The sequence below is a fragment of the Serratia sp. K1WW1 genome (genome assembly GCF_055790865.1).
Genome location: NZ_CM147697.1, coordinates 3,860,083 through 3,917,753, shown reverse-complemented (window position 1 = coordinate 3,917,753; position 57,671 = coordinate 3,860,083). Strand labels below are relative to the sequence as shown.

Annotated in this window: 51 protein-coding genes and 1 other annotated feature (2 of these 52 only partly in view); of the genes, 27 read left to right on the top strand and 24 right to left on the bottom strand. The window is 51.8% G+C overall.

From position 1 onward, the window contains the following. From ACX9GU_RS17715 to gndA, 11 genes are all read left to right on the top strand, one after another. Nucleotides 1-438: the final stretch of a phage tailspike protein gene (locus ACX9GU_RS17715; RefSeq protein WP_473192381.1), read on the top strand. Its footprint begins 1,743 nt before the window's first position; 438 of the gene's 2,181 nt are visible here — the last part of the coding sequence; the start codon falls outside the window, past its left edge; the stop codon is at nt 436-438. 364 nt (nt 439-802) lie between these two features. Further along, nucleotides 803-1,825 (top strand): UDP-glucose 4-epimerase GalE, encoded by a 1,023-nt coding sequence (galE, locus tag ACX9GU_RS17710; RefSeq protein ID WP_473192380.1) that lies wholly within the window; start codon nt 803-805, stop codon nt 1,823-1,825. A gap of 851 nt (nt 1,826-2,676) precedes the next feature. Continuing rightward, nucleotides 2,677-3,741 (top strand): dTDP-glucose 4,6-dehydratase, encoded by a 1,065-nt coding sequence (rffG, locus tag ACX9GU_RS17705; RefSeq protein WP_473192379.1) that lies wholly within the window; start codon nt 2,677-2,679, stop codon nt 3,739-3,741. 14 nt (nt 3,742-3,755) lie between these two features. After that, nucleotides 3,756-4,625 (top strand): glucose-1-phosphate thymidylyltransferase RfbA, encoded by an 870-nt coding sequence (rfbA, locus tag ACX9GU_RS17700; protein WP_071680802.1) that lies wholly within the window; start codon nt 3,756-3,758, stop codon nt 4,623-4,625. 1 nt (nt 4,626) lies between these two features. Further along, a complete protein-coding gene (gene rfbC, locus ACX9GU_RS17695) occupies nt 4,627-5,160 on the top strand; it encodes a dTDP-4-dehydrorhamnose 3,5-epimerase (RefSeq protein ID WP_071680801.1) in 534 nt (177 codons plus the stop codon). Next, the gene (gene rfbD, locus ACX9GU_RS17690; RefSeq protein WP_071680800.1) at nt 5,160-6,023 is read left to right on the top strand and encodes a dTDP-4-dehydrorhamnose reductase; all 864 of its coding nucleotides are present in this window, start codon (nt 5,160-5,162) and stop codon (nt 6,021-6,023) included. The genes rfbC and rfbD overlap by 1 nt, the downstream gene beginning before the upstream one ends. Before the next feature lie 779 nt (nt 6,024-6,802). Further along, complete coding sequence (locus tag ACX9GU_RS17685; RefSeq protein ID WP_071680799.1) at nt 6,803-7,645, top strand: glycosyltransferase; 843 nt, start codon at nt 6,803-6,805, stop codon at nt 7,643-7,645. Between the two features lie 123 nt (nt 7,646-7,768). Continuing rightward, nucleotides 7,769-8,602, top strand: a complete 834-nt coding sequence (locus ACX9GU_RS17680; protein ID WP_059200336.1) for an ABC transporter permease — start codon at nt 7,769-7,771, stop codon at nt 8,600-8,602. Beyond that, nucleotides 8,592-9,911, top strand: a complete 1,320-nt coding sequence (locus tag ACX9GU_RS17675; protein WP_473192378.1) for an ABC transporter ATP-binding protein — start codon at nt 8,592-8,594, stop codon at nt 9,909-9,911. The genes ACX9GU_RS17680 and ACX9GU_RS17675 overlap by 11 nt, the downstream gene beginning before the upstream one ends. 4 nt (nt 9,912-9,915) lie before the next feature. Then, nucleotides 9,916-13,326: a GT99 family glycosyltransferase N-terminal domain-containing protein gene (locus ACX9GU_RS17670; protein WP_473192377.1), complete on the top strand. Its 3,411-nt coding sequence runs from the start codon at nt 9,916-9,918 to the stop codon at nt 13,324-13,326. A 232-nt stretch (nt 13,327-13,558) separates the two neighbouring features. Further along, entirely contained in the window at nt 13,559-14,965 is a 1,407-nt protein-coding gene (gene gndA / locus ACX9GU_RS17665) for an NADP-dependent phosphogluconate dehydrogenase (protein ID WP_065685396.1), read from the top strand. A 285-nt stretch (nt 14,966-15,250) separates the two neighbouring features. On the opposite strand, the gene hisIE is transcribed toward gndA, so the two are convergent. The 9 genes from hisIE to hisL form a co-directional block, all read right to left on the bottom strand. Beyond that, the gene (gene hisIE, locus ACX9GU_RS17660; RefSeq protein WP_021805010.1) at nt 15,251-15,868 is read right to left on the bottom strand and encodes a bifunctional phosphoribosyl-AMP cyclohydrolase/phosphoribosyl-ATP diphosphatase HisIE; all 618 of its coding nucleotides are present in this window, start codon (nt 15,866-15,868) and stop codon (nt 15,251-15,253) included. Beyond that, nucleotides 15,862-16,638: an imidazole glycerol phosphate synthase subunit HisF gene (gene hisF / locus ACX9GU_RS17655; RefSeq protein WP_473192376.1), complete on the bottom strand. Its 777-nt coding sequence runs from the start codon at nt 16,636-16,638 to the stop codon at nt 15,862-15,864. The genes hisIE and hisF overlap by 7 nt, the downstream gene beginning before the upstream one ends. Continuing rightward, a complete protein-coding gene (hisA, locus tag ACX9GU_RS17650; RefSeq protein WP_021179971.1) occupies nt 16,620-17,357 on the bottom strand; it encodes a 1-(5-phosphoribosyl)-5-[(5-phosphoribosylamino)methylideneamino]imidazole-4-carboxamide isomerase in 738 nt (245 codons plus the stop codon). Before hisA ends, hisF begins: the two co-directional genes overlap by 19 nt. A 5-nt stretch (nt 17,358-17,362) precedes the next feature. Then, nucleotides 17,363-17,953, bottom strand: coding sequence for an imidazole glycerol phosphate synthase subunit HisH (hisH, locus tag ACX9GU_RS17645; RefSeq protein WP_021179970.1), 591 nt, complete (start codon nt 17,951-17,953; stop codon nt 17,363-17,365). Then, nucleotides 17,953-19,020, bottom strand: a complete 1,068-nt coding sequence (hisB, locus tag ACX9GU_RS17640; protein WP_021179969.1) for a bifunctional histidinol-phosphatase/imidazoleglycerol-phosphate dehydratase HisB — start codon at nt 19,018-19,020, stop codon at nt 17,953-17,955. Before hisB ends, hisH begins: the two co-directional genes overlap by 1 nt. 8 nt (nt 19,021-19,028) lie before the next feature. Further along, the gene (gene hisC, locus ACX9GU_RS17635) at nt 19,029-20,093 is read right to left on the bottom strand and encodes a histidinol-phosphate transaminase (RefSeq protein WP_166734614.1); all 1,065 of its coding nucleotides are present in this window, start codon (nt 20,091-20,093) and stop codon (nt 19,029-19,031) included. Then, complete coding sequence (hisD, locus tag ACX9GU_RS17630; RefSeq protein WP_473192375.1) at nt 20,090-21,397, bottom strand: histidinol dehydrogenase; 1,308 nt, start codon at nt 21,395-21,397, stop codon at nt 20,090-20,092. The genes hisC and hisD overlap by 4 nt, the downstream gene beginning before the upstream one ends. 4 nt (nt 21,398-21,401) lie before the next feature. Continuing rightward, on the bottom strand, nt 21,402-22,301 hold the full coding sequence (gene hisG / locus ACX9GU_RS17625; RefSeq protein WP_021179966.1) for an ATP phosphoribosyltransferase: 900 nt from the start codon (nt 22,299-22,301) through the stop codon (nt 21,402-21,404). 69 nt (nt 22,302-22,370) lie between these two features. Then, nucleotides 22,371-22,506 (bottom strand) — a sequence feature (His leader region). Then, on the bottom strand, nt 22,482-22,529 hold the full coding sequence (hisL, locus tag ACX9GU_RS17620) for a his operon leader peptide (protein ID WP_100396937.1): 48 nt from the start codon (nt 22,527-22,529) through the stop codon (nt 22,482-22,484). It overlaps the preceding feature by 25 nt. A 282-nt stretch (nt 22,530-22,811) precedes the next feature. Between hisL and ACX9GU_RS17615 the strand changes: the two genes are divergently transcribed. From ACX9GU_RS17615 to ACX9GU_RS17605, 3 genes are all read left to right on the top strand, one after another. After that, nucleotides 22,812-23,636, top strand: coding sequence for an SDR family oxidoreductase (locus ACX9GU_RS17615; protein ID WP_071680793.1), 825 nt, complete (start codon nt 22,812-22,814; stop codon nt 23,634-23,636). A gap of 398 nt (nt 23,637-24,034) precedes the next feature. Beyond that, nucleotides 24,035-26,128: a TonB-dependent receptor PqqU gene (gene pqqU / locus ACX9GU_RS17610; RefSeq protein WP_473195210.1), complete on the top strand. Its 2,094-nt coding sequence runs from the start codon at nt 24,035-24,037 to the stop codon at nt 26,126-26,128. Nucleotides 26,129-26,246: 118 nt separating this feature from the next. Further along, on the top strand, nt 26,247-28,643 hold the full coding sequence (locus tag ACX9GU_RS17605) for a glucose/quinate/shikimate family membrane-bound PQQ-dependent dehydrogenase (protein WP_473192374.1): 2,397 nt from the start codon (nt 26,247-26,249) through the stop codon (nt 28,641-28,643). A 77-nt stretch (nt 28,644-28,720) separates the two neighbouring features. On the opposite strand, the gene rimO is transcribed toward ACX9GU_RS17605, so the two are convergent. The 3 genes from rimO to ACX9GU_RS17590 form a co-directional block, all read right to left on the bottom strand. Next, nucleotides 28,721-30,052, bottom strand: a complete 1,332-nt coding sequence (rimO, locus tag ACX9GU_RS17600; RefSeq protein ID WP_021179962.1) for a 30S ribosomal protein S12 methylthiotransferase RimO — start codon at nt 30,050-30,052, stop codon at nt 28,721-28,723. Between the two features lie 268 nt (nt 30,053-30,320). Beyond that, the gene (locus ACX9GU_RS17595) at nt 30,321-31,301 is read right to left on the bottom strand and encodes a magnesium and cobalt transport protein CorA (protein ID WP_021179961.1); all 981 of its coding nucleotides are present in this window, start codon (nt 31,299-31,301) and stop codon (nt 30,321-30,323) included. Nucleotides 31,302-31,312: 11 nt separating this feature from the next. Next, the gene (locus tag ACX9GU_RS17590) at nt 31,313-31,732 is read right to left on the bottom strand and encodes a GNAT family N-acetyltransferase (RefSeq protein WP_473192373.1); all 420 of its coding nucleotides are present in this window, start codon (nt 31,730-31,732) and stop codon (nt 31,313-31,315) included. Nucleotides 31,733-31,863: 131 nt separating this feature from the next. Between ACX9GU_RS17590 and ACX9GU_RS17585 the strand changes: the two genes are divergently transcribed. After that, the gene (locus tag ACX9GU_RS17585; protein ID WP_473192372.1) at nt 31,864-32,967 is read left to right on the top strand and encodes a PQQ-dependent sugar dehydrogenase; all 1,104 of its coding nucleotides are present in this window, start codon (nt 31,864-31,866) and stop codon (nt 32,965-32,967) included. Between the two features lie 130 nt (nt 32,968-33,097). Here ACX9GU_RS17585 and ACX9GU_RS17580 read toward each other — a convergent pair whose 3' ends face one another. Both ACX9GU_RS17580 and ACX9GU_RS17575 read right to left on the bottom strand, forming a co-directional pair. Further along, nucleotides 33,098-33,718, bottom strand: a complete 621-nt coding sequence (locus tag ACX9GU_RS17580) for a glutathione S-transferase family protein (RefSeq protein WP_071680789.1) — start codon at nt 33,716-33,718, stop codon at nt 33,098-33,100. A 73-nt stretch (nt 33,719-33,791) separates the two neighbouring features. Then, nucleotides 33,792-34,448, bottom strand: coding sequence for an HAD family hydrolase (locus ACX9GU_RS17575; protein ID WP_473192371.1), 657 nt, complete (start codon nt 34,446-34,448; stop codon nt 33,792-33,794). Nucleotides 34,449-34,864: 416 nt separating this feature from the next. Between ACX9GU_RS17575 and ACX9GU_RS17570 the strand changes: the two genes are divergently transcribed. Then, nucleotides 34,865-36,070 (top strand): serine hydrolase, encoded by a 1,206-nt coding sequence (locus ACX9GU_RS17570; protein ID WP_473192370.1) that lies wholly within the window; start codon nt 34,865-34,867, stop codon nt 36,068-36,070. Nucleotides 36,071-36,659: 589 nt separating this feature from the next. Here ACX9GU_RS17570 and ACX9GU_RS17565 read toward each other — a convergent pair. From ACX9GU_RS17565 to deoC, 4 genes are all read right to left on the bottom strand, one after another. Beyond that, entirely contained in the window at nt 36,660-38,027 is a 1,368-nt protein-coding gene (locus ACX9GU_RS17565; RefSeq protein WP_473192369.1) for an L-serine ammonia-lyase, read from the bottom strand. A gap of 133 nt (nt 38,028-38,160) precedes the next feature. Then, the gene (locus ACX9GU_RS17560) at nt 38,161-39,459 is read right to left on the bottom strand and encodes an HAAAP family serine/threonine permease (RefSeq protein ID WP_174333466.1); all 1,299 of its coding nucleotides are present in this window, start codon (nt 39,457-39,459) and stop codon (nt 38,161-38,163) included. A gap of 956 nt (nt 39,460-40,415) precedes the next feature. Beyond that, the gene (deoR, locus tag ACX9GU_RS17555; RefSeq protein WP_473192368.1) at nt 40,416-41,180 is read right to left on the bottom strand and encodes a DNA-binding transcriptional repressor DeoR; all 765 of its coding nucleotides are present in this window, start codon (nt 41,178-41,180) and stop codon (nt 40,416-40,418) included. A 176-nt stretch (nt 41,181-41,356) separates the two neighbouring features. Next, nucleotides 41,357-42,037 carry a deoxyribose-phosphate aldolase gene (gene deoC, locus ACX9GU_RS17550; RefSeq protein WP_161713545.1) on the bottom strand — a complete coding sequence of 227 codons (681 nt, stop codon included), beginning with the start codon at nt 42,035-42,037 and terminating at the stop codon, nt 41,357-41,359. Nucleotides 42,038-42,264: 227 nt separating this feature from the next. Here deoC and ACX9GU_RS17545 point away from each other — a divergent pair, with 227 nt between their 5' ends. Beyond that, on the top strand, nt 42,265-43,083 hold the full coding sequence (locus ACX9GU_RS17545) for an aldose epimerase family protein (protein WP_473192367.1): 819 nt from the start codon (nt 42,265-42,267) through the stop codon (nt 43,081-43,083). Between the two features lie 31 nt (nt 43,084-43,114). Here ACX9GU_RS17545 and ybjG read toward each other — a convergent pair whose 3' ends face one another. Together ybjG and ACX9GU_RS17535 are read right to left on the bottom strand one after the other, a co-directional pair. Then, nucleotides 43,115-43,720 (bottom strand): undecaprenyl-diphosphate phosphatase, encoded by a 606-nt coding sequence (ybjG, locus tag ACX9GU_RS17540; protein WP_021804990.1) that lies wholly within the window; start codon nt 43,718-43,720, stop codon nt 43,115-43,117. Between the two features lie 6 nt (nt 43,721-43,726). Further along, a complete protein-coding gene (locus ACX9GU_RS17535; RefSeq protein WP_473192366.1) occupies nt 43,727-44,485 on the bottom strand; it encodes a phosphatase PAP2 family protein in 759 nt (252 codons plus the stop codon). A gap of 160 nt (nt 44,486-44,645) precedes the next feature. On the opposite strand from ACX9GU_RS17535, the gene eco reads away from it, so the two are divergent. After that, nucleotides 44,646-45,158: a serine protease inhibitor ecotin gene (gene eco, locus ACX9GU_RS17530; protein ID WP_473192365.1), complete on the top strand. Its 513-nt coding sequence runs from the start codon at nt 44,646-44,648 to the stop codon at nt 45,156-45,158. Between the two features lie 63 nt (nt 45,159-45,221). Here eco and lpxA read toward each other — a convergent pair whose 3' ends face one another. Next, nucleotides 45,222-46,013 carry an acyl-ACP--UDP-N-acetylglucosamine O-acyltransferase gene (gene lpxA / locus ACX9GU_RS17525; protein ID WP_473192364.1) on the bottom strand — a complete coding sequence of 264 codons (792 nt, stop codon included), beginning with the start codon at nt 46,011-46,013 and terminating at the stop codon, nt 45,222-45,224. A 466-nt stretch (nt 46,014-46,479) separates the two neighbouring features. Here lpxA and ACX9GU_RS17520 point away from each other — a divergent pair, with 466 nt between their 5' ends. Continuing rightward, the gene (locus ACX9GU_RS17520; RefSeq protein WP_473192363.1) at nt 46,480-46,905 is read left to right on the top strand and encodes a universal stress protein; all 426 of its coding nucleotides are present in this window, start codon (nt 46,480-46,482) and stop codon (nt 46,903-46,905) included. 139 nt (nt 46,906-47,044) lie between these two features. Here the strand turns inward: ACX9GU_RS17520 and ACX9GU_RS17515 are convergent, their stop codons facing one another. Together ACX9GU_RS17515 and ACX9GU_RS17510 are read right to left on the bottom strand one after the other, a co-directional pair. Beyond that, the gene (locus ACX9GU_RS17515; RefSeq protein ID WP_473192362.1) at nt 47,045-47,629 is read right to left on the bottom strand and encodes a hypothetical protein; all 585 of its coding nucleotides are present in this window, start codon (nt 47,627-47,629) and stop codon (nt 47,045-47,047) included. A gap of 830 nt (nt 47,630-48,459) precedes the next feature. Continuing rightward, the gene (locus ACX9GU_RS17510) at nt 48,460-50,151 is read right to left on the bottom strand and encodes an aspartate:alanine antiporter (RefSeq protein ID WP_071680847.1); all 1,692 of its coding nucleotides are present in this window, start codon (nt 50,149-50,151) and stop codon (nt 48,460-48,462) included. A 343-nt stretch (nt 50,152-50,494) separates the two neighbouring features. On the opposite strand from ACX9GU_RS17510, the gene ACX9GU_RS17505 reads away from it, so the two are divergent. After that, nucleotides 50,495-50,884 carry an inner membrane protein YbjM gene (locus ACX9GU_RS17505; RefSeq protein ID WP_166734628.1) on the top strand — a complete coding sequence of 130 codons (390 nt, stop codon included), beginning with the start codon at nt 50,495-50,497 and terminating at the stop codon, nt 50,882-50,884. A gap of 51 nt (nt 50,885-50,935) precedes the next feature. On the opposite strand, the gene ACX9GU_RS17500 is transcribed toward ACX9GU_RS17505, so the two are convergent. Then, on the bottom strand, nt 50,936-51,199 hold the full coding sequence (locus ACX9GU_RS17500; RefSeq protein WP_071680777.1) for a GrxA family glutaredoxin: 264 nt from the start codon (nt 51,197-51,199) through the stop codon (nt 50,936-50,938). A gap of 237 nt (nt 51,200-51,436) precedes the next feature. Between ACX9GU_RS17500 and ACX9GU_RS17495 the strand changes: the two genes are divergently transcribed. The 7 genes from ACX9GU_RS17495 to potI all read left to right on the top strand — a co-directional run. Continuing rightward, nucleotides 51,437-51,736 carry a YbjC family protein gene (locus ACX9GU_RS17495; RefSeq protein WP_411752662.1) on the top strand — a complete coding sequence of 100 codons (300 nt, stop codon included), beginning with the start codon at nt 51,437-51,439 and terminating at the stop codon, nt 51,734-51,736. A 57-nt stretch (nt 51,737-51,793) separates the two neighbouring features. Continuing rightward, the gene (gene rimK / locus ACX9GU_RS17490) at nt 51,794-52,696 is read left to right on the top strand and encodes a 30S ribosomal protein S6--L-glutamate ligase (protein WP_071680775.1); all 903 of its coding nucleotides are present in this window, start codon (nt 51,794-51,796) and stop codon (nt 52,694-52,696) included. A 175-nt stretch (nt 52,697-52,871) separates the two neighbouring features. Continuing rightward, entirely contained in the window at nt 52,872-53,351 is a 480-nt protein-coding gene (locus ACX9GU_RS17485; protein WP_223538117.1) for a type III secretion system chaperone family protein, read from the top strand. A gap of 395 nt (nt 53,352-53,746) precedes the next feature. Continuing rightward, entirely contained in the window at nt 53,747-54,856 is a 1,110-nt protein-coding gene (gene potF, locus ACX9GU_RS17480; protein WP_021804977.1) for a spermidine/putrescine ABC transporter substrate-binding protein PotF, read from the top strand. Nucleotides 54,857-54,965: 109 nt separating this feature from the next. Beyond that, nucleotides 54,966-56,099 (top strand): putrescine ABC transporter ATP-binding subunit PotG, encoded by a 1,134-nt coding sequence (potG, locus tag ACX9GU_RS17475; protein ID WP_021804976.1) that lies wholly within the window; start codon nt 54,966-54,968, stop codon nt 56,097-56,099. Between the two features lie 24 nt (nt 56,100-56,123). Next, a complete protein-coding gene (potH, locus tag ACX9GU_RS17470; RefSeq protein ID WP_021804975.1) occupies nt 56,124-57,086 on the top strand; it encodes a putrescine ABC transporter permease PotH in 963 nt (320 codons plus the stop codon). After that, nucleotides 57,083-57,671, top strand: partial view of a putrescine ABC transporter permease PotI gene (gene potI / locus ACX9GU_RS17465; RefSeq protein ID WP_021804974.1) — the 5' portion only. 257 nt of this gene lie beyond the right edge of the window; only the first 589 of its 846 coding nucleotides appear in the window; the start codon lies at nt 57,083-57,085; the stop codon falls past the right edge of the window. The genes potH and potI overlap by 4 nt, the downstream gene beginning before the upstream one ends.

The window sequence follows — 57,671 nt, the reverse complement described above, 5'->3', positions numbered from 1 at the left end:
ACTTTCAATAACGTAACTGTGTTAAATGAAGTTTTAGGATTGCAGGCTCCGCTAGGCTCTAGCGAGAACTCGTCAATAGGAGAGTTATATCCTCCGACAGTATTTAATAATTGTAACCTAGATACAGTTATTGGGCGTTTGGGTTCTAGAGCAATTTTTAATGCTGGACGCATTGCAACTGTTGCCTTGGATTCATTGTGTGCGTTTGAGTTTTATAACGTTAAAATAGGAACCTTCGGATACACTGGGAATCAAGCGTTTATCACCAGAGGGGTTCAAGCTGATACAGTACATTGTTGGTCTGAGCCTCGGTGTTTTCAATATCCCGCGGGGACCATTACTGAAAGAGTCGGCCCAACCTCAATAGGGAAAACTGGTGTTATATATGTAAGCAGAAGTAGCACCATTGTTGACTTTGGAGTTTTAGTGTCTACATAGTTTAACTTCCACCGTAAAAAAACCACTTTCTATATTATATGAGTATTTTTTATTTAATGGCTTGAACCTCCACTTTTTTGCATTTTCAGAAGTATGTTTTAACGATTGGAACAATGACTCAACTCATGTTTCTAAATTTAGCACTTAATGCATTCTAAATGAGAACGTCTATTGTTTCAGTGCTTTCATTACCACTACATTCTCTACATTCAATACGGAAGGGCAAAGCGAAGGTTTTTCACGGTTTCTTTTTTTATTGTCTCCTTAGTTTACTTAACCTACTAGCCGTTAGGATTTTCAAGGGTAGAATAGGACGTTACATTTTTTCGATTCTTAGCGCCCGGCGCTCACAAAAGGGGTAACAATGGCAATTCTAGTCACCGGCGGAGCCGGCTACATCGGTTCTCACACCGTTCTGGCCCTGCTTGAACGTGGAGAAGAGGTTGTCGTCCTAGACAACCTATCGAACTCATCCGAAGAGTCACTGCACCGTGTGGAGCAGCTAACAGGCAAAGCAGCCATCTTCTATCAAGGCGACATTCAAGATCCTGAGTGTCTGAACCGCATCTTCGATGGTCACCGTATCTCTGCGGTGATCCACTTTGCTGGCCTCAAAGCGGTAGGGGAGTCAACACGCAAACCGTTAGAGTATTATCAGAACAACGTCTCTGGCACCCTGGTGCTTCTGGATGAGATGCGTCGTGCCGGAGTTCATCAGTTTATCTTCAGCTCCTCGGCCACTGTCTATGGGGCTAACTCCCCGGTGCCTTATGTTGAAACCACACCTATTGGCGGTACGACTAGCCCGTATGGCACATCCAAACTGATGGTTGAGCAAATCCTGCAGGACTTCGCCAAGGCAGAGCCGCAGTTTTCGATTATCGCTTTACGTTACTTCAACCCAGTTGGTGCCCATGAGTCTGGCTTGATCGGCGAAGATCCCAATGGCATCCCTAATAACCTGCTGCCTTACATCTCGCAGGTTGCTATCGGCAAGCTGGAGAAGCTGGGTGTTTTCGGTGGTGATTATCCAACGGAAGACGGTACCGGCGTGCGTGACTACATTCACGTGATGGATCTTGCGGAAGGGCACTTGATGGCAATGGATCATCTGCAGAAGGTCGATGGGTTCAAAGCTTATAACCTGGGGGCTGGTGTTGGGTTCTCCGTGCTGGAAATGGTGCATGCTTTCGAGAAAGCCTCCGGTGTCGCTATCCCTTATCAGATCTTGCCGCGTCGCGCTGGTGATTTGCCGGCATTCTGGGCCGATGCCAACCTGGCGCGCCAAGAGCTGCGGTGGGAGGTTAGCCGTGGCATCGATGAAATGATGCGTGACACTTGGAACTGGCAGAAAAACAATCCGCAGGGATATGGTAGTAAAAACTGAGGTAAGTTCTAACAGATTATCCAATTTTAAAAGCCCATTTTTTGGGCTTTTTTTCGTTTAAAAATGATAAGCCAGCTATAAATATGCCACCTTAATTATAAGATTTAAGCATTCAAGTTATCTTAATCTGATGATATTAAATGCATTTGCTATTGGATTACGGTTGTAGCTTAATAAAACAGCAAACGTCATAAGATAAACCTGAATGCGTGGATAATGTACAGGTGTTTTGATTACTTCGGTGGTAGCATACGCTACAAAAATCTTGTCCATCAGGCGTTGGCCCCCGTTCAGTCAACGGTTGGGTACTCAGTATAGGTGTTGGACAAAACGTAAAATTATACGTTATTTCAGTCTGTTGGTAGCTGTCGAGCCAAGGGCGGTAGCGTGTTTTTTGATCTGCGGTATCTATAGCATCTTTTGGCTGTTTTTTGACCTCTTTCATGCAGGAGACCATTATAATTCATAGTGTAACAAAGTATGACGGATATAGAGAAAATCAGAATAATGACATACTGGCTACCAAGAAGGTTAAAACTGACTTATGACGTTGAGAACGCTAGTAAAGCCTGCAATTTGCATATTTTATTATTTGAAGATTTCGAACCTAGCGTAATAAAGGATAAAAATGTTACTACTCGCAATATGAGTGGTTTCTGATGGCGGATGATGCTGGGTTCTTGTATTATACTGCGCTTCCTTAGCTTGTTGATGGCGTAATATATTGATTTTTAAGCGATTGTTTTCCCGCCATTATCCTCAGAGTTACTGCAGAGTAACCTTTGGCTAATGTTAAATCATAGACGCTAGTGTGGCCGCAAAGGCTCACGCGGTGCCGTTTAGAGGGTTATATGAAAATTATCATTACCGGTGGTGCTGGCTTCATTGGGTCTGCCGTGGCACGGCATCTTATCAAAGACACTAACAGCAAAATTCTGGTACTGGATAGCCTGACATACGCAGGTAATCTCGAATCTTTAGCACCAATAGCAAGCAGCGAACGTTACCAGTTCGCACAGATGGATATCTGTAATCGTCAGGAACTGGACCGTGTCTTTGCCGAGTTCCAGCCTGATGCTGTTATGCACTTGGCAGCCGAAAGCCACGTCGATCGTTCCATTGATGGTCCCGCCGCATTTATCGAAACCAATATTGTGGGTACCTATACCCTGTTGGAAGCGGCCCGCCAGTACTGGCAAACGTTAGGTGAGGATGCCAAGAAGGCATTCCGCTTCCATCATATCTCCACTGATGAAGTGTACGGCGATCTGCATGGTACCGATGACCTGTTCACGGAAACCACACCTTATGCGCCAAGCAGCCCTTATTCAGCTTCGAAAGCCTCAAGCGATCACCTTGTCAGAGCTTGGTTACGTACTTATGGCCTGCCAACTATCGTAACGAATTGTTCTAACAACTACGGTCCTTACCATTTTCCGGAAAAACTGATCCCGCTAACCATTCTGAACGCTCTTGAAGGTAAAGCGTTGCCGATCTATGGCAACGGTACTCAAGTGCGCGATTGGCTGTATGTGGAAGATCACGCACGAGCACTGTACAAAGTGGTCTGTGAAGGTGAAGTAGGTGAAACCTACAACATTGGCGGCCATAACGAGCGTAAAAATATCGAAGTCGTGCAAACGATCTGCCGTTTGCTAGATGAATTGGTGCCGAATAAGCCAGGTAATCTGGCTAAGTATGAAGACCTGATCACCTTTGTTACCGATCGCCCTGGTCACGACATGCGCTATGCCATTGATGCCTCAAAAATTGAACGTGATTTGGGCTGGAAGCCGCAAGAAACCTTCGAGAGCGGTATTAGAAAAACGGTTGAGTGGTACCTGGCTAACCAAGCTTGGTGGAGCCGAGTTAAAGATGGTTCATATGCCGGGGAACGTCTTGGTCTAACCCGCTAATTTAAGGTGTGAAAATGAAAGGTATTGTTTTAGCTGGTGGGTCAGGCACACGTCTTTATCCTATTACTCGTGGTGTTTCAAAGCAGCTCTTGCCGATCTACGATAAGCCGATGATTTACTATCCGCTCTCGGTATTGATGCTGGCGGGGATCCGCGACATTCTGATTATTTCTACGCCAGAGGATCTGCCGTCATTCAAACGGTTACTCGGCGATGGGAGTCGTTTTGGCATTTCATTGAGCTATGCCGCTCAACCTAGCCCGGATGGTTTGGCGCAGGCATTCCTGATTGGTGAAGAGTTCATCAATGGGGACAGTTGCGCTCTGGTATTAGGGGACAATATTTTCTTTGGCCAGAGTTTTGGCAAGAAGTTGACGTCTGTCGTTGAGCGTAACCAGGGGGCAACCGTATTTGGCTATCAGGTCATGGATCCTGAACGCTTTGGCGTGGTGGAATTTGATGATGACTTCCGCGCTTTGTCTCTGGAAGAAAAGCCAGCGAAGCCTAAATCCAATTGGGCCGTTACTGGGCTTTATTTCTATGATCATCACGTTGTTGAGATGGCGAAGCAGGTCAAGCCGTCCGCCCGTGGTGAATTAGAGATCACTACGCTCAACCAAATGTATCTGGAGAAAGGGGCGCTCAACGTTGAGCTGCTTGGGCGCGGTTTTGCGTGGCTGGATACCGGTACTCACGACAGCCTGATTGAGGCTTCCCAGTTTGTGCACACGATCGAAAATCGCCAAGGGTTCAAAATTGCTTGCCTGGAAGAGATTGCCTACCGCAAAGGGTGGTTGACACGTGAGCAGGTAACAGCAGAAGCCAAATTGCTTAGTAAGACCCTTTATGGGCAATATTTATCGCAACTGATAGTGGAGAAATAGAATGCAAGTCACAGATACCAAAATCCATGGTGTGAAAATTATTCAACCCAAGGTATTTGGCGATGCGCGGGGCTTTTTCCTGGAGACGTTCGAAAAGAAACGCTATCAGGAAATGTTGGACATCGATCTGGATTTTGTACAGGACAACCATTCGCGCTCTTCATATGGCGTACTGCGTGGCTTGCATTTTCAGAAAGTAAACCCACAAGGAAAGCTGGTTCGTGTTGTTCGCGGGGAGGTTTTTGACGTCGTTGTTGATATTCGCCCTGATTCACCAACCTTTGGTACTTGGGAAGGGGTCATTCTTTCTGAAGAGAATAAAACCCAATTTTGGATACCGCCTGGTTTGGCACACGGTTTTGTGGTGCTTTCTGACACTGCGGATTTTGAATATAAGTGTACCGATTATTACAATCCTGCCGAGGAAGGTTGCTTGCTGTGGAACGATCCTGCCGTGGGGATCGAATGGCCGATTGCCAACCCACTGCTGTCTGAAAAAGACAAACTTGGCAAGCTACTGAAGGAGTTGGCGTAATGAAAGTTTTACTTACCGGTGCGAAAGGGCAGTTAGGCCGTTGTTTCAGCGATCGTTGCCCCGCCGGTTGGGATATTTTAGCAACCGACTCTGACGCGCTAGATATTACCAACCTGGAGCAGGTAAGAAAGATAGCGGTCGCATACCAGCCAAATTTTATCGTTAATGCAGCGGCCTATACGGCGGTTGATAAAGCAGAAGTTGAGCATGATATTGCCGCGTTGATTAATGACATTGGGCCCAAAAACCTTGCCACGGTGGCGAAGGAAGTTGGCGCACGCTTGGTGCATATTTCAACTGATTACGTTTTTGATGGTGAAGCAACAACACCGTACATCGAAGATGCTCCCACCAATCCGTTAGGCGTGTATGGCCAGACTAAGCTGAATGGTGAACTTGCGGTTAGCCAAGTGCAGCCAGAGGCGTTGATCATTCGTACCGCATGGGTGTTCAGTGAGTATGGTAATAATTTTGTAAAAACCATGCTACGGCTAGCGCAAGGGCGAGAGCGGTTAGGTATTGTTGCTGACCAGCGTGGTTGCCCCACTTACGCAGGTGACATTGCTTCTGCTGTGATCACACTGCTACAGAAAGAGGCACCTGGCGGTATTTATCACTTCTGCGGTGACAGCGAAGTCGCCTGGAATGAGTTTGCTGAGATTATTTTCTCATCAGCCCTGAATCAAGGGGTCTTGGCACAGATACCTATTGTGGATGGTATTACCACTGAGCAGTATCCAACCCCGGCAAAAAGACCTAAGTATTCCGTTTTGAATTGTGAAAAGATTCAGAATGAGGGTGTAGCGCTATCGCTGTGGCAAGAACAGCTTCAATTCGTTATTGCTCATTGCCAAAATTCGTAAGCGCCGCCATCGCGACATAGCCATGCAGGCTCACCATCGTTGAAATGGGTTAGTTTCAGCAATGTGAGTCTGTGTGGCTTTTCTGTTTTGTGAGAAGTGTGCAAGTAATTCTTCTATATAAGGGAATGACTAGCATGTTTACATTTGGGATTTATCTTGTTGTTATTTTCATTGGATTGTGATAGTGGTTGCGGGGTTTTATTATTGCTTCTGTTCTAGCTTCTCAACGTTGTGCTGAATTATCGGCTGACCAATAAGTGCCCATTCAAATCGAGTGGGGATTATTTAAAGTTAATTAATATCAATTGGTTATAACTTTTTCTGCGTAGCAACACAGGTTGTAATGTAACAATTCTTACGACTGTTGTCGGATGTTTTGATTAATTGTGCTACCCTCTGAGGCTTCCGTTTGGGACGAAAATCAGATTATTTCTATAGTAGATAACTGATGTTTGGTTGAGTATATAGGCTGCGGAGTGAGAAGCGCTCCAACTCATTAGCCCAGAGGCAGTTACCGAGGTTTTGGTATGAAAGCCATTGCAAGCAAGGTTGTCTAATGCAAGTGAACGACAGGTCAGTGCCAGGGTAACTACCCATTAATGCTTCAGTAACGCCCCCTTTAACTGAGCGGGATTAAAGAGATAAGATTATCCCTAGGCATCTTACTCATTGGGTTATCATTTTTTAACCTGTGTTGGCAAATGATGAGTGCAACCACCTCCCGATCTGCATGGTAGCGTGCCATGCTCAGAATGATGGGTCCAGGAACTTCATACGGCATGTCTTTAGAATCAGAAAAATTTCAAATAGTTGCATCAATCGTATTGTACAAACATAGTCATGCTCAGTTGGAAGATACGCTGTCATCCTTGTTAAATGAGGCGTGCGTTGAAAAGATTGTGTTGGTCGACAACGGAGGATCCACTTGGGCTGCTTTGCTCAACGAGCCGCGTATCTCTTACATAGCGGCTGAGCAAAACAAAGGATTCGGCCATGGTCATAATCTGGCTATGGAGCACTATTTAGATAAAAGTGATTACTTCTTAATCTGTAACCCTGACGTCAGTTTTGCACAAGGTGAGCTTGAGCGCCTTTACCATTTTGCTCGTGATGGAAGGCACCAGTTTGTTTCCCCGCGTATTTATTATGACGATGGCCGTCTACAGTACAGTTGCCGTTTGCTTCCCAAGCCTGCCAACCTATTTCTACGCCGCTTTTTCCCTCGTTTGGGAGCGAAATTGGATGTCACCTATGAGGTCCAAAATGCTGACTATAATCAATCGTTTGCTGTTCCATCGGTGTCAGGCTGTTTCATGCTGATGGACTCAGCGTTGATGAAGAAACTGGGTGGGTTTGATGAACGGTATTTTATGTATTTGGAGGATGTCGATCTTTGCCGCCGTGCGTTACCTTTGACCGACATTCTGTTTTATCCAGGTGCCACCATCACGCATGTCTTTGGAAAAGGTTCTTATAAGAATTTGAATTTGTTCGGTTATCACATAAAATCGGCGATCTTGTATTTTAACAAATGGGGATGGTTTTGCGATCGTGAACGAGACATTGCCAACCAGAAGTGTTTAAAAACGATCCCCATGACTTCTCCTGCAGAGAAGCAGTAAAATGATCGGTTGGCAGTAGTAGTGATTTTGTGGTCCTAATTAACTCTAAGGTATTGCTAATGTTTTTTTTGACTGAGTGTGGTTTTGAGGGGAAACGAGCAGCGCATTTAATGGGGGCGACTGATGAGTAATCCGCATAAAACGCTACCTCTTTCACCATTGGCTTTGATCCGCAATGTCTGGGGGTTCAAATCTCTTATCTTGCAGATGACAAAGCGCGAAGTTGTTGGCCGCTACAAGGGCTCCACGATGGGGCTGGCATGGTCGTTCCTGAACCCGCTGTTTATGTTGATAGTTTATACCTTTGTTTTTTCAGTTGTTTTTAAAGCGCGTTGGTCTGTTGGCGGTGACGAAAGCCGCACCCAGTTTGCTGTCATTTTGTTCGTTGGCATGATCGTCCACGGCTTTTTTGCCGAGGTCATCAACCGGGCGCCACAAATAATCCTGGGCAACACCAACTACGTGAAAAAAGTGGTCTTTCCTTTGGAGACGTTGCCGGTTATTGGCCTTTGTGCCGCAATGTTCCACACGCTGATCAGTCTAGTCGTACTTCTATGTGCCTTCTTCTTGTTTAATGGATTTTTGCATTGGACCATCATTTTCTTACCGTTGGTTTTCTTGCCGCTGGTCATTTTTTGCCTTGGATTAGCGTGGATCCTGGCATCACTAGGGGTGTTTATCCGGGATGTTGGCCAGACAACGGTCATTATCACCACTGTAATGATGTTCTTGTCACCCGTTTTTTTCCCAATTACAGCTTTACCAGAGAAATACAGGATTTGGATCATGTTGAATCCTCTCACTTTTATTATTGAGCAATCTCGTAATGTGTTGATCTGGGGGCGTATCCCCGATTGGTTAGGGTTGGGGGTTTATACCTTGGCCGCAGCGGTTGTAGCCTGGCTGGGTTTTGTCTTCTTCCAGAAAACCAGAAAGGGGTTTGCTGATGTCCTCTAATGAGATCGCGATCGAAGTCACAGGATTGAGCAAATGTTATCAGATTTATGATCGTCCACGCGATCGTCTGAAACAGTTCTTTGCCCCCAAACTGCAACGTGCGATCCGTCGCGAATCAAGGCGCTATTTCCGTGAGTTTTGGGCGCTAAGAAATGTTTCTTTTAGTATTAAAAAAGGCGAGACCGTTGGTATTATTGGCCGTAATGGAGCGGGTAAATCCACTCTCTTGCAGATGATCTGCGGAACTTTGACCCCCACAGAGGGGGATATTCAGGTTCACGGCAGAATTGCCGCTTTGCTAGAGCTTGGGGCGGGTTTTAATCCCGAGTTTACCGGTCGGGATAATGTTTACCTTAACGGCGCTGTTCTTGGATTCACGCGGGAGCAGGTTGACTCTCGTTTCCAAGAGATTATTGACTTTGCTGATATTGGTGAATTTATTGACCAACCGGTTAAAACCTATTCAAGCGGCATGTACGTCCGCCTGGCGTTTGCCGTTCAGGCATGTGTTGAGCCGGAAATACTGATTGTTGATGAGGCATTGGCTGTTGGTGATATCGGTTTCCAGTACAAATGTTATAAACGTATGGAAGCACTGAGAGCCAAAGGTGTGACCATCATTATGGTAACCCACTCCACAGGTAGTATTCTTGAGTATGCAGACCGTTGTCTAGTAATGAGTGATGGCCAACTGGTTGGGGATACTCATGATGTATTGGCTGCCGTGCTCGCCTATGAAAAAGGGATGCTACTGACACAGGTACAACCCAAAGAAAAACGCCCATTAGCCAGTAACACAGGCATCAGGGATGCTGAAACCCTCAAAGAAATTCAGATAGATCAAACGAATACAGAAATTGGCGAAAAGCGTTTTGGTAGCGCCAGAGCGATAATTGAAAACCTCATAATATATAAATCTGATGGTACTCCATTATCGGACAAACCGTTGGTACGAGCAGGGGAAGAATTAACCTTTGACTATACTTTATGGTCTTCCGAACGTATTGAGGATATTGCTCTAGGTGTTTCTATTTCAAAAGCACAGGGTGGCGATATTTGGGGCGATAGCAACATTGGTGCAGGAGTGCCTATTACGTTGACTCCGGGTGAGCAACATGTGGTTTATAAGGTTAAATTGCCAATTAACTCGGGTGATTATCTTGTCCACTGTGGTTTAGCTCATGTGGGTAAAGGTGCGCGTGAAGAACTTGATCAACGTCGGCCTATGATGCGATTAAAGTTTTGGTCGCCGCGAGAATTAGGTGGGGTTATTCATGCCCCTATTCAGATCCAATTAGAGGACGAATAGCTGTATGCTTGCCGTATTTTTACCTCCATACCCTTTTCGAGGAGTTAGGGCCCCCTATTTATGGGTTTTCTATCGGCTGCTAGGCTCTTTAAAAGATAAGAGTCTGTTTATTACCGGAACAGATTACCTTCTTCCTCCAAATCAATGGCTTGAGCAAGGCCGTTGGGAGTTGGATGGGCCTACCATGGCTAATCTAGGGTATGTAGCGCCGAGCCAAGAGTTGTTCGATAAACACGACTTCAAGATGCTTGACGGTGAATTTTTCCCCCGGTTATTAGACTCCAACCGACATAACCCTATGAGTGCTTTTAATACGTTTCTGACTCAGGGTATACCAGAGTTGGAAGCTGAGCTTGAGGCGGTGTTATCGTCGCCACAGAACTCACAGATTGATGCTATCCTCAGTATCTGTAATTGCCCTTCGTTGGAGAATGTGGCTCGTAAACTCTCAATTCCGGTCATTCATATTGAGGTGGGGCCACTACGAACACCAATGTACCTGGGAACTGGCTATGTCGACTTTTCTGGTGTTAATGGCAATACGGAGGCCTATTCACGCTATTTGAAAGTTGCTGACGATTACCAGGTTCAGTTGACAATGCCGGAGTTGCATCGATTTTTCGCTCAAGTACGCTTGCCAGAAGATAAAGAAGCGGAGTTCGATCTCGGTCTGGCGATGCAGGTTGAAGATGATTCTAATATTATCGCCTATAGTTATGGCTTTAATAATTTATCGATGATTTCTTACGCAAAAACGCTGTGTTCTGATGAGCATTTGCTTATTCGTCCTCACCCAGGGAGCCGTTTTCAACTGAAGGATGGAAATGTAAACGTAGATGATTCTCCGAATAGCCTTGAATTTCTGTTTCGCTGTAAGCAAGTTTTGACGATAAACTCGAGCGTAGGTCTTGAGGGATTGCTGCTGCAAAAGCCGGTTCAGGTGTTAGGAGATAGTTCATACTCTTTCATTGCTGATGCTAAAAGTGAGTCTGAGCGTGCCAATCGTATGGCATTCTACCTACTTTCTTATCTTGTTCCATTTGATTTGATTTTTGATTCAGAGTATTTATATTTTCGTTTGCTGAAGCCGGCGGAAATTGACATTGTGAATTATCATTTAAATTATTATTTATCTGAAACTGATGCTTTGGTAGGGATGAACAGCATGGCTATGACCGTTGGCGAATTGGTATCTGAGCGTATCAAACGGGAGAATAATATACGCGCGGAAATATTTCGTGTTATGGATGAGCAAGATCAGAGTATAAATGATAAACAGAAACTGATTGTTTCTCTAGAGGAACAGTTGCAACAACAGAAGCGTCAATTGCAATTGCAAATAGAGCAGAATATCACTCTGCAAGAATCTTTATTACATAAAGATCTTACCTTACAACAGGTTCAAGCGCATACACAGCATAGTCAAGATACAGAGCGTGAGTTGCTCGTTGACGAATTAAACAGGGTGATACGCCAAAAAGAAGAGGCTTTGCATCAGCAGCATGCTGATATGTTAATGATGCGCAAAAGCCTTTCTTGGAAATTGACGATGCCAGTGCGTATGCTGGGGCGGGCAGTCCGTGGTGAGTTCGGTGTTATGCGTGATCTGACTCGTCATTATTTCACTCATCGTTCAGATAACAGTCGTTCACTGGTATCAAAAATATGGTACGCATTCCGCAATCATCCGCATCCATACAATGCCTTGGGTAGAAAGGTCAAAACGGCTTTGCGCCTTTTGGCCACAGGCAATATCTCAGAGTTGACTGCCAGTTTGCGGCGCGTGGCAAAAAATACTGCAGATACACCAATGCCACTTACGCATATTGATACACAGCACGTTGTGATCCTTGCCTCTCGACATACTTTGTATGTCGCGCATCGTGTAGAAAAATCACTCGTTGACCTCGGACTGGGTGTGACTATTGTACATGCTTATTCTGCTGTTGCGGATAGCGGACAGATGCACATCGTCATTTGCCCTCAAATGTTCCCAGAACTGCCGAAAAACTATGTGGCTTTCCAAATGGAACAATCGATTAATCCTCGTTGGTTCACGGCAGAATATTTCGCTATTTTGAATAATGCAATTGCCGTATTTGATTATTCGTTGACCAATATTGAGTACCTTTTGCAGCAAGGCATACCGTATCAAAAACTGTTTTATATGCCTATTTCATCTTATGACAACTATGCAGATCATTTATCTCATACAGGTTATAATTTACAACCGGCACAAGATGAAAAAGACATTGATGTTTTGTTCTATGGTGACCCAAATTGTGAGCGTCGCCAGAGTTATCTGCGTCAGTTGAGTAAACGTTTTAATGTACATATTGCTTCAGAAGTCTTTGGTCAGGATCTGACCCGGTTGGTTCAGCGTGCTAAGTTGATTATCAATATTCATTATTATGAAGATGCTTTGCTAGAAACTACCCGGTTGTATGAAACATTGTCATTGGGAACGCCAATTGTCAGTGAGACCAGTTCTGATATTCAACAACATGATATGTTGGCTAATGTGATCGATTTTGCACCGGTTGGTGATGTCAATGCCATGGCTGACAAGATTGCTCAACTGTTGGCTGACAATAACTTCTATGCTCGCCGTCGCCAGGATATTGCCGATTTCACGCGTTCGGACAAGCAGTTTGATGTCTACTTCAAGCGTTATATGTTGGCAAACGATCTGATTGATTTCCAGCAATATAAAGAGAGTGCTGATTTTATTGCTCATAATGAAACGGATATTCCTAAACTATGTTTATCACTGACAGAAACGCCGGTTCGTAAACAAGCATTCTTGAGCAAACCAACATATGGTTTTCGGATTGTAGAAGGCGTTCGTCATCGGATCGGTTGGATTGGATGTGGAATGAGCTATAAATACATGTTGTCAACACTGGCCGATCGTAAAACTGAAATGGCGATGATATGTGAAGATGATGTACTGTTCCCGGCTGATTTTGACATCAAACTTGATAAAGTCGTCAAGCATCTGCGTTCAACTGAATGGGGCTGGCATGTCTTTGCGGGTATTATTGCGCATTTGCATGAAGATACCCGTATCCTTGCAGTAAAAGAGATTGACGGCATCGAATATGTTTATATTAACCGCATGACCAGCATGGTAATGAATATTTATTCGCGTCAAGGTATAGAACTTATCAGTCAGTGGGATGAGAAGAATATCGACTCGGCGAATAACACCATCGATCGCTATCTTGAATCTGCTCCTGGTCTGACAGTTGTGACGACATTGCCGTTTATGGTGGGTTATGCCGAGGATCAACATTCAACTTTATGGGGATTTGTCAATACTCAATACACTGACATGATCCGTAGCAGCGAGCAACTGTTGGCTGAGAAAGTGAAGGCGTTTAAAGAGCTGCAGGCTAAAGAGGCTGGGGTTTAACCTTAGCTGATTTTGCTAAAAGTGGTACTGGTTCACCCTAGACAATCCAGTGCCACTTTTTCCATTTTGTGAAATGAATTGGCTCAAAATTCAACCTGCTGACACCCATTATGTGACCTATCGCACCAATCACTACCCAGCGAACACAATCCTGAGTTAACATGTTGGCCACATCAAAAACCTGTTGGCCAAGAGCCGTGATACAGGTGTCATCCTCAGACAGGAGTTCCTAATGTCCAAACAGCAAATCGGCGTTGTCGGCATGGCGGTGATGGGCCGCAATCTGGCTTTGAACATCGAAAGCCGTGGCTATACCGTTTCTATCTTTAACCGTTCAGGCGACAAGACTGACGAAGTTATCGCAGAGAACCCGGGCAAAAACCTGGTGCCGCACTACACCGTCGAAGAGTTTGTTGCATCGCTGGAAACACCGCGCCGCATTTTGCTGATGGTAAAAGCGGGCGAAGCTACGGACAAGACCATTGCCTCGCTGACTCCGCACCTGGATAAAGGCGATATCCTGATCGACGGTGGTAACACCTACTATCAGGACACTATCCGTCGTAACCGCGAGCTGTCTGCTCAGGGCTTCAACTTTATTGGCACCGGCGTTTCCGGTGGCGAAGAAGGGGCGCTGAAAGGGCCTTCAATCATGCCTGGTGGCCAGAAAGAAGCTTACGAGCTGGTGGCACCAATCCTGAAGAAAATCGCCGCTGTGGCCGAAGGTGAGCCATGCGTAGCCTATATCGGTGCCGACGGTGCTGGCCACTACGTGAAGATGGTGCACAACGGTATTGAATATGGCGATATGCAGCTGATCGCAGAAGCCTACTCCTTGCTGAAGCAGGCGCTGAATCTGAACAACGAGCAGTTGGCTGAAACCTTCGCCGAGTGGAACAAGGGCGAACTGAACAGCTACCTGATCGACATCACCAAAGACATCTTCACCAAGAAAGACGAAGAGGGTAAATACCTGGTTGATGTGATCCTGGATGAGGCGGCCAACAAAGGCACCGGCAAATGGACTAGCCAGAGTTCTCTGGATCTGGGCGAGCCACTGTCATTGATCACCGAGTCGGTGTTCGCACGTTACCTGTCTTCTCTGAAAGACCAGCGCGTAGCGGCTTCTAAAGTCCTGACCGGCCCGAAAGTTGCAGCCTTCAGCGGCGAGAAAGCCGAGTTTGTCGAGAAAGTTCGTCGCGCTCTGTACCTGGGTAAAATCGTTTCTTATGCACAGGGCTTCTCTCAGCTGAAAGCGGCTTCCAAAGAAAACAACTGGGATCTGAACTACGGCGAAATTGCCAAGATCTTCCGTGCCGGTTGTATCATCCGCGCTCAGTTCCTGCAGAAGATCACCGATGCCTACGCTGAGAATGCAGATATCGCCAACCTGCTGCTGGCACCTTACTTCAAGCAAATCGCCGATGAGTATCAGCAGGCGCTGCGTGACGTGGTTTCCTATGCGGTGCAGAACGGCATCCCAACGCCAACCTTCTCTGCGGCGATCGCGTACTACGACAGCTACCGCTCTGCGGTACTGCCTGCCAACCTGATCCAGGCGCAGCGTGACTACTTCGGTGCTCACACTTATAAGCGTACCGACAAAGAAGGCGTATTCCATACCGAATGGATGGAATAATCCCGCACGTTGAACGATAAAAAAAGCCGCCGAGGTTTACGCCCGGCGGCTTTTTTGTTTTGAGGATCAGTAAATAGACCCCCTCACCCTAACCCTCTCCCAAAGGGCGAGGGGAACGTACGTGCTACAATTGGCTACGGTATCTCCCTCAACATCGCCCTTGCTACAGAGCAACTTCTGTACCTGAAAATAGCTCCGGACTGGCTCCCTCTCCTTTTTGGGGAGAGGGCTGGGGTGAGGGGGCTAGTTGGCACCCGGTTTAGACTTTAATTGCTTCGGGAGCCGCTATTTCTTCTCGTGCCGTTCGCGCAGGCGGCCAATCACCTTGCTCAAATCCAGCTCCTGATCCTGCAACAGCACCAGCAGGTGGTAAATCAGGTCGGAAGCTTCGTTGGTCAGCTCTTCGCGATCGTTCACCGTGGCGGCCAGGGCGGTTTCTACGCCTTCCTCGCCAACCTTCTGTGCAATACGCTTAGTGCCGCTGGCATACAGTTTGGCAGTGTACGAGCTATCCGGGCTGGCGGTTTTACGCGAAGCCAACAATTGTTCAAGCTGGTACAGGAAGCCCCAGTCGCTGCTTGCCGGATGGAAGCAACTGTCGTTGCCCAAATGGCAGGTTGGGCCGATCGGGTTGGCCAGGATCAGCAGGGTATCGTTATCGCAGTCTGGCGTAATGCTGACCACGTTAAGGAAGTTGCCTGAGCTTTCGCCTTTGGTCCACAGGCGCTGCTTGGTGCGTGAGAAGAACGTCACCTTGCCGGTTTGCTCGGTCACGTCCAGAGCTGCCTGATCCATATAGCCCAGCATTAATACTTCGCCGGAAACGGCATGTTGTACGATCGCCGGCATCAGGTTGTCGGTTTTTGCCCAATCCAGCTTAGCTTTCTGTTGTTCTGTTAACACACGCGTATCTCCACGCCTTTCTCTGCCAGGAACCGTTTCAGTTCGCCGATATTGATGATTTGCTTATGGAATACCGAAGCCGCCAGCGCGCCGTCAACGTCGGCATCGCGGAAGGCTTCCAGGAAGTGTTCCATGGTACCGGCACCGCCGGAGGCGATCAGCGGCACCTTGCACACTTCACGTACCCGCTTCAGCTGTTCCAGATCGTAACCGTTGCGTACGCCGTCCTGGTTCATCATGTTGAGCACAATCTCCCCAGCGCCACGCTTTTGCACTTCCTGCACCCAAGCGAGGGTTTCCCACTCGGTGACTCGGGTGCGGCTTTCATCGCCGGTATATTGGTTGACGTGGTATTTGCCGGTTGCGGCTTCATACCAGGTGTCGATCCCGACCACGATGCACTGCACGCCAAAGCGATCTGCCAGGCGGCTGATCAGCGTTGGGTCGGCCAGTGCAGGGGAGTTGATGGAGATCTTGTCCGCCCCAAAGGAGAGGATCTGGCTAGCGTCTTCAGCACTCTTGATGCCCCCGGCCACGCAGAACGGAATATCGATCACTTCCGCAACCCGTGATACCCAGCTTTTATCTACCACGCGGCCATCGCTGGAGGCGGTGATATCGTAAAAGACCAGTTCGTCGGCGCCTTCCTGCGCGTAACGCTGGGCCAGCGGCACGATGTCACCAATGATTTCGTGGTTACGGAACTGCACGCCCTTGACCACTTGCCCGTCCTTGACGTCCAGACAAGGGATTATCCGTTTTGCCAGCATGCGATAGCCTCCTCAACGCTGAATTTACCATCCAACAGGGCGCGCCCGACGATCACACCTTCCACACCACTGCCACGCAGCTGGGCGATATCGTCCAGGTTGCCGATGCCGCCAGAAGCCTGGAAGGCGATCTGCGGATAACGTTGGCACACTTCCTGATACAGCCCCACGTTAGAACCTTTCAGCGTACCGTCGCGTGAGATATCGGTGCACAGCACGTGCTTCAGGCCAAACGGCAGATATTGCTCAACCACCTGTTCCAGCGTGGCCTCCGAGTCTTCCTGCCAGCCGCTGATAGCCACGTTCTTACGGCCTGCGGCGTCGATGCGTACGTCCAGCGCCAGCACCATGGCATCGGCACCGTAGCGTTCAAACCAACCCTGTACCATCTCTGGCTGCTTGACTGCGGTGGAGCCGATGACCACACGCGTGGCTCCGGCTTCCAGCAGTGCCGCAACGTCTTGTTCGTTACGGATACCGCCGCCAACCTGTACTGGCACGCTTACTCCGGCCAGCAGTTTACGCAACAGCGGGATCTGGCGAGCAGCCGGGTCTTTGGCCCCGGTCAAATCAACCAGGTGTAAAACTTGCGCTCCTTGCTGCTGATAGTCTTGCAGACGCAGCAGCGGATCGTTGCCGTAGTCGCGTTGTTGGCCGTAATCGCCCTGATGCAGGCGCACTACGTTACCGTCGATCAAATCCAAAGCGGGAATAATCATGCTGCCTACATCTCCAGAAAGTTCTTCAACAGTTGCGCCCCGGCGTTGCCAGATCGCTCTGGATGAAACTGCACGCCAAAGAAGTTGTCTTTTTGTACGGCGGCGGTGAAGGGCTCGCCGTAGTTCGCCTGAGCGATGGTGCTTGAGCATATCGGCATCGCATAACTGTGAACGAAGTAAAAGTAAGCACCATCCTCGATGCCGCGGAACAGATGATCGCCGGCCTGCGCCGTAACCTGGTTCCAGCCCATGTGGGGCAAAGGCAGGCCAAAATCGGTCATCTGTGTTACCGGAGTATCGATAATCCCTAGCGTTTTGATACCCCCATTTTCTTCACTGCTGGCTGCCAGCAACTGCATGCCCAGGCAGATCCCCAGCACTGGCTGGGTACATGCCTTGATCAGATCGATCAGGTCGCGCTGTTCCAACTGGTCCATCGCCGCCTGTGCAGTACCCACACCAGGCAGGAACAGTTTGTCGGCGCGCAGCACGATCTCCGGATCGCGGCTCACCTGTGGCTGATAGCCCAGGCGTTGCACCGCATAGTTGACCGAGGCGAGGTTGGCGCAGCCGGTGTCCAGGATCACCACGTTCATCACAGCACTCCTTTCGAGCTAGGCAGCGTATTGCCTTCAACGCGGATCGCCTGGCGCAGCGTGCGGCCAAACACCTTGAACAGGCTTTCGACGCGGTGATGGTCGTTTTTGCCTTTGGTGCGCAGGTGCAGGGTGCAGCCCATGGTGTAAGACAGCGAGCGGAAGAAGTGCTCGATCATCTCGGTGCTGAGATCGCCTACGCGCTGGTAGTTGAACTCGGCTTTATATTCCAGGTGCGGGCGGCCGGAGATATCCAGTGCGCAACGGGCCAGGCATTCATCCATCGGCAACACGAAGCCGAAGCGTGCGATGCCGCGTTTGTCACCCAGGGCTTTACTCAAAGCTTCGCCCAGCGCCAATCCGGTGTCTTCTACCGTGTGGTGATCGTCGATGTACAAATCGCCGTTCACCTGAATATCCATCCGGAAGCCGCCGTGGGTGGCAATCTGATCCAGCATGTGGTCGAAAAAGCCGACGCCGGTTTTGATCTTGCTGCCGCCTTCGCGATCCAGCCAGACCTTAACGTCAATCTGCGTCTCTTTGGTCACGCGGTTAACGTGCGCATAGCGATCGCGTTTGGTCAGCTGTTGGGTGATGGCCTGCCAGCCCAGCGCCTGGCGCTGATACAGCAGCCCCTGAATACCCATATTGGCCGCCAGTTGGATATCGGTTTGACGATCGCCAATCACATAGCTGTTGGCCACGTCGATCACGCCCGGCTCCAGATAGCCTTTGACCATGGCGACCTTCGGTTTACGGCATTCGCAATGATCTTCCGGCTTGTGCGGGCAGATCAGGATATCGTCGAATTTGACGCCCTGTGAGCTGAGGATCTGCATCATCAGGTTGTGCGGTGGATCGAAGGTTTCCTGCGGGAAGCTGGCGGTGCCGAGGCCGTCCTGATTGGTGATCATCACCAGGGTGAAACCGGCTTGCTGCAAGGCCAGCAGGGCAGGGATCACTTCCGGCTCCAGCGCCAGTTTATCCAGGCGGTCGACCTGGAAATCTTCCGGGGGTTCAGCAATCAGCGTGCCGTCACGATCAATAAAGAGATATTTTTGGCTCACGTTGGCTCCTATGCGCCGGGCAGAGTATTGAGTGCGTCAACGACGCGTTGGCATTCGTTACGGGTGCCGATGGTGATCCGCAGGCAACCGGACAGGCCAGGCTGTTTATTTTGGTCTCGCAAGATAATGCCCTGATCCCATAAGGTTTTAAAGACATGACTTGAGGCGGTAAAGCGAACCAGCAGGTAATTGCTGTCACTGGTGAAGACTTGTTCTACACAGGCGCAGTCTTGTAACGCCTGCTGTAGCCAGCTGCGGTTGGCGGCAATCTCGGTGACTCGCTGGCGCATAACGCGGATCCCCTCGGTGCTCAGCGCCTGGGCGGCGATATCGGCCACCGGGGTTGAGAGCGGATACGGGGCAATCACTTTCAGCAGCAGGGCGATCACGTCCTCATTGGCCAGGGTGAAGCCACAGCGCAGGCCAGCCAGGGCGAAGGCTTTGGACAGCGTGCGTAATACTACCAGGTGCGGGTAATCGCTCAGCCAGCTAGCAACCGAGGCCTGCGGGCAGAACTCGATATAAGCTTCATCGATGGCGACGATAGCTTTGCCTTTGGCCAGTTCCAGCAGGTTACGCAGATCGTTCGGATCGAGCAGGTTGCCGGTCGGGTTATTCGGGCTGCAGGCGTAGATCAGCTTGACGTTATCCAGGCTGGCGGCAATGGCAGGCAGATCGAGCTGCCAATCTTCTTTGGCTTCGACCGTGCGGCGCTCTACGCCAAACGTCTCGGCGCTGACGGCGTACATGCCGTAAGTCGGTGGGCAGAACAGGATAGCGTCCTGGCCTGGCTCGCAGAAGGCACGGATCAGCAGTTCGATACCTTCATCTGCGCCACGGCTGACCAACACCTGTTCTTTATTTACCCCGGCGTAGGCGGCGTAGCGCTCAATCACCAGCGCGGGTTGGCATTCCGGGTAGCGGTTAAAGGTCTGGGCGGTCAGTTGGAACTCAGGCGCAACCGGGTATTCGTTGGCATTCAGCCAGACGTCACCTTTGCCACCAAGGCGGCGGGCCGACTGATACGGGGTCAGCTCGCGCACGTTTTTGCGTGCTAATTCTTCGATGCTCATGCTTGCTCCTTCAGTGCGGCGACGCGTAGGGTCACGGCGTTTTTGTGGGCGACCAGTTGCTCGGCGGCAGCCAGGATCTCAATGGTCGGGGCCAGGGTCATAAAGCCTTGTGGCGTCAGTTCCTGTACCGTCATGCGCTTTTGGAAATCCGCCAGCCCCAGGCTAGAGCAGGTGGCGGTATAGCCATAGGTTGGCAGCACGTGGTTAGTACCGGAGGCATAATCTCCGGCGGACTCCGGCGACCAGTCACCTAGGAACACCGAACCGGCGCTGGTGATGCTGTCTACCAGATCGCGCGCGCTGCGGGTCTGAATAATCAGGTGCTCAGGGCCATACTGGTTGCTGATGGCGACACACTCGGCCAAATCCTTCGCCACAATCAGGCGGCTGCTGGCCAGAGCCTGGCGAGCGGTTTCTGCACGTGGCAGTTGTGCCAGCTGTTGCTCAACCGCTACGGCGACCGCTTCGGCCATCGTGGCGTCTGGGGTTAACAGAATGACCTGTGAATCCGGGCCATGCTCGGCCTGAGACAGCAGATCGGAAGCGACAAACGCCGGGGTTGCGCCGCTGTCGGCGATCACCAATACCTCGGAAGGACCTGCTGGCATATCGATCGCTGCGCCGTCCAGCCGTTGGCTGATTTGACGTTTGGCTTCGGTGACGAAGGCGTTGCCCGGCCCGAAGATTTTAGCCACCCGTGGCACCGAATCCGTGCCAAACGCCATGGCGGCAATCGCCTGCGCGCCACCGACCTGGAACACTTCCTGCACACCACAGAGTTTGGCGGCATACAGGATCTCATCGGCGATCGGCGGTGGTGAACACAGCACTACGCGGCGGCAACCGGCAATGCGTGCCGGGGTCGCCAACATCAATACCGTGGAGAACAACGGTGCGGAGCCGCCAGGAATGTACAGACCCACCGAATCGATTGGGCGGGTCACCTGCTGACAACGCACTCCGGGCAGGGTTTCTACGTCCACTGCTGGCAGTTGTTGTGCATTGTGGAAGGTTTCCACGTTGGCGACGGCTACCGCCATTGCCTGTTTGATCTCGTCACCCAGGCGGGCGCAGGCCTGGTCAATCTGCTCTGCCGTTACGCGTAATGCCGCGACTTCGGTTTTATCAAACTTGGCGCTGTACTCACGTAGCGCGCTGTCCCCATTGGCTTTCACGTTATCGAGGATCTCGCGCACCGTGCGGGTGATGCTGTCCGAAGCGGAAATGGCCGGGCGCATCAGCAACTCCGCGCGCTGTTCCGCGCTGCAGTTGCCCCAATTGACGACGGTATTGAAGTTTGGCATGGCGTTACTCCATCATCTTCTCAATTGGCAGCACCAGAATGGAGCTGGCACCCAGGGCTTTGAGCTTTTCCATGGTTTCCCAGAACAGGGTCTCACTGCTGACCATGTGCATCGCTACGCGGTTCTGAGAGCCTGCCAGCGGCAGAATGGTAGGGCGCTCGGCACCCGGCAGCAACGCGACGATTTCATCCAGGCGTTCGCTTGGCGCGTGCAGCATGATGTATTTGGATTCACGCGCCTGGATCACGCCTTGGATGCGGGTCATCAGGCGGTCGATCAGCTGTTGTTTGGCTTCCGGCATTTCGCCATCACGCTGGATCAGGCAGGCTTTCGAGCGGTAAATCACTTCCACTTCACGCAGGCCGTTGGCTTCCAGGGTGGCACCGGTAGACACCAGGTCACAGATCGCGTCTGCCAAGCCTGCGCGCGGAGCTACTTCCACCGAGCCGTTCAGCAGGCAGGATTTAAAACGAACGCCTTGTTTATCGAGGTATTGCTTGAGCAGGTGCGGGTAAGAGGTTGCAATGCGGGAGTCTTGCAGGCTTTGCGGGCCGGAGTATTCGCTATCCAACGAGGTGGCCAGCGACAGGCGGCAACCCCCAAAGTCCAGGCGGCGCAGCGTGAAGTAACGCGGGTCTTCGCCCTGAGCACGGCGGTTGAGCAGTTCCTCTTCCAGCACGTTCTCACCGATGATGCCCAGATCCACCACGCCATCCATCACCAGGCCAGGGATATCGTCATCACGTACGCGCAGGATATCGATCGGCATATTCTCGGCGAAGGCAATCAGGCGTTGCTGCTGCAGGTTGATCTTGATGCCGCAGCGGGCCAGCAATTCCTGAGACTCTTCGCTCAGGCGGCCTGATTTCTGCATGGCGATACGTAAACGTGTTTTGTCCAACATGGTAACCTCTGTTTAATCTGTAATTTTATGAATTTGTTATTAAAATTATTTTTCTGTCTGTCCGGAGCCAAAAAAAAACCCTCGGAAGATATCTTCCGAGGGCTCTTTCTTGCGTTTAGTTCGTTCTACGCGCCACTGGAAGATTCGAGAATCGTCTTCCAGCACACATCGCCTGAAAGACTAGTCAGGATGATGGTGATGATGGTGGTTGAACTGAACGCGAGTCATGTCATTTCTCTTTAAAATTGGGTCAGCCAGTGCTGAGGTGCTAATTAAGCTAAACTATCCGTTGTATAACTTGCAACCCTTTTTTGTGGTTATGAATTTAATTTATTGAAAGTGCCTGAGTTATTAGCCGCACGCGGTTTACCCAACGTTAAGGTTAACCGATTGTAACCACCAGCGCGGTGGCGTAGCCTAGGGGAGTATCCGACTATCGCCTGCGGTGAGGCCAGTGGCCCTCTGCAACGGTGAAGTTGGGCTTGTTAGTCGATTCTTAGGGGCATACTGATGAAAAAAGTCGCCATTGTGGGTCTGGGTTGGTTAGGGATGCCGCTGGCTTTATCGTTAATGGGCCACGGGTATGAAGTGGTTGGCAGTAAAACTACGCCGGATGGGGTAGAAGCCGCGCGGATGAGCGGTATCGAATGTTATCGCCTGGAACTGACGCCGGAGCTGATTTGCGAAGCTCACGATCTGGAACAGCTGTTGTACACGGATGCGTTGGTGATCACTCTGCCAGCCAGCCGCACCGTCGAGGGGAGCGCAAGCTACTTTGATGCCGTACGTATGCTGGTAGACAGCGCGATAGCGTTTGGTGTGCCGCATATTATCTTTACCAGCTCCACGTCGGTTTACGGTGAAACCACTGGCACCGTCCGGGAAGATTCGCCGCTCAAGCCGGTGACGTCGGCTGGCCGGGTGCTGGAGGAGTTGGAGCTTTGGCTGCATCAATTACCCAACACGTCGGTGGACGTTTTGCGCTTGGCAGGGCTGGTGGGTGGGGATCGGCATCCAGGGCGTTTTCTGGCGGGTAAGGTTGACGTCAAGGGCGGTTCGCACGGGGTCAATCTGGTGCATCAGGATGACGTGATCGCGGCCATTCAACTGCTGCTAAAGCTGCCGAAGGGCGGGCACACCTATAATCTTTGTGCGCCAGGCCATCCGCTCAAACGTGATTTCTACCCGGCGCTAGCCGAGCAATTGCATCTGCAACCTCCGCAGTTTGCGCAAGAAGATGAACAAGAGGGGCGGCTGGTGGACGGTAGCCGTATCTGTAATGAGCTGGGGTTTGAATATCAATACCCAGACCCGAATCGTATGCCGATCAGTTAACCAAATCAAACTGTCCCGCAGCTTGCGGGGCAGTATCCCCCTAAAATAACTTTGCTTATTTTTAATCTGTCAGTTTGATTATTAAACTCGACTAAATTACAAGGAAATTAATTTTACGCATTGATATTGAAAGTAATAATCTTAATCCTTCCTATTCCCCCTTCTGAGATACATCATCTATATTTATCATTTGTGTAAAATTCGAGTTAACGGAAGTTTGAGTTTCTCTCCGCTATTTTCAAATTGTTGCGATAAGTATTAACATACGCTCGGTTTTTTCTAAAAGGTACCTATCCTCTCAAGCGTCTAATGGCAGTTTTTACATGAATTTTATTAATAAAAAAAATACAGCGATCTCACCTATCGCCATTTCTGCGCTGTTACCTTGCGCTCTGTGTATGGCGGTAAACGTACAGGCCAGCGATCGGGCAGTAGACCCATCTTCCATGGTGGTTACGGCCAAGCGCAGCGGTCTTTCAGAATTGAGTACTCCAGCTGCGGTTAGTGTGCTTAATGGCGATGAACTTCGTCAGGCCAGGCCGCAGATTAATCTCTCCGAAGGGCTGGGCAGCGTGCCGGGGCTGCAAATTCAAAATCGCCAGAATTATGCGCAAGATTTGCAACTGTCAATCCGTGGGTTTGGCTCGCGCTCAATGTACGGCGTACGCGGCGTACGTATTTATGTGGATGGTATTCCTGCCACCATGCCGGATGGTCAGGGGCAAACGTCGAATATCGATCTTAATTCAGTGAACAAGATTGAGGTTCTGCGCGGGCCGTTTTCCGCTCTGTATGGCAACGCTTCCGGCGGCGTCATCAATGTAGAGACCGAAACCGGCCAACAGCCGGACAAGGTTGAAGCGGGTATGTATAGCGGCAGTGACGGCACCTGGCGCTACGGCATGAAAGCCAGCGGTGCAACCGGCGATGGCACTCACGCAGGTGACGTGAACTATGCCGTCTCCGCGACCCGTTTTACCACCGAAGGGTTCCGCGACCACAGTGGGGCACGCAAGAACCTGGGTAACGCGCGTTTGGGTGTGCGCATTGATGATGTCAGTACGCTGACGCTGTTGTTTAACTCGGTGGATATTAATGCCGACGATCCCGGTGGTTTAACCGAAGCCGAATGGCACGACAATCCGCGCCAGGCACCAAGAGCAGATCAATACAACACGCGTAAAACCATTTCGCAGACCCAGGCCGGGTTGCGCTATGAACGCCAGATGAGCGCCAATGACGATCTGAGCATCATGACTTACGCCGGTGAGCGGGAAACCACGCAGTATCAGTCAATTCCTGTAGCCGTACAGCAGCGAAGTGAACAACATCCCGGCGGAGTGATCTCTCTGGCGCGTCATTACCAGGGCATCGATACTCGCTGGACTCATCGCGGTGAAATCGCCACGTTGCCCTTCAGCGTGACGGGTGGGCTCGACTACGAAACCATGACCGAGCAGCGCAAAGGCTATGAGAATTTCACAGTAGTCAACGGCGTTAACGAATTGGGGACCAAGGGTAATCTACGCCGGGATGAACGCAACCTGATGTGGAATGTGGATCCCTATCTGCAAACTTCCTGGAACCTGACTTCCCGTTTGACGCTGGATGCCGGAGTGCGCTTCAGCACCGTCAATTTCGACTCCAACGATCGCTATATTACTGGCAGTAATGGTGACGACAGTGGCGATGCCCGCTATCACCAGTGGCTGCCGGTAGGCTCGCTCAACTATGCGTTGACCAAGGCCTGGAATGTGTACGCTTCCGCCGGGCGTGGTTTTGAAACCCCTACCATCAATGAACTCTCTTATCGCCCAGGTGGCGTGGCGGGGCTCAATCTCGGTCTAAAACCTGCCACCAGCGATACCGTTGAACTGGGAAGCAAGACCCGTATCGGCAACGGCCTGTTCAGCGCGGCGCTGTTCCAAACCGATACCAAAAACGAAATTGTCGTCGATGAGAGCAGCAACGGGCGCACCAGCTACAAGAACGCGGGGCAAACCCGTCGCCATGGGGTGGAGTTAGCGCTGGATCAACAGTTCAGCTATGACTGGCGTCTGCAAATGGCCTGGACGCTGTTGGATGCCACATACCGCGATGATGTCTGCGGCGACAGCATCTGCTCTGCCGCAAAGCAGGTGCCAAAGGGCAACCGCCTGCCGGGGATTGCCCGCAATATGGGGTACGCCTCGCTGGCCTGGTCGCCGCCGCAGGGTTGGTTCGCCGGTGCTGAACTGCGCTACATGAGCGATATCCAGACCAACGATCAGAATTCACAACAGGCACCGTCCTACACCGTGGCGGCGCTGAATACCGGTTATCGCTACCCGGTGGGGAACTGGCAATTTACCGTTTTTGGCCGGGTGGACAATCTGTTTGATCGCCAGTACGTCGGCTCGGTGATTGTCAACGAAGGCAATGGCCGCTATTTCGAACCCGCTCCAGGCAGAAACTGGGGTGGGGGCATGAGTGTTGCTTATTCATTTGAGTAGTAAGCAGTAGTACAGCGGGGAACCTAACCCCCGTTGAGTGGTTATCTTGGGATGGTTATTTATTACACCAGTGAGTACGCCAATATTTGCGCGTTGCTAGCGGTGGGAGAAAGTGAATATGGCAAAGACAGGCAATAAACGAAGTATAGGGAATTACTTGATGTGGCTGCTGGGGGGGCTGATGGGCGTCATCGGCCTCGCGCTGGCAATCGGCGGCGTTTACCTGGCTTCATTGGGAGGGAGCCTCTATTTTGGGCTGATGGGAGTGGTGATGCTGATCGCTGCGGTACTGGTGATCAAGCTCAAACCTGCGGGTATATGGGTGTATGCGCTGGCCTTTGTATTCACCCTGATTTGGGCGTTGTGGGACGTTGGCCTGGATTTCTGGCCGTTGTTCTCACGCTTGTTTATGTTCGGCGTGCTGGCCTTCCTGGCCGCGTTGGCTTATCCATGGTTGAAGAAGAAACGTGCCGGTCATCCGGTTCGTGGCTTCGTCAGCTATTCTTTGGCTGGGTTGTTGGCGGTTGCGCTGGTGGCCGGATTTGGTTACACCTTTGTGCCTACGCCACTGGTGGCGGCCAAGGAAGATATTCCGGTTAAACCGGTGGCTGCCGGTAGTGAGCAGAAAAACTGGGAACATTGGGGGAATACCACCCACGGTGACCGTTTTGCCGCGCTGGATCAGATCAACAAGTCTAACGTCAGCAAGCTGAAGGTGGCGTGGATTGCCCATACCGGCGATATTCCACAAAGCAACGGTTCCGGTGCAGAAGACCAGAATACTCCGCTGCAGATCGGTAATACCCTGTATGTCTGTACCGCTTACGGCAAAGTGCTGTCGTTGGAGGCCGATACTGGCAAACAGCTGTGGTCCTTCGATCCTAAAGCCTCAGCACCTAACTGGCAGCGTTGCCGTGGCCTGGGTTATTACGACAATGCGGCTCAGCCGGCCTCATCGCCAGTGGTTGCCGCTAGCGCTACGGCCCCGGCCATGTGCGAACGCCGTCTGTTCCTGCCAACCATCGATGCGCGCTTGATTGCCATTGATGCCGATACCGGCAAACCTTGCGCCGACTTTGGTGATAACGGCACTGTCGATCTGAAAGGGGGCATGGGCGAAGTTAAACCGGGTTATTACCAGCAAACCTCAACCCCATTGGTGGCGGGTAACCTGGTGGTCGTCGGTGGCCGCGTGGCGGACAACTTCTCTACCGGCGAACCTCCTGGTGTGGTGCGTGCTTATGATGTGCATACTGGTGAACTTGCCTGGGCATGGGATCCGGGTAATCCGGCCATTACCAAGCTGCCACCAGCGGGTGAAACCTATACGCGCGGTACGCCGAACGTGTGGTCCGCCATGTCCTACGATGCCAAACTGAATTTGATCTATCTACCGACCGGTAACGCCACCCCTGACTTCTTCGGCGGCGAGCGTACCGAACTGGATGATAAATACAGTTCTTCCATTGTGGCTGTTGATGCCACCAGCGGCAAAGTGCGTTGGCATTTCCAAACCACGCACCATGACCTGTGGGACTTTGACCTGCCTTCCCAGCCGTTACTGTACGATCTGCCAGATGGCAAGGGTGGCACGACACCCGTGCTGGTACAAACCAGTAAGCAGGGCATGATCTTTATGCTCAACCGTGAGAACGGTCAGCCGGTGGCGAAAGTGGAAGAGCGTGAGGTGCCGCAGGGCAATGTGCCTGGCGAACGTTACTCCAAGACCCAGCCGTTCTCGGTGGGAATGCCGAATATTGGCAACCAGACGCTGACCGAGTCAGACATGTGGGGCGCAACGCCGCTCGATCAACTGCTGTGCCGTATCGAGTTCAAAGGGATGCGTCACCAGGGCGTCTATACACCGCCGGGTATCGACCGTGCTCTACAATATCCTGGCTCGTTGGGCGGGATGAACTGGGGCAGCGTTTCGGTGGATCCGAACAATGCCATCATGTTTGTTAACGACATGCGTTTGGGGCTGGCCAACTCGATGGTGCCACGCAGCAAGGTGCCGACCGGCGCCAGCGGCATCGAAATGGGTCTGGTTCCGATGGACGGTACGCCGTTCGGTGCGATCCGTGAACGTTTCCTCTCCCCACTGGGCATTCCATGCCAGAAGCCACCGTTTGGCACCATGTCAGCGGTAGACCTGAAGTCTGGCAAGCTGGTGTGGCAGGTTCCGGTAGGTACGGTGCAGGATACGGGGCCGCTGGGCATCAAAATGCGTATGCCGATGGAAGTTGGCATGCCAACGCTGGGTGCTAGCCTGTCTACTCAATCCGGCCTGCTGTTCTTTGCTGGTACTCAGGATTTCTACCTGCGTGCCTTCGATACGGCAACCGGGAAAGAGATCTGGAAAGAGCGTCTGCCTGTGGGCAGCCAGTCCGGCCCAATGACCTTTGTCTCGCCGAAGAACGGTAAGCAATACATTATCATCAGCGCGGGTGGTGCTCGTCAGGCCGCAGAGCGGGGTGACTATGTCATTGCTTATGCTCTGCCAGACGAAAAGTAACTAGCGGGTAGTTCACCAATAAATAAAGGGGTTAGCATTACTGCTAACCCCTTTATTGTTTTCCACGGTGGTCGAAATCAGACCTTGGAACCCCAGAGATCGTACTCGTCGGCGTTCTCAATCTTCACTTTGACGATGTCGCCGACTTTGACATTGGCTTCACCGTTAAGGTAAACCGCGCCGTCGATTTCCGGTGCGTCCGCCATGCTGCGGCCAATAGCACCTTCCTCATCCACTTCGTCGATCAGCACCAGCACTTCGCGGCCAATCTTGTCTTGCAAGCGTTGGGCGGAGATTTGCTGCTGCAGCTGCATAAAGCGATGGAAGCGTTCTTCCTTCACTTCTTCTGGCACCGGGTCGGCCAGTTCATTAGCGGCAGCACCTTCTACCGGGCTGAACTTGAAGCAGCCAACGCGATCCAGCTTGGCTTCGGTCAGGAAGTCGAGCAGCATCTGGAAGTCTTCTTCGGTTTCACCTGGGAAGCCAACGATAAAGGTGGAGCGCAACGTCAGATCCGGGCAGATTTCGCGCCAGCGCTTGATGCGCTCCAGCGTGCGTTCAACCGCGCCTGGGCGTTTCATCAGCTTGAGGATTTTCGGGCTGGCGTGCTGCAGTGGAATATCCAGATAAGGCAGGATCTTGCCTTCTGCCATCAGCGGGATCACGTCGTCCACGTGCGGGTAAGGGTAAACGTAGTGTAGACGCACCCAGGCACCCAGGCTGGAAAGCTGTTCACACAGGCTGACCATGCTGGTTTTTACCGGCTGGCCGTTCCAGAAACCGGTACGGTGTTTGACATCGACGCCGTAGGCCGAGGTATCTTGTGAGATCACCAGCAGCTCTTTTACCCCAGATTCCACCAGGCGTTTGGCTTCATCCAGCACGGAACCGATCGGGCGGCTGTCCAAGTCGCCACGCATCGATGGGATGATGCAGAAGGTGCAGCGATGGTTACAGCCTTCGGAAATCTTCAGGTAGGCGTAGTGTTTTGGCGTCAGCTTCACGCCCTGCGCCGGGGTCAGGCTGGTAAAGGGGTTATGCTCCGGTTTCGGCACATATTGGTGAACGTGGGACAAAACCTGTTCGTAGCTGTGCGGCCCGGTAATTTCCAGGACCTTCGGGTGCACCTCACGAATTTGGTTTTCCTTGGCACCAAGGCAGCCGGTCACAATCACCTTGCCATTCTCGTTCAAGGCTTCACCGATTGCTTCCAGTGACTCTTGAACGGCGCTGTCGATAAAGCCGCAGGTGTTCACGATCACCAGCTCAGCATCATCATAGCGAGGCACTACCTGGTAACCTTCGTTACGCAGTTCAGTCAGGATCCGTTCAGAATCAACCAGGTTTTTCGGGCAACCTAGTGAGACAAAGCCGACACGGGGGGCTTTTGGGGTCATAGTTTGTGACATAGCTCAATCCAAAATAGAAACGGGCGGATTTTACACTTGGGCAACGGGAAATTACACCGTTATATGTGAGCGGTTAAACAAAACGGCTCAATGATTATAGATTATGTTTGCCCGCCCCTCACCCCAACCCTCTCCCACAGGGCGAGGGAGCTAGTCCGGAGTCGGTGGGTAATCAGTGCCGCTTCGGAAGGTACGGTATTACATCAAGCCGTCAACGAACTCGATCAGTTCCCTCTCCTTGGGGAGAGGGTTAGGGTGAGGGGGCGAGCTATAACCAGCCGGAACGCTTGAGTTTTTGGTACAAGAAGAAGCAACCGGCGACGGTGACGCCCAGCGTGGTGTGGTAAGCCCAGGGGAACTTCAATTCGGGCATATCGGCGAAGTTCATGCCGTACAGGCTGAAGATCACCGTTGGAATGGCCAGGATCGCCCCCCAGCCTGCCAATCGCTTAACCACTTCGTTTTGCTTGACGGTCACCAATGCCAGATTGACGTGCATGGCGTTGGTCAGCATTTCGCGCATATCGTCTAGCGTGCTGGCGACCTGCCGGGTATGGTCCTGCACGTCGCGAACGTAGGCTCGCAGCTCTTTGGGGATCACATCCTCATGCAGATGGATCAGCTGGTTGCAGATTTCATCCATCGGCAGGGCGGCATTGCGCAGGCCGAGCAGGTGGCGGCGCAGGCTGTAGACGTTTTCGATGGCGGTTTCGTCAAACTCCGACCTGAACATGTTGGACTCGATGTCTTCGATCATCGTTTCGAACTTGCCGACGATATGGCGATAGTTGTCGACGATAAAATCCAATACCGAATACAGCGCAAAGCCAGGCCCGTGGCACAGTTGCTTGGGGTTTTCCTCTGCCTTGGCGCGGATAGGGGCATAGCTGGAGGAAGCACCGTGGCGCACGCTGATCAGGAAGTTTTTACCAACGAAAAAGTGGGTCTCACCGTATTCGACTTCTTCTTTCATCCACTGTGCGGTTTTCACCACGATGAACAGCGAGTCGCCGTAGGTTTCTATTTTTGGCCGCTGGTGGGCGCAAAGGGCGTCTTCGATCGCCAGATCGTGCAGGCCGAACTCCTCCTGGATCTTGCGCATAAACGCGTCTTCCGGTTGCCACAAGCCCAGCCAGATAAAGGTGTCCGGCTCCTTGACCACTTCACTGATATCTTCAATCGTCACGTCGGTCAGCCGTTTACCGGCCTTGTACGCCACGCAGTTGATTACCATTGCTTGGGTTTCCATCGGGTTACCTGTCAGTCTGTGAGGGTTTTGGTGAAGAAATAGCGTTCATGCTCTACCGGATAATCGTGTAGCGTCATCTGAAGCTGATAGCCCAGTTTTTCGTAGAATGGCCGAGCCTGGAAGCTGAAAGTATCTACCCGGGCGTAGCGGCAACCTGCGGCAATCGCCTGCTGTTCAGCCGTCTGGATTATCTTCCTGCCGACCCCTTCGCCGCGTAATGTCTCAGAAACCCATAACAGATCGATGCTTAACCAATTGCCTACGGTGCTGCCGGTTAACCCAGCGAGTTTATTACCCTGATCATCCAAGACAAAAACCCCGATGTTTTTGTTCAGGATATCGCCGACAAATTGGTGGTTAAAAGTCTTCAAATGATTGCGAATCTCTTCGGTATCTTCTGGCTGTAGTGCGTCTGTTATGGTGATCTTCATTGTGCCTCCTGGATGGTTCAACTAACTTAAGCACAGCAAAGGAAAAATGCAACATATTGAAATTTAAATTAAAGCACGAACTTTACCGTCTGGGCTAAACTCATTGGACTCTACCAATTTAAGGAGAAGACATGTTGCGGCCTTTTTTGATTGCGGGTTGGTTGCTGTTCGGCAATGGCCTGCTGCATGCGGCACCGGTAGTGACTGAATTACAGGACAGGCTTGAGCATCCTTGGTCGCTGGCCTTCTTGCCGAACGATAGCGGTATCCTGATAACGGAACGTCCTGGTCGTTTGCGGTTATGGCAGCCGTCTGCCGGGCTTTCCTCACCGATTACCGGTGTGCCAGACGTCTATGCGCAGGGGCAAGGAGGATTACTAGACGTGGTGCTGGCTCCGGATTTTGTCACTAGCCGCCGGGTTTACCTTAGCTTTGCAGAGGCGGGGGATGCCGATAAAGCCGGCACCGCTGTCGGCTATGGGCGCCTGAGTGCAGACAATAAACAGCTGGAAGATTTTCGTGTGATTTTCCGCCAACAGCCCAAGTTGTCTACCGGCAACCATTTTGGCTCTAAACTCGCCTTTGATCGCCAGGGCTATCTGTTTATTACCCTGGGTGAAAACAACCAGCGGGAGACTGCACAGGAAACGGACAAGCTGCAAGGCAAGATTGTGCGGCTAACGGCAGAGGGCAAGGTACCTGCCGATAACCCGTTTGTTGGTCAACAAGGCAAGCGACCGGAGATTTGGTCTTATGGCCATCGCAATCCACAAGGATTGGCGCTAAACCCCTGGAGTGGGGTGATTTGGGAGCATGAGCATGGCCCACGCGGTGGTGATGAAATCAATATTCCTCTGCCGGGCAAGAACTATGGCTGGCCGATAGCGACCTATGGGATTAATTATTCAGGGCTAGCTATCCCTGAGGCTAAGGGCCAGGTTGTGCCTGGGACCGAACAGCCGCTGCATTATTGGAAAGTTTCCCCGGGGATCAGCGGAATGGCCTTTTACGACAGCCAGCGATCCCCCGAATGGCGGCACTCTCTGTTTATTGGCGCGTTGGCACAACGGGATCTGATCCGTTTGACGCTGGACGGTGAAAAAATAGTGGCAGAAGAGCGGCTATTGGGCGATCGCAATGAGCGTATTCGCGACGTGCGCGTCGGGCCGGATGGTTACCTTTATCTGCTGACTGATGACAGTAATGGGAAACTGCTGCGGGTTGGGCGCGATTAGCGCCTAGTCAGATTAGTTTGAGATCGGCGGCGGTGATGACCTCTCTGGAGTTCATCCGGATAATCCGCTGCACGATTTCGTCGTCTAGCCGTGCGTTGTAAGAAGCGCCCCATCTGGGGCACCTTGGTAATCAAGTGAGTGGTATCATCACCGCGTGCTGGTAAGCAGGGCGTGCGCATAACCGCTGATACCAGCGTTCCATATGCGGGCTGGGTTGGCGTTCGATCGGCATCGAAAACCAGGCGTAAACAAAGCTGCCGAGAGGAATATCGCCGATGCCGAACTCTTGGCCTGAGAGGTAGGGCTGCTCAGCCAATGTGCGTTCGATGATCGCAAAGTGTTGCTCCAGTTCAGCAATGCCAGCTTCGATCAGGGCCATATCACGCTTTTCGGGCGGAGTGCGAACCATGCCCCAGAACACGTTGCGGAAGGGGGCGGTGATGGTTGAGGTGTTCCAGTCCATCCATTTCTCTGCTGCAGCACGAGCCTGGAGATCCTGCGGGTAGAATGGCGTCTGGCCGAACTTGGCCGCCAGATAACGCACGATGGTATTGGACTCCCACAACACGAAATCCCCATCCTGCAACAGCGGCACCAGGCCGTTGGGGTTAAGCGAGCGGTAAGGCTCTTCGTTAACCTTGCCGTAGGCACCACCGGCGTTGATATGGGTGTAATTCAGCCCTAACTCTGCGGCACACCAGCGCACTTTTTTGACGTTGTTAGAATTTTCACGGCCCCAAATGGTCAGCACAAAGCACCTCCTCATCGACGGATAAAAGTTACCCTCATACCTACGCTACAAAGCCGTTTTTGTCACCTTGAAATCAACGTTCCCAGTGGCAGACCTCCCAACCATGCTGTTCTGCCAGCGCACTAAGATCGCTATTCGGGTTAATCACGGTGGCGCTGTCGACGTATTCCAGCATGGCTTTATCGTTAATGGAGTCGCTATAGCCATGGCTATGGGCAAATTGCAGTTCAGGGTGTTGCTGCAGCCACTGTTGCAGGCGGATGACCTTACCCTGCTGATAGGTCATGATGCCGTAGGTATTGCCGGTAAAACGGCCCTCTGCCACTTCGACACCGATAGCCAACGCGCCATCGGCCCCCAGTTGCTCGGCGATGGGGGCAACCAGGTGTTCACCGGTTGCTGAAATCACCAGAATGCAGTCGCCCCGTTCGCGATGCCATTGCATGCGTTCGCGTGCCGCGGGGTAGACGCGGGGCAAGATATCCCGGCGAATATAGCGCTGCACCCAACCGGCGACGGTCTGGGTACTCAGGCCTGCCAGCGGAACCAGCGTTGCCTGCATATAATCTTCCATCGACAGCTGGCCCTGATAATAGGATTGCATCAACAACTGCTCTTGGCGTTCCAACTCTGCCGGGGCGAACCCTTCGGCCACCAGCCAGCGAACCCACAGGCTGGCGCTGTCATCATCAATCAGGGTTTCATCCAGGTCGAACAGGGCTAAATCCATCAATATTTCTCCGGCAAGGAATGCTGCGGGCTACAGGATAACGGATACGCGCGGCGGCTAGCCAGTTGCCGCGGTGAAATGCGCAGAGCATAAGTAACTTTGATGACAGTGCGGCGACGGTTTGTTTAAAGTTTGCATAACTTGGCAGCTAGCCTGATTTGCAGCCAATTTCTCTGCGGTAACGTACAGTTATGTAAAAATGCAGAAAAATCAGCCTAAACCCTGCAAAAATAAGAGCAATCTAATAAACTCACAACGAGGGCACTTTCGGTGCCGCGTTGGCCCAAATGGGAGCCGCTGGGTATTTCGCGGTTGGCAGCGCGGCCTCGTGCCACTCTCGCTGGTTGGCTGAAAACGTGAACATGTTTGAAAGTTAACGCTATTTCAATGGTTTGAATGGACACTCTGGCGACGTCATGATGAAAAATAACCGTTCTACTCCTCTTGGTAAATTGGCCCTCAGTGTAGGTGTCATGTTGTTGGTTGTGCCTGCCGTACAGGCAGCAGAGGCTCCGGCCGCACCGCAGGTCGATGCGAAAGCCTATGTATTGATGGATTACAACAGCGGCAAGATCCTGGCAGAAGGCAATGCTGATACACGCCTGGATCCCGCGAGCCTGACTAAAATCATGTCCAGCTACGTGATTGGCCAGGCGATGAAAGCCGGTAAAATCAAACCGGACGACCTTGTCACCGTAGGCAAAGATGCCTGGGCAACCGGCAACCCGGTGCTGCGTGGTTCTTCTTTGATGTTTATCAAACCCGGCGACCAGGTGCCGGTATCGGAACTCAATAAAGGCATCGTCATCCAGTCAGGTAACGACGCCAGCATCGCCTTGGCGGATTTCGTGGCGGGTAGCCAGGATTCGTTCGTTGGCTTGATGAACAATTACGGCAAGTCCCTCGGCCTGCAAAATACTCACTTCCTGACCGTGCATGGTCTGGATGCCGAAGGGCAGTACAGCACCGCACGCGATATGGCGTTGCTGAGCCAGGCGCTGATCCGCGACGTGCCGGATGAGTACGCGTTGCATAAAGAAAAAGAGTTCACCTTCAACAAGATCCGCCAGATAAACCGTAACCGCCTGCTGTGGAGTACCAACCTGAACGTGGATGGTATCAAAACCGGTTACACCGGCGGGGCCGGGCATAACCTGGTCGCCTCGGCAACCGATGGCCCAATGCGCCTGATTTCGGTGGTGCTAGGGGCTCCGAGTGACCGTGTGCGCTTTAGCGAAAGCGAGAAGTTGCTGACCTGGGGCTTCCGTTTCTATGAAACCGCAACGCCGATCAAGGCCGATAAAGCCTTTGTGACGCAGAAAGTGTGGTTTGGCGACGTGGGCGAGGTGCCGCTGGGCGTGGCGAAGGATGCCGCCGTCACGATTCCTAAAGGGCAGATGAAAAACCTGAAGGCCAGCTACAAGCTTAACCAACCGACGCTGGAAGCGCCGCTGGCGAAAAATCAGGTGGTGGGCACCATCGATTTCCAGTTGGATGGCAAAACTATCGAACAGCACCCGCTGGTGGTGATGCAGGAAGTGAAAGAAGGGAACTTCTTTAGCCGCATGTGGGACTTTGTGATGATGAAGCTGACCCAGTGGTTTGGCGGTATTTTCGGCTGATCCTCGGCCAATATGCCCCTCACCCTAACCCTCTCCCAAAGGGAGAGGGGACTTACCGTGCTACAAATAAACACTCGTGTTTGACCTCACAGGCAACGCCCCTGCGCAGTGCCACAGATTAACGCCTGTACCTGAATGTAACTCCGTACAGCTCCCTCGCCCAAAGAGAGAGGGGACTTACCGTGCTACAAATAAACACTCGTGTTTGACCTCACAGGCAAGGCCCCTGCGCAGTGCCACAGATTAACGCCTGTACCTGAATGTAACTCCGTACAGCTCCCTCGCCCAAAGAGAGAGGGGACTTACCGTGCTACAAATAAACACTCGTGTTTGACCTCACAGGCAAGGCCCCTGCGCAGTGCCACAGATTAACGCCTGTACCTGAATGTAACTCCGTACAGCTCCCTCGCCCAAAGAGAGAGGGGACTTACCGTGCTACAAATAAACACTCGTGTTTGGCCTCACAGGCAAGGCCCCTGCGCAGTGCCACAGATTAACGCCTGTACCTGAATGTAACTCCGTACAGCTCCCTCTCCTGTGGGAGAGGGTTGGGGTGAGGGGAAACAGCGATTACTTCAGCGGGCAAAAATCAATTACACGCCACAACCTTGATGGCCAACCCGCCCTGAGATGTCTCGCGGTATTTGGAGTTCATGTCCTTGCCGGTTTCGTACATGGTCTCGATCACCTTATCCAGGCACACACGCGGCTCGCTGGTGCGACGCAGTGCCATACGTGCGGCGTTGACTGCCTTCACGGCAGAAATCGCGTTACGTTCGATACAAGGCACCTGAACCTGTCCGGCCAGTGGATCACAGGTCAGCCCCAGATGGTGCTCCATGGCAATCTCTGCGGCGATACAAACCTGTGCTGGGCTGCCGCCCATCAGCTCCGCCAGACCCGCTGCCGCCATAGAGCAGGCCACGCCGACTTCCCCTTGGCAACCCACTTCGGCACCGGAGATTGAAGCATTCATCTTGTACAACGTGCCGATCACACCGGCAGCCAGGAAGTAACGGCTGTAGGAGTTGGTGTTCACCGGGCGGATAAACTGGTCGTAATAAGCCAGCACCGCTGGAATGATACCGCAGGCACCGTTGGTGGGTGCCGTTACCACCCGGCCACCCGCAGCGTTCTCTTCGTTAACCGCAAACGCGAACATATTGATCCAATCTACTACGTTCATCGGGTCGATATTGTTCTTGTCACCGGTTACCAGAATGCGGCGTAGGGCGGCGGCACGGCGTTGTACCTTCATTGGGCCAGGGAGCAACCCTTCGGTATTCATACCGCGTTCGATACCTGCACGCATCACCTGCCAGACGTCGGCAAAGTGCGCTTCGATCTCTTCTTTGCTGCGCAATGCCAGTTCGTTCTGCATCACCAACCCGGAAAGCGAAAGCCCGGTATCTTTGCAATGCTGCTGCAAATCCAGTGCGGAGCGATAAGGGTAGGGGACCGCGACGCTATTGTTGGCCGATTGGCCGAAGTTTTCTTCATCAACGATAAATCCGCCGCCGATGGAGTAATAGGTTTTGCTGTGCAGTAACCGATCGCCAGCATAAGCGCTGATCGACATGCCGTTTTCGTGCAGCGGCAGGTTAGTGCTATGGAAGTTCATACCACCAAGCTGTGGAAAATCGACCTCGTGTACACCCTTTGCCAACAACAGGCGGCCACGCTGTTCTACATCACGAATAAAGCCGGCGATGCTGTCGATGTCCACATCATGGGGCAGATTGCCCGCCAGGCCCATAATAATCGCGATGTCGGTATGGTGCCCTTTACCCGTCAGTGACAGTGAGCCGTAGACGTCGACCGCCACCCTCGTTGTATCGTGGAGTTGCCCGGCAGCCTGCAAATCATCAATAAACTGTTTACCGGCTTTCATCGGGCCGACGGTGTGGGAACTGGAAGGGCCGATGCCAATTTTGAAAATATCGAAAACGCTGACCATAGTCTCGCTTCCTTCTTGAAGTTAATTCCCTCAGCCTGCCGTTTAGGGGGCATATGGGTAATGCTTGAGTTCGCGGCGGGGTAGGAGGGGAGATTCGAGATAGCCGGTGCCATAAGGCACCGGCTGAGCGCTATTAACCGAACAGTGTGTACAGGATGGCAGAGATGGCAATCAGGCCCATCACGACCACAAATACGTTGCTGATGTGGCCGCTGTACTTGCGCATGGCAGGCACTTTACGGATTGCATACATCGGCATCAGGAACAGCAGCATCGCGATGATTGGGCCACCCAGGTTCTCGATCATACCCAGAATGCTTGGGTTCAGCGTGGCAACGATCCAGGTGGTCACCAGCATGAAGATGGCAGTGATGCGGTTCAGCTTGTTGGTGGTGATGGTCTTGCCACGGCTTCTCATCGATTTGGCAATCATGCCGTTAAAGCCTTCACGAGCACCGAGGTAGTGGCCCAGGAAGGATTTGGTGATGGCGATAAAGGCGATGACTGGTGCGATGTACTCGATCACCGGGTTGTTAAAGTGGTTAGCCAGGTAAGACAGGATGGAGATGTTTTGCGCTTTGGCTTCGGCCAGATCCGCTGGGGACAGGCTCAGCACGCAGCTGAAAACAAAGAACATCACGGTCAGCACCATCATGATGTGTGCATAGCCCAGGATGCGGGAGCATTTCTTCTCAGCGTCTACGCCGTACTCTTCGCGTTTTGCTACAGCAAAGGCGGAGATGATCGGTGAGTGGTTGAACGAGAACACCATAACCGGGATTGCCAGCCACAGGGTGATCACCAGGCCGTGGCCCAGGCTGCCGCCAGAACCGGCCAGTGAGACGTTTTCGAAGATGGCACTGCTCCAGTTAGGGATCAGATATAGCGCCAGCAGCATCAGCACCGCAACAAACGGGAATACCAGGATACTCATGGTCTTCACGATCGCCTGCTCACCGAAACGCACGATGCCCATCAGGCCAACGATCAGGATCAGCGACAGGATGGCGCGTGGAGGCGAGGTCATACCCAACTGGTGGGTGATGAAGCTGTCCACGGTGTTGGTGATCGCGACGCTATAAACCAGCAGGATTGGGTAAATGGCGAAGAAGTAGAGCAGGGTGATCAGTTTACCTGCGCTGATGCCAAAGTGTTCTTCTACCACTTCGGTGATGTCTTCACCTGGGTTTTTGCCGGACAAAACGAAACGGCACAGGCCACGGTGGGCGAAGAAGGTCATCGGGAAGGCGATGATGGCCATGATGATCAGCGGGATCAAACCACCGATACCGGCGTTGATTGGCAAGAACAAGACGCCAGCGCCGATGGCGGTGCCGTAGAGGCCCAACATCCACATGGTATCTGATTTACGCCAGGCCGTGCTGGAACCTGAGGCTGCAGAGGCGATAGTGCCGGTCTGTGTAGTGTCCATAAATATCTCCGAGGTGAACACGATAATTTAAAATAAAAAGAAAAACTTAAGTTTAAAATCCGCTGGTGAAATAAGTTGCTATCCCGCCAGTGGTAAAATCAGTTGTTACAACTAGAGGTTGAATTGCGCCTCTGAATTGTTTATCAGGCTAATGATGTTGCTAACCTGCCCAATTGGTTTCTGCTGTTAACGGGGTCAACGCCGATGTTTCTGTCGGAGGAGCAACTGCCCACCGATTTTGTTGGCGGCAAGATAACGATTTACAGCAGAAACAACCGTGATCTTGCTCCCAAATGCGTGATGTGTGCGGTTAAAGGCTTTTATTGTAAATTTTCATGCAAATGTTACGCGTTTGTGCGAAACATCATGCTGCAACCGCTCTCACTGTACCCACAGTCTTTATCCGGTTTGTATGATGTTTAGCCAGATAAAAACCTGCCTGATGTGTCAGGGCGAGCAATATATTTTATGTGCTGGTTTGGATCTAGCTAAAATGCCGGATTAAGCTGTTTTAGTGATTTAGATCACGTTTGGTTATTGAGGGGAAAATGTTTATCTGATTGTTTTTACGCTTATTTAGTGATTTTTATTGTCAATATGGCTGTAAGATGACGGACCTGATAAGACGATTTTAATCATCATATGAATAAGCATAAATCCTGATAATTTGATTAAAAATAGATGATAATTTTTAAACAAAAGGCAGCATAACGAGGCTGGTGAAGGTAAGGAGCCATTTTATCCGGGGGAGATTTGATGCAAATGACTGCAATAATGTTCTGCGCGGAATAATAACGCTGGCAAGTTGTTGCAATCCATTAACCTGTAATTATCGGCCAATAGGATTATTTTAAGTTTAATTGCTTAAAAAAAAGCCTGAGTTTAACGAAGAATTTGCAACCGCGCCCCTCAAGTAGCGCCGGGGACACGGCATAAAATCGGCAGTGAGGCCAAGATCAGAAACGCAAAGTAACCGCGTGTTGGTTGAAAAAGTCGATGAACTCGGGTTCAGGCTGGCGATCGGTGATCACTTTATCGAACAATGCCAGCGGCCCGATGCAGGCAGGCTTGGTTTGGGCAAATTTGCTGTGGTCGGCGACCAGGATCTTTTGCTGCGCCTTGTCCAACGCTTTGTGTTTCATCGCCAGTTCATCAAGGTTGAAGCAGGTTGCGCCGTGCTGCAAGGTGATGCCTGCCGCTGAGATAAAGGCCACGTTAGGGCAGATGTGGTCCAACTCGTTATGTTGGCCAATAGCGGTGAAAATATAGTTGCTCGGTTTGAATTCGCCGCCGCACAGGATCACTTTGCAGTTAGGCTTGTCCTGCAGCGCCAGGAAGGTGTTGAGTGAGTGGCAAATGGCGGTAAAGGGGAGTTCATCGGCAATGGCGTCGATAATGGCCGGGGTGGTAGTGCCACAGTCAAAGAAAACCGTGTCGTTTTCGTTGACCAGCGGAGCCGCCAGCATGCCAATACGGCGCTTTTCCGCCACCTGTTTAGCTTTCTGATCGGAGACAAAATAGTTGGTCACCCCGTTAATACGCGGATCGGCTACGACATAACCCCCAAGCAAGACCACTGCAGCAGGTTCGGCACTGAGATCGCGCCGGATGGTCATTTCCGAGACGCCGAGCAGTGCGGCTGCTTCTTTTAAGTGGATCTTGTCAGAACGCTTTAGAGCCTGAACTAGCCGGTTGATACGTTCGTCGCGCCGGGTTTCCATCAGTTATTCCTACAGGTTTATCCCCCAGGTTTCGCAAGTGTGGCCAAAGGGATAAAGGAGCCAAAAGTCTTTTTCGTTCGCTCCAACACAATAATGCGGAGTAGTGCAGACCCAGCTTGCACTGAGGGCACAACCCCGCATTAGATATCGCTAATATTAGCTAGAGCTAGCGAAAATCAGTAGCTACCGGTGGCCGCCGCATCGCCAGAAACGATCGCAACGCCCGAGCTGGTGCCGATACGTGTTGCACCGGCGGCAATCATTTTCCCTGCGGTAGCGCGATCGCGCACTGCGCCAGAGGCTTTGACGCCCATCTCGCTGCCTACGGTAGCACGCATCAGTTTGACGTGGTCTTCACGAGCGCCGCCAGTGCTGAAACCGGTAGAGGTTTTAACGAAAGCGACATCCAGTTCACGACACATTTCACAAACTACAACGATTTGTTCATCGCTGAGCAGACAGGTTTCCAATATTACCTTCAACGGGATAGCCGCGCAAACTTCACGCACCGCGGCGATATCGGCCTTTACTTCGTCATTCAGGCCGCTTTTCAGCCAACCGACGTTGATTACCATGTCGATTTCCTGGGCGCCGGCGGCAATGGCAGCCTTGGCTTCGAAAGCCTTGGATACGGTCAAACCAGCCCCCAGAGGGAAGCCGATAACCGAGCATACTTTAACGTTGCTTTCCTGCAACAGGTGAGCGGCCAACGGGACATAACCCGAGTTAACGCAAACGGCATAGAAATTATGCTGACGCGCTTCTTCGCACAGTTGGTTGATCTGGCTTTCCGTGGTGTCCATAGCCAGCAGGGTATGGTCGATATAGCGAGCGTAATCAATCTGTTCAGTAGTCATGGTAATTCCTCAGTGGGTGTAATAACGCTTTTGGATGTTAGTGATGTTATAATCCTAACATTGTCACATCGCGATTGGTAGCTGTATTAACCCTAATTTTTCAGTCATAAGCGGAATTAATGAGCACCATCTGCCACAGAATGCGCTGGTAAATGTTATTTAAATAACATAGATTACACCTTAACCAATTCGTTCACTGTGCAATGGCTGCCCCCTGAGGAAAGAAGATGAAGACGATCATTAATCTGAGCCCTGGATTGTTCGGCATAGAGCCGAATGAAGTGTATCGCGGCGCTGGTTTTACGGTGACCGCGTTTATGTTTCCTGGTGATATCGCCGCGTTGGTGCTGCAAAATCGGCGGGGTACCTTAACGTTGTTGCCCTACCAGGATTTGATGATTTGGGATGCGGTGTTTGACGGCCAGTCTCTCAAAGCAAAAGCCAGCCAGTTGCAGCCTCGACGTAACGATGCCCGTGGCTGTTTTGCCTCTCACCAAGGATTGCCAGCTAATCATGGCCCGGTGATTGATGTCTGGCTGGAAGTCGAAGAGGAAGCGATCGCTGTACGAGCCAGCACTGCCGATGGCCCTTGCCGCATCCAACCGGCCGTTCAGCTAGCCGCCAACAGCACACAGTTCAGTATTGAAATGGTGATCGACAACCTGGCCGAGCAGGCTCAGCCATTAAGTTATATGTGCCATATGAACTATGCCTGTGAAGAGGGGGCCGTTTTCCGCCAAAATCTGCCTGGCTGTGCGCTCAATATCCGTGATAATCCGCAGCAGGTCATTTGTTCTGACGATCTCTCGCTATATGTTGATCAGGCCGAGTTCTTTATGCTGGCACCGTGCGGCAGAAGGTATGTAACCCGTTTTGCCACCGGCCAATTCAGCTATGCCGTCTTACAGCGGCCACGAGCCAACTCGCGAGCGACAGCATTTGTCCAGCCGGCCAGTTGCAGCCCAGAAGTTGCAGCGATACCAATGGCTGTGATGTTAAAAGCGGGGGAGATGCGGGAGTTCCGCGTGACGACCGGTATGCTATAGCTGGCGGGGGGCAAGCCCCCGCGGGCAGGTATTACTCCTTGACCCATCCTTTCCGGATCGGGAAGGCGAACAGGAAATGGTACAGCCGCGTCAGACGTTGGGCGATGGCATCACCAAACAGATTCCACACCAATTGGGCAAACAGACAACCCACACAACCCAGCAGGAAACCGCCCACCATATCCAGTGGCCAGTGCACACCAAGGAATACGCGGGACCAGGCAATGGCGACGGCCGCGACCATCAGCAAAATACCTGACCAGACACGATGCCAGCACAGGAAGGCCAGGGCAAAGGTGAAGATGGCCGTGCCATGATTGCTAGGGAAAGAACTGTCTGGTGCATGCGCCAGGAAGGTATAGCCGATACCGGTGACAAACGGGCGCTCATGGGGTAACAGCGCTCCGATAGCGGCCGAAGCGCTCATGGCAAATAACAGGGCAATGGTCGTTTTGGCTACCACTTCTCGCTGTGCTGCCAGTTGGCTATGTGCCCCCCAGAACCACAGGCCGACAATCAGCAGGGGGATAATGGCGATCAGATCGCGTGCGATGAAGGTAGCAAGATCGATCAACCATTCCGGGCTGGCCGGGGTGGCATCGATCCAGGCGAAAAGAAGATAGTTCAACTGCTCCATTACGTATTACCTCGTCTTACGGCGAAAATAGCCGCTGATACACCAATAAACAGCCAACTGGCTGAACCAAACCCACCAACCGGCCCACAGGTTATGGGAAAGAAAATGTGCGCCCCGCATGATCTGGCCAAAGCCCATAAGCATGCCAAGCGTGATGCCGCCCAGCCAGCACCAGTAAGCCAGGCGCGGGCGTTGCGGATAAAACAGAAAGAACAGTGCCATCACGGCGAAGCCGCTGGAAGCGTGGCCACCGGGGAAGCAACGGCCAGGCCCCGGAAACTCTGGCGTGGTGCCAAACAGGGGAAATGACATCGCTTTGCCACCGTATTCCAGCAGATCCCAAGGGCATGAGTGTGCGCTGGTGGCCTTCAGGATCCCCACCACCAACGGCCCAATGCCGATCAATAGCATGGCGACGATCAGCCGCGCGTTACGGCGATAAATGCCCCAAAACAGCGCCAGCACCGCTCCGGCGATCACCGAAATCTTTAACAACCGATGGTTGATCAGATCCAGCCAGTAGTTGTTCTGCCAAGGGAAACGCTGGCTGGCGGCGTCATACCAATAATTACTGACCGCCCAATCCAGTTGTTCATTGCGTGACAGCCAGATAAACAACAGCGCAGCCACCATCAGCCCAAAGGCTTGCCAACGGTAAAAGGATGTGGGCAAGGAGTAAAGGGCGTCAGTCTGAATTTGGTTAACCGTTGAGGATTGATTTAATGACGATTGTTTGGCGTTTGATGGGTTCACACGAAGGCTCATAGGCAGTAACGGATCGGGCTACTGTAATCATCTCGTCTTAAGAAAACCTTAATGGATGGCAAGTGGCTTGGGGGCGATATCCAGATTTGACCTATAATTTAACGGCGTAAAGTATGCTAGCGTAGTTGGGTATTTAGGTTATGAATTGTAAGGATAAAAAATGAACAAGCTTTCTATGGTAGTGACCAGCCTGCTGATGGCCGCGTCTGTCAGCGCCGTTGCTGCAACCACCGCAAGTACAGACGATCTCAATATGCAGCCGTTGGAAAAAGTAGCACCATTCCCGAAAGCAGAGCCGGGCATGAGTCGGCAGGTCATTTATTTACCCAAGCAGGAGAATGAAGAAAACTTTAAGGTTGAGCTGCTGATTGGCCAAACGCTGGAAGTGGATTGCAACCGCCACATGATGGGCGGCAATCTGCAGAGTAAAACGCTGGCCGGTTGGGGTTACGACTATTTTGTCCTGCCGAAGCTCTCGGCTCCAGCCTCTACCATGATGGCTTGCCCAGATAATACCAAGCGTCAGGAGTTCGTTGCCGCTAATCTGGGGGATGCCGCAATGCAGCGCTATAACAGCCGCTTGCCGATCGTGGTTTACGTGCCGAAGGACGTCGAAGTGCGCTATCGCATCTGGTCTGCCAGCGAAAATACTGGCCGTGCGGTAACTAAATAAACGACTGCAGACTATGCCAAGGGCGCCGCATGCGGCGCTCATCTGAATATTCAATGGCAGAGCCTAGCGGATAATGCCGCGCGCCGAGCGTGAGAAGAAAGAAGTAAACCATTGCAGTAGCGGATAGGTTTCGCTCAAGCGCTGCGCTTCCTGTTTCACCTCATTGATCGCCAACGCATTGTGATAAAGCATGTTATACAGGGTTTGGATCACCTGCTGTTGCTGCTCGCTCAGTGATTGGAAAGCTGCCGCTGATTCGTTAATACCGATGGGGGCCGCGTGGTTGCCACTGGCACTGACAAAAGGTGGAACATCCTGCACCACGCCGGACTGATGGGCGATATGCGCATGGGCACCCAGCAGACAAAACTGATGTATCGCACACATATTGCCGATCTGGACAAAATCATCCAGCTCAACATGCCCGGCCAGCCCCGAGTTATCACCGATAACCGTAGTATTGCCGACAATGCAATCATGGCCAATGTGGACGTTGTTTAAGAACAGGTTGTCATTACCGATAGTTGTTCGCCGATAGCCTTGAGTGGTGCCGCGATGAATGGTCGCATTCTTGCCGATCCTGTTTCTGTCGCCGATCACTACGTCCGTAGCTTCACCAGCATATTTCAAATCCTGATTTACTTCGCCGATGATGGAAAACTGCCCGATAACGTTATTGCAGCCAATCCGGGTGAGGCCGTTAATGCTTACATGAGAGGCTATTACCGTGTCATCACCAATCTCGACGCCGGCTGCAATGATGCAGAAAGGGCCAATGCTGACGCGCGCACCGATAATCGCCCCCGGTTCAATCAAGCTGTTGCTTGCGACCCGGGAAGAGGGAGAAATTGACATTACGTTATCCTGATGATGGCGCGTGGCGTTTCCGGCACTCAGGGCCAATCATGGGTAAATGATTAAGCCGAAGTTTGGATTAATCTGAGAGAAAGCGTCGAATGGGAGGGGAAAGAGTCGGGCGTTGGAGGCCAGGTGATTTTTCTTATCGACAGGGCCGAGTATAAGGACTTCCCGGGCATACCACACCATCTTATATTTTCTTTATTTTCTGAACTTTTCTGTCATGGAAGGAGGGGGGGACGGGCGGGCGCTGAGTGCGGATCGGCAAACCGAGACTGCAACATTCCCTCTCAGGACTCACAACGTTGGGGCGCTGCCTACAGATTTTGCATTAGTGCCTGATGCCGAGCTGGATTGTTCCAGCAGTAGAATGATAAGAGGTTAAGCAGCCACTCTCAGGCTAGACTAGAATTAATAGGTAGGTTATCAGGCTGGGTATTAGGTAATACGGAGGGCCAACAATATGACTTATCAACATATCGTAATTGCAACCGATCTGAGTGACGATGCCGAACTGTTGGTGCGCAAGGGTTCTGAATTGGCTGGCGCACTGCAGGCCAAACTGTCGTTGATTTATATCGATGAGCAAGCTAACCACTACAGCGAGTTTGGTAGTGGCGAATTTAACTATGCTGATAAGACCTTCTCCGAACGAGTGAAGAATATGCTTAACGCTATTCAGCAGCAGGCGGAGTATCCCATCAGTGAGGTGATCATTGGCCGTGGTGAACTCAGTGAAGCGCTGAACATTGCCATCCGCGAAAAGGGGATTGATTTGGTGATTTTTGGTCATCACCACGATATGTGGAGCCGTTTGGTATCCAGTACGCGCCGCACGATCAATCATATTGCGGTTGATATGCTGGTGGTGCCGCTCGAAAAACATTGATGGGGGAGTGTTGGATCTGGGTCGCATTGAGAAAGGCATCACAAGTAAGAGGCCGAGCGGTATCATTGCGGAACTGTCTCAACAGCCCGCTATTATGTTATTTTGCTATTCTACATAATAGTAGGAGGCACTTATCGGATTACTCTATTGCGGGGAAACTTCTTTCCACGAGGTAATTCAGTATATCAATATCATCATTGAGCATCTGCGTGGGGAGGTTTTTTAGAATTTCATTTCTAATATCGGTCCTAATAAAGAAGAGTGACGTATTTGAATAGAAAAAAGGATCCATCAAGTAAATAGAAACGCCGCCATTGTATAGCTCCATATAGTCACTACCAATAAGTGGGGTTCTCTTTACCGAGGTAGTGTACTTACTGGCTAAAATCGCACTGATGAGACTAAACTGATCGTTTTTAAATTGTAACTGCAGTGCGGATAAGTTTTTATTCTGATCAAACAAGATAAAAACATCTTTGGTGCTTTCAAAAATGATATTGCTTCGTTTGTCCTTGTTGTTATCGGGTGTTTCTTTATAAATGTTTCCTCTCAGTTCGCTATTATAACCCACATTTACCGCTTCCGGGTGAGTCGCCTTAAAAGTATCCTCCGTTGTCTGACCAAACTTCACCGTAAGCGTGCCTGTGCTGACTGCGCTTAAGCTCCCATAAAAAAAGGAGCTGGTTAAAACCAGAAAAAGGTAACCTAGAAAACTCACTTTCATGATGCAATCCTATAAATCCTTTCGGGATTGTGAAATGACACATAAAAAATCATTAAACTGCCAAAATTCGGTATTTTATTTCTGGTGCTGTTATTGTGTTGGTTTTACATGCTCACCTCCCTGGCATAAATGATATTTGTGACCGATGTCCTATCCCCTTTATCACATGATGATAGCTCAGTGTTTCACTACGTTGTCATTAAAGCAATAGTGTTGTCAATAATCTCGATAGGTTAAATTCTGTTGGTTTAAAATATGATATTGCGCTTAACGTTATATGAAACAGATATCTCCTCCTGCGTTCATGTACTTCTACCTTCAGTGTTTTATATCGCATTAATATTGCTATCAGGATACTTTGACCAATGAACAATATGCTGCTGGTGTAAAACCGATCTGCATTGAAGTTGCGGCTATACTTTGGTCAGAAACAATCTATCTGTTCATCAAAACACAATCAGAACGTTATTCTGCGCTAACACATTAACGATGTGGCCTGCGGATAATGAGGTTTCCTCTTTTGGGGCTTGTTCTCTGATCGATCTTCCATCTGCCAACGCGTACCAGTGATGCTCGTCCGGCGGCATGCGCACGGTAGTCACTCACAACGAAGCAAGTGTCTGCTGTTCAAAGGGGGAAGGGGGATTTCAGGCAACAAAAAACCCGCTAATCTTGAACCTAAAAAGGCGGGACTAACGGGCTCCACAAAATGGGGACATCAAAGAAAAGCAGTGGCACTAATTCAGACTATGTCCCGATCGAAAAGTTCTACCTGTTGCTATAAAAATTAAAAAATATTTCGCCGTAGCACCACTTCTCAGACCGCCTTGCTACCCCATTATACCTGGCCAGATCACCACGATGAGTGAACCTGCCAAGGTTAACAACACGTTAGCTATGGCGTAGGTGCCTGCATATCCCAACGCAGGAATATTACTACGTGCAGTGTCACTAATGATTTCCATCGCCGGGGCGCAGGTACGTGCCCCCATAATGGCACCAAACAGCAGGGCACGGTTCATGCGCAGAATGTAGGCACCGAACAGGAAGCAGATCACTACCGGTACCAGGCTGACGATCAAGCCAGCGATCAGCATCTGGCCACCTACTGCGCCAAGGGTATTGCCGATACCTGCCCCTGCGCTCAGCCCCACACCGGCCATAAACACCATCAGGCCGAACTCTTTCACCATGTTCAACGCGCCCTGAGGGATATAACCAAAGGTCGGATGGTTGGCACGCAGGAAGCCCAGCATGATGCCGGACATCAATAGCCCTGCGGCGTTGCCGATGCCAAAGGAGAAGCTGCTGGTGAACTGAATGGTGATCTGGCCGATCAGCAGGCCGATGATAAAGAAGGCGCAGAACGCCAGCAGATCGGTGACCTGGCTATGAATGGAGATAAAGCCGATCTTCTCTGCCACGCTTTTTACCCGGCGGGCATCGCCGCTAACCTGCAGCACATCGCCTTTGTTCAACACGATGCTGTCATCGATCGGCATTTCAATCTGGCTGCGGATCACACGGTTGAGGAAGCAGCCATGATCGGTCAGCTTCAACTGGCTCAGGCGCTTGCCTACCGCATTGCTATTTTTGACCACGATCTCTTCGGTTACGATGCGCATATCCAGCAGATCCCGGTCGAACACTTCCTTGCCGTTACGGAAGCTTGGGTCCAGGCGTGCGTGAGCATCAGGGTAGCCGACCAGTGAGATTTCATCCCCGACCTGTAACACCGCATCTCCGTCCGGGTTGGCCAGAATGCCGTTGCGGCGAATTCGTTCGATGTAGCAACCGGTTTGGCGGTAAATACCGAGCTCGCGCAGGTTCTTGCCGTCTGCCCAGGCAACCAGTTCCTGGCCAACGCGATAGGCGCGGATCACCGGCAAATAAACCTTGCGCTGGCTATCGGTATCCAGGCCGCGCTCACGGGCGATTTGTTGGGCAGAGGTAGAGAGGTCCTGATGCTGCAGTTTTGGCAGATAACGAGCGCCGAAAATCAGGCTGACCAGGCCAATCAGGTAGGTCAGGGCGTAGCCCAGGCTCAGATGGTCTTGGGCTGCAAGCAGTGCCGGGCCGCTGGTGATGGTATTACGCAGCGTATCGCCTGCACCCACCAATACCGGTGTGGAGGTCATCGAGCCGGCGAGCATGCCAGCGGTAAGGCCGATATCCCAGTGGAACAGCTTACCCAGGCCGATGGCGATCACCATCGCTGAACCGACCATCACCAGCGCCAGCATGAAGTAGTTTTTACCGTCGCGGAAAAAAATCGAGAAGAAATTGGGGCCAGCTTCAACGCCGACGCAAAAAATAAACAGCATGAAACCGAGGCTTAACGCTTCGGTGTTAATGGCAAAGTGCTGCTGGCCAAGCAACAGCGAGACCACTAAAACGCCAATGGAATTACCGAGTTGAACGGAGCCGAGACGAACCTTTCCGAGGCAGAGCCCCAGGGCGAGTACCACAAACAGTAACAGGATGTAGTTACCGTTTAACAAACTTGCGACGTTTATGTTCACGGGGGATAACTTATTGTTTACCAGTAAGTTCTTGATAAAGAACACTATAAGAGTTAGATTTAGCCATAGAGTATATGGATAAAGCTTAGATAACAACCAACCATCGGAAGGCGATCCGAACCATCTAATGGCGGCGCTTATTCTAGTCGCTATCACGTATGACAGCCAGCATAAAGCTTTGTCGGTATACGTATTTAACCCTTTTTGACCAAGGAAAAAGTTCAGCCAGCGCTGTCGATTTCGGCTGTGTGTCGCAGGGTCTGTGCGATAGGCTGTGTTTTACGATGTAGTCAGCGGTCACATCGCGATATCCGTCGTTTTCGGGTATGGAGGGGAGAGGTGGATGGTAAGTTATCGATACTGGGTGGGCATTTTTAGCTGTTTTCTACTGTTTAGCCTGGTTTTCCTGGGCCTGAAGAGCGGTGCCGTCGGCGTGACAGAATCCGAGCATCATGGTGAGACCGGCCTGCTGTTGTTTATCATTCCCGGTTTTATCGCCAGCTATTTGTCGAGCAAGCAACGGATTCTGTGTCCCTTGCTTGGCGCACTGTGTGCGGTACCGCTGTGTTTACTCATTCGACACTTTTGGTTGACCCCCGGCCATTCGTTTTGGCAGGAGTTGGCTTATGCGGTCAGCGCCGTATTCTGGTGTGTGTTGGGTGGGATGTTGTATTTATTAATGCGCATGGTGTTCCATGCGTTGCAACAGTTCTATCGGCAGCAAAAACCTTAATCGTAAAAAAGGCCACCTGCGTTCGGTGGCCTTTTTTGTTCGAGCTGAAGCTTACTGGAACAGGTTCAGGTTTTCTTTGGCGTAGGCTTCAAAATCGGTGCAGCCGCCAATGTGGGTCTGATCGAGGAAGATCTGTGGCACGGTTTCTACCGGTTTGCCCACGGTTTTTTCCAAATCGGCCTTGGTGATGCCTTCTGCGTGGATATCAACATAACGGAAGTTGAAATCGTCACGCTCTTCAGTCAATTTCTCTGCCAGCTCTTTAGCACGGACACAGTAAGGACAGCCCGGACGCCCGAAGATTACAGCAAACATGTAACACTCCTAGTCTGTTATTAATAATTAACCGTTATTGTAACGACATTCCTTCCGTCATAAAAAGACTTCAGTTGCGCTATCACTCACGTCTGGCGCTTACTATGCCCGTTGGCTGAGCTAAAAAAAAGCAGGATCTGCCTCTTGGTCTGATTTATAGAACCGATTAATCAACTAGAGCTGTTGCAGCGATGGCGAATTTACTACACTGGACACAGTGAGTCTGGAGAAAAAAATATGCGTTCATTCGGTGACTTACCGCGTTCTGTGCTGGTGCTTGAAGGATTGGGCATGGTGCTGTTGATACTCTCTTATCTGAGTATTCATGACTACGTCCGCTTACCGGGTATGCTGGCCTCGCAACAGGCGGCGGTTGGCATGATCTTTCTAGGCGTTTTCATGATGGTACCTGCAGCTGCGTTTTTGGTCTGGCGCGTAGTTCAAGGGTTCAGCCCGCTACTGCGCGGTGGCCTGCCGCCGCAGAACGATCGGCGTACCCCGCCGAAAGATAAACAAGACCAGGGACCGCAAGACTAAACGCGGCTATGGGGAATGCCTGCCAATGCAGGTGATCAACGCCTTTAGGGGTGACGAGTGAAAATTGCCATTCTTTCGCGCGATGGTTCGCTGTACTCATGTAAAAGACTGCGTGAGGCTGCAGAGCAGCGTGGGCACCGTATTGATGTTATCGATCCGCAGTCTTGTTATATGAATATCAACCCGGCGGCACCGAGCATTCATTATCGTGGCCGCCAGTTGGAACATTACGATGCGGTGATCCCGCGTATTGGTTCCGCTATTACGTTTTATGGCACCGCCGTGCTGCGCCAGTTTGAACTGCTCGGCAGCTACCCGCTCAATGAGTCAGTGGCCATTACCCGGGCGCGTGACAAGCTGCGTTCGCTGCAACTGCTGGCGCGCCAGGGGATTGATCTGCCCATTACCGGCTTTGCGCATTCGCCGGATGATACCGGTGATTTGATTGAACTGGTGGGCGGCGCACCGCTGGTGGTGAAGCTGGTTGAAGGGACGCAGGGGATCGGCGTGGTATTGGCCGAAACTCGCCAGGCGGCGGAGAGCGTGATCGACGCCTTCCGTGGTCTGAACGCCCATATCCTGGTGCAGGAGTATATCCGTGAAGCCAACGGCTGTGACATTCGCTGCCTGGTCGTTGGCGGCAGGGTAGTTGCCGCGATTGAACGCCAGGCAAAGCCTGGGGAGTTTCGGTCGAACCTGCACCGTGGCGGCACGGCCCGTAGAGTGCATATCACCGGCAAGGAACGCGCTACGGCGATCAAGGCCGTGGAGACGCTGGGGCTGGATGTTGCCGGGGTTGATATCCTCCGTGCCGATCGTGGCCCGCTGGTGATGGAAGTGAATGCATCGCCGGGGTTGGAAGGCGTTGAAACCACCACCGGGTTGGATATTGCAGGCATGATGATCGAGTACATTGAGCAACGCGCCCGGCCTGGCTTTCGTCTGAAATCTGGCGGGTGATAAATGGCGTTTTTCCTCTGTCACGCCAAGCGTATACGGGGGATAGCAGGTGCGGATATGTTGTGCGATGTTGCCGTATTAGTGAATTAAGCGGCTTTGATCGTGGCATCTCGATTGAATATTCCGTAAGCTATGCGCCTTTTCATGTCATTGAACCCTGTGAGGCTGGTAATTTATGGATTCACTCATCGTCCCCGATTTGGCGTTATTACGACGTTGGTTGGATCAGTTGGGGATCTCGTTTTTTGAATGTGACTCTTGCCAGGCGTTACACCTGCCGCACATGCAAAACTTTGACGGCGTATTCGATGCCAAGCTCGATCTGGTGGATAATGTGATCCTGTTTTCCGCGTTGGCCGAAGTGAAGCCAACCGCACTGATCCCGCTGGTGGCCGATCTCAGTCAAATCAATGCCAGTTCGCTGACTATCAAGGCCTTTGTTGATATTCAAGACGATAATTTGCCAAAGCTGATCGTTTGCCAGTCTTTGAGTATTGCCGTGGGCGTGGCCCATGAGCAGTTTGCCCACTTTATGCAACAGGGCGAAGAACAGATCTCGATGGTGATCCTGGAAGCCAGGGCGAACGATCTGCTGTTTATGGGTGATGAAGAAGAGAACCCGGCTACCGTAGCCAGCCAACCGATGCTGCATTAATCTTCGCTGTACATTATGTGTGCCGCAGATCTGGCGGCACGCAGCCCGCACTTTCCTCCACAACCAGATATTCTGCGTTTCTGCCCTTATTGCCAGATATTTCTCGTCTTTTAGGCCGTTATTGCCGCATCACATACAGACCCCGTGCATAATTAATCGATAAACGGCGTTTTTTACCCTGGAGGCTGGCACCGTCTGGCAACTCCGGTTATGCTGCTGATCTTGCTAAAGGCTCACGCTCCTGTTTGTGACCTCGTGGGCTGGCAGGTGAGAAAATCGCATGCAATCAACTGCATAGCTATTCACTCGCGATCGCAACGATGGCGCTCGGTTAATCAAAGGCGTTGTATCCTTTCAGGATACAAATTTACCCCTTGTTTTGGAGGAAGTTACGGATGGTCACCCAACGTAAAAAGTGGTTATCGGGTGTGGTTGGCGGCTTGCTGATGACGGCTTGCCTCACCGCGTCGGCCGCAGACAATACGCTGCATATCTACAATTGGTCCGACTACATTGCGCCGGATACCCTGGCCAAATTCCAGAAAGAAACCGGCATCAAAGTGGTGTATGACGTCTTTGATTCCAACGAGGTTCTGGAAGGCAAACTGATGGCGGGCAGCACCGGTTATGACTTGGTGGTTCCTTCCTCCAACTTCCTTGAGCGCCAGTCCAAAGCCGGTATTTTTGAAGCATTGGACAAGAGCAAGATACCTAATTACAAAAACCTTGATCCCGAGATGCTGCAACTGGTTGCGCATAACGACAAGGAGAATAAGTACGGTATTCCTTACATGATGGTGACCACCGGCATTGGCTATAACGTTGATAAGGTCAAAGCGGTGCTGGGTAAAGATGCCCCGGTCGATAGCTGGGATCTGATCCTCAAACCGGAAAACCTGGAGAAGCTGAAAAGCTGTGGTGTCTCCTTCCTGGATGCGCCAAGCGAAGTGTATGCCACCGTTTTGCACTATCTGGGCAAAGATCCTAACAGCACCAGTGCGGAAGATTACACCGGTGCGGCCAACGATCTGTTGATGAAGCTGCGCCCGAATATCCGCTATTTCCACTCGTCCCAGTACATTAACGATCTGGCGAACGGGGATATTTGCGTGGCCATTGGTTGGTCTGGCGACATCATGCAGGCTGCCAACCGCGCCAAGGAAGCCAAAAACGGCGTCAATGTGGCCTACTCCATTCCAAAAGAAGGGGCGCTGACCTACTTTGACATGTTTGCGATGCCAGCCGATGCCAAAAACAAAGATGCGGCCTACCAGTTCCTGAACTTCCTGCTCAAGCCAGAGGTGATCGCGGATATCAGCAACCACGTGTTTTATGCCAACGCGGTAAAAGACGCCACGCCGCTGGTGAATGCCGAGGTGCGTGATAACCCGAACGTTTACCCACCGGCAGATATTCGCGCCAAACTGTACACGCTGAACGTACAGTCGCCAAAACTTGACCGTGTAGTTACGCGGGCATGGACTAAAGTTAAAAGCGGGAAGTAAATACCCGATTCTGATGTTCGGCAGGCGGGGTTAACCCGCCTGCATTGCCATTTTGGGCCATGGCAATTGCTGTGGTTGTTCGTACTGCTTTAGCCGGAGAGCACCCCGATTGAACGACGTTATCCCTCGTCCGCTAGCCAAATCGCAGAAGGTTTTCACCCCTCTGCTGGAAATCCGTAACCTCACCAAAACCTTTGACGGCCAGAATGCGGTAGAAGACGTCAGCCTGACGATCTACAAGGGCGAAATCTTTGCGCTGTTGGGGCCTTCTGGCTGTGGAAAATCGACGTTGCTGCGCATGTTGGCCGGTTTTGAACAGCCGACGGAAGGGCAAATTGTCCTCGACGGTCAGGACATGTCCCACGTGCCGCCATACCAGCGCCCGGTCAATATGATGTTCCAGTCCTATGCGCTGTTCCCCCATATGACCGTGGAGCAGAACATCGCGTTTGGCCTCAAGCAGGACAAAATGCCGCGCGCGGAAATTAACGAGCGCGTCACCGAAATGCTTACCTTGGTGCATATGCAGGAATACGCCAAGCGTAAGCCTCACCAGCTTTCCGGCGGTCAACGCCAGCGTGTGGCACTGGCACGTAGCCTGGCAAAACGTCCGAAGCTGTTGCTGCTGGACGAACCGATGGGCGCGCTGGATAAAAAACTGCGCGATCGCATGCAGCTGGAAGTGGTCGATATCCTGGAGCGCGTGGGCGCGACCTGCGTCATGGTCACCCACGATCAGGAAGAAGCGATGACCATGGCTGGCCGTATCGCCATCATGAACCGCGGCAAGTTTGTGCAAATCGGTGAGCCGGAAGAGATCTACGAGCACCCGAACAGCCGTTTCAGCGCCGAGTTTATCGGTTCGGTCAACGTGTTCGATTGCGTGTTGCAGGAGCGTCGGGACGATGCATTGATCTTGCAAAGCCCGGGTTTACGCCACGCGCTTAAGGTCGATCCTGATTCCTCGGTGGTAGACGGTGTGCCTATTCAGGTCGCTCTGCGCCCGGAAAAGATCATGCTGTGTGAGGAAGTGCCGGAAGACGGCTGCAACTTTGCGGTGGGTGAGGTGGTGAACATCGCCTATCTAGGCGATCTGTCGATCTACCACGTGAAGTTGCTTAGCGGGCAGATGATCAGTGCGCAGTTGCAGAACGGCCATCGCTTCCGCAAAGGGATGCCGACCTGGGGTGATGAAGTGCGCCTGTGTTGGGACACCGACAGCTGTGTAGTTCTGACGGTGTAGTTGAGAAAGTGAGGAGTAACTGTCATGACATTGCTTTCTGAACGTTCGCCGGAGCCTCCGGCAAGAGTACCCGGCCCGATTAAGGCGTTTATCCAACGTTTGCAGATGGCCCATGGCCGTAAGCTGGTGATCGCACTGCCGCTGCTGTGGCTGCTGCTGTTGTTTATGCTGCCGTTCCTGATCGTGTTCAAGATCAGTCTGTCTGAGCTGGCTTTGGCGGTACCGCCTTATACCGATCTGATGAGTTGGGCAGACGGCAAACTCGATATTGCGCTGAACTTTGCCAACTACCTGCAACTGACCGATGACCCGCTGTACATAGATGCCTACCTGCAATCCTTGCAGATCGCGGCGGTTTCAACGCTGTGCTGCCTGGTGATCGGCTATCCGTTGGCGTGGGCGGTGGCGCACAGTAAACCGTCGACCCGTAACATTCTGCTGCTGTTGGTGATCCTGCCTTCCTGGACGTCATTCCTGATCCGCGTGTATGCCTGGATGGGGATACTGAAGAACAACGGGGTGTTGAACAACTTCCTGATGTGGTTGGGGGTGATCGATCAGCCGCTGGTGATCCTGCATACCAATCTGGCGGTGTATATCGGCATCGTTTATTCCTATCTGCCGTTTATGGTGTTGCCAATTTATACCGCGCTGACGCGCCTTGATTACTCGCTGGTTGAAGCCTCGCTGGATCTGGGGGCCAAGCCGTTGAAAACCTTCTTCAGCGTGATCATGCCGTTAACGCGGGGCGGTATTATTGCCGGCTCGATGCTGGTGTTTATCCCGGCGGTGGGGGAGTTTGTGATCCCGGAACTGCTCGGCGGGCCAGACAGCATCATGATTGGCCGCGTGCTCTGGCAGGAGTTCTTCAATAACCGTGACTGGCCGGTCGCCTCGGCGGTTGCTACCGTGATGCTGCTGTTGCTGATTGTACCTATTCTCTGGTTCCACAAGCACCAGAACAAGGAAATGGGAGGGCAGGGATGAATAACTTGCCGGTAGTGCGCTCACCATGGCGCATAGCGATTCTGGTGGTTGGTTTCACCTTCCTGTACGCACCGATGCTGATGCTGGTGATCTACTCGTTCAACAGCTCCAAGCTGGTTACCGTATGGGCGGGTTGGTCTTTCCGCTGGTATATCGAATTGTTCCACGATTCGGCGATGATCAGCGCGGTTGGTCTGAGTTTGACCATTGCGGCGGCCTCTGCCACGGCGGCGGTGATCCTCGGCACCATTGCCGCGATGGTGATGGTGCGCTTTGGGCGTTTCCGGGGTTCGACCGGGTTTGCCTTTATGCTCACCGCACCGCTGGTTATGCCAGACGTTATCACCGGTTTGTCGCTGCTGCTGCTGTTTGTGGCGATGGGGCATACCTTTGGTTGGCCTTCTGAGCGTGGGATGTTCACCATCTGGCTGGCGCACGTCACCTTCTGTACCGCCTATGTGTCGGTCGTTATCAGTTCGCGCCTGCGTGAACTGGATCGTTCGATCGAAGAGGCAGCGATGGATCTGGGCGCGACGCCGCTGAAAGTGTTTTCCGTGATCACCTTGCCGATGATTGCCCCGGCGC

Excerpts from the sequence above, each read along its gene's own strand:
- galE (WP_473192380.1), top strand. The coding sequence starts at position 803 with ATGGCAATTCTAGTCACCGGCGGAGCCGGCTACATCGGTTCTCACACC.
- rffG (WP_473192379.1), top strand. The coding sequence starts at position 2,677 with ATGAAAATTATCATTACCGGTGGTGCTGGCTTCATTGGGTCTGCCGTG.
- rfbA (WP_071680802.1), top strand. The coding sequence starts at position 3,756 with ATGAAAGGTATTGTTTTAGCTGGTGGGTCAGGCACACGTCTTTATCCT.
- rfbC (WP_071680801.1), top strand. The coding sequence starts at position 4,627 with ATGCAAGTCACAGATACCAAAATCCATGGTGTGAAAATTATTCAACCC.
- rfbD (WP_071680800.1), top strand. The coding sequence starts at position 5,160 with ATGAAAGTTTTACTTACCGGTGCGAAAGGGCAGTTAGGCCGTTGTTTC.
- ACX9GU_RS17685 (WP_071680799.1), top strand. The coding sequence starts at position 6,803 with ATGTCTTTAGAATCAGAAAAATTTCAAATAGTTGCATCAATCGTATTG.
- ACX9GU_RS17680 (WP_059200336.1), top strand. The coding sequence starts at position 7,769 with ATGAGTAATCCGCATAAAACGCTACCTCTTTCACCATTGGCTTTGATC.
- ACX9GU_RS17675 (WP_473192378.1), top strand. The coding sequence starts at position 8,592 with ATGTCCTCTAATGAGATCGCGATCGAAGTCACAGGATTGAGCAAATGT.
- ACX9GU_RS17670 (WP_473192377.1), top strand. The coding sequence starts at position 9,916 with ATGCTTGCCGTATTTTTACCTCCATACCCTTTTCGAGGAGTTAGGGCC.
- gndA (WP_065685396.1), top strand. The coding sequence starts at position 13,559 with ATGTCCAAACAGCAAATCGGCGTTGTCGGCATGGCGGTGATGGGCCGC.
- hisF (WP_473192376.1), bottom strand. The coding sequence starts at position 16,638 with ATGCTGGCAAAACGGATAATCCCTTGTCTGGACGTCAAGGACGGGCAA.
- hisA (WP_021179971.1), bottom strand. The coding sequence starts at position 17,357 with ATGATTATTCCCGCTTTGGATTTGATCGACGGTAACGTAGTGCGCCTG.
- hisH (WP_021179970.1), bottom strand. The coding sequence starts at position 17,953 with ATGAACGTGGTGATCCTGGACACCGGCTGCGCCAACCTCGCCTCGGTC.
- hisC (WP_166734614.1), bottom strand. The coding sequence starts at position 20,093 with ATGAGCATCGAAGAATTAGCACGCAAAAACGTGCGCGAGCTGACCCCG.
- hisD (WP_473192375.1), bottom strand. The coding sequence starts at position 21,397 with ATGCCAAACTTCAATACCGTCGTCAATTGGGGCAACTGCAGCGCGGAA.
- hisG (WP_021179966.1), bottom strand. The coding sequence starts at position 22,301 with ATGTTGGACAAAACACGTTTACGTATCGCCATGCAGAAATCAGGCCGC.
- ACX9GU_RS17615 (WP_071680793.1), top strand. The coding sequence starts at position 22,812 with ATGAAAAAAGTCGCCATTGTGGGTCTGGGTTGGTTAGGGATGCCGCTG.
- pqqU (WP_473195210.1), top strand. The coding sequence starts at position 24,035 with ATGGCGGTAAACGTACAGGCCAGCGATCGGGCAGTAGACCCATCTTCC.
- ACX9GU_RS17605 (WP_473192374.1), top strand. The coding sequence starts at position 26,247 with ATGGCAAAGACAGGCAATAAACGAAGTATAGGGAATTACTTGATGTGG.
- rimO (WP_021179962.1), bottom strand. The coding sequence starts at position 30,052 with ATGTCACAAACTATGACCCCAAAAGCCCCCCGTGTCGGCTTTGTCTCA.
- ACX9GU_RS17595 (WP_021179961.1), bottom strand. The coding sequence starts at position 31,301 with ATGGAAACCCAAGCAATGGTAATCAACTGCGTGGCGTACAAGGCCGGT.
- ACX9GU_RS17590 (WP_473192373.1), bottom strand. The coding sequence starts at position 31,732 with ATGAAGATCACCATAACAGACGCACTACAGCCAGAAGATACCGAAGAG.
- ACX9GU_RS17585 (WP_473192372.1), top strand. The coding sequence starts at position 31,864 with ATGTTGCGGCCTTTTTTGATTGCGGGTTGGTTGCTGTTCGGCAATGGC.
- ACX9GU_RS17575 (WP_473192371.1), bottom strand. The coding sequence starts at position 34,448 with ATGGATTTAGCCCTGTTCGACCTGGATGAAACCCTGATTGATGATGAC.
- ACX9GU_RS17570 (WP_473192370.1), top strand. The coding sequence starts at position 34,865 with ATGATGAAAAATAACCGTTCTACTCCTCTTGGTAAATTGGCCCTCAGT.
- ACX9GU_RS17565 (WP_473192369.1), bottom strand. The coding sequence starts at position 38,027 with ATGGTCAGCGTTTTCGATATTTTCAAAATTGGCATCGGCCCTTCCAGT.
- ACX9GU_RS17560 (WP_174333466.1), bottom strand. The coding sequence starts at position 39,459 with ATGGACACTACACAGACCGGCACTATCGCCTCTGCAGCCTCAGGTTCC.
- deoR (WP_473192368.1), bottom strand. The coding sequence starts at position 41,180 with ATGGAAACCCGGCGCGACGAACGTATCAACCGGCTAGTTCAGGCTCTA.
- deoC (WP_161713545.1), bottom strand. The coding sequence starts at position 42,037 with ATGACTACTGAACAGATTGATTACGCTCGCTATATCGACCATACCCTG.
- ACX9GU_RS17545 (WP_473192367.1), top strand. The coding sequence starts at position 42,265 with ATGAAGACGATCATTAATCTGAGCCCTGGATTGTTCGGCATAGAGCCG.
- ybjG (WP_021804990.1), bottom strand. The coding sequence starts at position 43,720 with ATGGAGCAGTTGAACTATCTTCTTTTCGCCTGGATCGATGCCACCCCG.
- ACX9GU_RS17535 (WP_473192366.1), bottom strand. The coding sequence starts at position 44,485 with ATGAGCCTTCGTGTGAACCCATCAAACGCCAAACAATCGTCATTAAAT.
- eco (WP_473192365.1), top strand. The coding sequence starts at position 44,646 with ATGAACAAGCTTTCTATGGTAGTGACCAGCCTGCTGATGGCCGCGTCT.
- lpxA (WP_473192364.1), bottom strand. The coding sequence starts at position 46,013 with ATGTCAATTTCTCCCTCTTCCCGGGTCGCAAGCAACAGCTTGATTGAA.
- ACX9GU_RS17520 (WP_473192363.1), top strand. The coding sequence starts at position 46,480 with ATGACTTATCAACATATCGTAATTGCAACCGATCTGAGTGACGATGCC.
- ACX9GU_RS17515 (WP_473192362.1), bottom strand. The coding sequence starts at position 47,629 with ATGAAAGTGAGTTTTCTAGGTTACCTTTTTCTGGTTTTAACCAGCTCC.
- ACX9GU_RS17505 (WP_166734628.1), top strand. The coding sequence starts at position 50,495 with ATGGTAAGTTATCGATACTGGGTGGGCATTTTTAGCTGTTTTCTACTG.
- ACX9GU_RS17500 (WP_071680777.1), bottom strand. The coding sequence starts at position 51,199 with ATGTTTGCTGTAATCTTCGGGCGTCCGGGCTGTCCTTACTGTGTCCGT.
- ACX9GU_RS17495 (WP_411752662.1), top strand. The coding sequence starts at position 51,437 with ATGCGTTCATTCGGTGACTTACCGCGTTCTGTGCTGGTGCTTGAAGGA.
- ACX9GU_RS17485 (WP_223538117.1), top strand. The coding sequence starts at position 52,872 with ATGGATTCACTCATCGTCCCCGATTTGGCGTTATTACGACGTTGGTTG.
- potF (WP_021804977.1), top strand. The coding sequence starts at position 53,747 with ATGGTCACCCAACGTAAAAAGTGGTTATCGGGTGTGGTTGGCGGCTTG.
- potH (WP_021804975.1), top strand. The coding sequence starts at position 56,124 with ATGACATTGCTTTCTGAACGTTCGCCGGAGCCTCCGGCAAGAGTACCC.